Below are 53,743 nucleotides of genomic sequence, written 5' to 3' on the forward strand. Positions count from 1 at the left end.
CGTGGTGCTTACTGCTAACGGTTCTTGTGGCGTAAACTACACATAGTCAATCAGTCTGGGAAGTTTATGGTGGGCAAAGTGAATACACCGCAACCCTTGCAGGTGTTTAAATGTTTAAGCGATGAGACGCGTTTGATGCTGGTGCTGCTGGTGGCTCAAGAGCAGGAGCTTTGCGTGTGCGAAATGACTTATGCGCTGCAGGAGTCCCAGCCTAAAGTATCGCGTCATTTGGCTCAGCTGCGTCAGTGTGGGTTGCTGAGTGATCAGCGTGAGGGGCAGTGGGTCTATTACCGGCTTGCCCCCCAGTTGCCTGCCTGGGCTCATGAGGTGATTCGCGCGGGTGGCCAGGGCAGTGCCGCCCAGTTAGCTGCGCTGACTCGGCGCTTAACCAAAATGGGTGACCGGCCAGCCCGCCTGGCGGCGCTCTGTTGAAACCAGGGTTAAAGCCAAAACGTTAAAACCAAAACGCCGCCCCTTGCTAAGGGGCGGCGTTTGCTTCTTTAACTCGGCTTGCTTAGCGCTTAGCGGCTAGCCGCTGAGTGTCTTGCAGGCGGGCGTAGTCGAGCAGGATTTCAGCCGATTCGAGCACATAGGCGCGATCAACAGCCAGTGCGTCATCTTCGTCGCTTTCCCCTTCACTGTCTTGGGTTGCCTCTGCGTCCTCAATTCCTTCTGTGACGCTTTCGGTGGCATCCGTACGAGCATCCATCCACTCATCCAGCTCTTCCAGGCCCAGTGCACGACGGCGTTGGTTTTCCAGCGAAAGCTGTTCGGCTTCCTGGGCTTCCATTTCACGCTGACGCTGCTCACGATTTAAGCTCACGCTGGTGTGCTGCTCGCGTAACTGGCGGGCCAGCGTGGACTGGCGCTCTAAATAGCGGAAGTTGGCGTTGTCCTCAGCGCGTGCGTCGTGCTGGGCTATCAGCTTGTCTAGCATGGTTTCAGGTTCGCCATAGCGGCGATACTGGACATTCTGAACGGTGTCCCAGGCCAAGGCATTATCCAAACTGCTTTCACCAATACGCTCGGGATCAATCAAACTGGGGAAGTCGATATCCGGCTCAACGCCGCGATTCTGGGTGCTGTCGCCGGAAATGCGGTAGAACTTGGCGCGAGTCAGTTTGATCTGACCATGGCTCAGCTCGTTGAGCGTCTGCACGGTGCCTTTGCCAAACGTCGGCGTGCCCAGTACTAAGCCGCGACCATAATCCTGAATCGCACCGGCAAAGATTTCCGAGGCAGAGGCGGAGAGGCGATTCACCAGCACCCCTAGCGGGCCGTCATAAAGTGTCCCTGCTTCGCTGTCGCCATACAGTTGAATGCGCCCCTGGGCATCGCGCACTTGTACGGTGGGGCCGCGGTCGATAAACAGGCCAATAAGCGAGTTGGCTTCCTGGAGCGCACCGCCGCCGTTGTTGCGTAGGTCAAGCACGATACCTTCCACGCCCTCTTCTTTAAGGCGTTCGACTTCTTTGGCAACATCGCGAGTAGTGCTGCGATACTCCTCTTCACCCGCTTGCCAGGCGTCAAAATCGACGTAGAACGTCGGGATGTTAATCACCCCTAAGCGGTGAGGTTCTCCATCACGCTCGACTTCAATCACTTCGCCATGGGCGGCTTGGTCTTCAAGGCTAACGGTGTCACGGGTAATCTCAACGGTTTGCGAGCGGGTCATATCCACCGCTTGGGCAGGTACCACGTCCAAGCGAACAACGGAGCCTTTGGGGCCACGAATCAGATCCACCACGTTGTCCAGGCGCATGCCGACCACATTGACCATCTCACCCTCTTCCTGGCCTACGGCGATGATGCGATCCGCTGGCTCAAGTACGCCGGCGCGCTCCGCTGGGCCGCCGGGCACAAGGCTGGAAACTTTGACATATTCACCATCGGACTGAAGTAGGGCGCCAATGCCCTCAAGGGAGAGGCTCATCTGAATATCGAAGGATTCGCCCTGGCGAGGGGAGAGGTAGCCAGTATGTGGGTCGATACTGCTAGTAACGGCTGCCATCAGTACGCCAAATACATCTTCAGACTCGGTTTGCTCCAGCCGCGTTAGTTGGCCTTCATAGCGCTGGCGCAGGTTGTCTTCAATCTGTTCGCTATCCTGATCGGTCAGGGCGAGCGTTAAGGCGTCGTTTTTAAGCCGCTTGCGCCATAGCTCGTCAAGCTCGCTTTGCCGGGATGCCCAGGGCGCCTCTTCACGATCAATTTCTAAACGCTCGTTGCTTTCAAAATCGAAATCAAGGCCTTCGTCCAGCTTTGCCAACAAAGACTCAAGGCGCGACCGTTGCCGATCACTAAAGGTGTTATAGAGATCAAACGCATCATCCAACTCACCATTGAAAAGAGCGTCTGCCATGCCCGTCTCTAAGTGACGATAGGGCTCGATATCACTGCGCAGCAGGTAGGCGCGCTGGCCGTCCAGAATATCCAAATAGCGTTGGAAAGCATCCTGCGACCACGCTTCATCAAATGTAATATCAGCATAATGGCCGTAGCGGAGCGAGTCCGCAATTTCCACTGCCGCCTGGCGTTGTTCGTCGGTCGGCTCAAGTTGCGCCAAGGCGGCTGGGCTGGTAACAACCAGCATGACAGCCAGGGCGACCGAACGCGAAAGCGTTGCAAACAAGCTCATCAGTCAAGCTCTCCCGGATTTGTGTACACTCATTCTTCCCTAGACTCGCATATGACCCATGAGTTGCGTAGGTCGAAGGGGTATTGTAGCAGGTCGCCTGCGCGATGAGACTCAATCATTACTGTTATGAGGATTTCCATGTCCGAGACTTTCAACGCTGATCGTTTAACGCGGTTATGCGATTTTCTGCGCCAATCACCGACCCCGTGGCACGCTGCAGGCAATATGGCTGAGCGATTGGAGCAAGCTGGTTTTCAGCGGCTGGAAGAGAAGGCCAATTGGCAGCTAACCCCGGGCAAGCGCTACTATGTCACCCGTAATGATTCGGCGATTATTGCTTTTCAGTTGCCTGAGTCTGAAGTGACGGCGCTGCGTATGATCGGTGCCCACACCGATAGCCCAGGGCTGCATCTAAAGCCTAACGCCACGCAGTGCTCTGCAGGCTGGCTACAGTTGGGAGTGCAGGTGTATGGCGGTGTTTTGTTGGCGCCGTGGTTTGACCGTGACCTGGGGCTGGCAGGGCGTGTGCATGTGCGCCATGCCGATGGTCGCTTGGAAAGCGTATTGCTTAATGTCGATCAGGCAATTGCCATGGTGCCGAGCCTGGCGATTCACCTGGATCGTGATGTCAACGCAGGACGGCCGATTAACCCGCAGACGCAAATGGCGCCAGTATTGATGCAGAGCGATACGGCTACGCTAGGCGAGCTAGTGGCGCAGTGGTTAGAAGAGCAGCACGGCCTGCGTGCAGTGGAAGTAGTGGACTTTGAATTAGGCTTTTACGATGTTCAGCCACCGTCCCTGGTCGGTGTTAAGCAAGAACTGGTGGCCAGCGCCCGGTTGGATAACTTGCTCTCCTGCTTCATCGGTTTAGAGGCACTCTTGGCTTGCGATGGCAGTCAAGGCGCTTTGTTGGTGGCCAACGATCACGAGGAAGTCGGCAGTGCCAGTGCCTGTGGTGCCCAAGGCCCATTCTTGGCGGATGTGCTAAAGCGCATTAATGGCCAGGTGGGCAAGGGAGACGACGAGTCGCTGATTCAACTGATTCAGTCGTCGCTGATGATTTCTTGCGATAATGCCCACGCACTGCATCCTAACTTTCGCGACAAGCACGATGAGCGCCATGGTCCAGCGATTAATGGTGGCCCGGTCATCAAGGTGAACTCCAGCCAGCGTTACGCCACCAATAGTATTACCGGTGCGCTGTTTCGCGATGTCTGTCGTGAGGCTGACGTACCCGTGCAGTCGTTTGTTACCCGGGCGGATATGGGCTGTGGCAGTACGATTGGCCCGATTACCGCCACCGAGCTGGGTGTGCCCACTATTGATGTGGGGGTGCCTCAATGGGCGATGCATTCGATTCGGGAAACCGCGGGTACTAAAGATGTCGAGTATCTAACCCGCGCCCTAACGCTATTTCTAAACCGTCCTGCGTTAAGCTAGTCCAAGTAAATAGCTGAGTTTTACTTAGCAATAAAAGCTTGGCTACACAAATTGGCAACACAAAAAAGCCCGCTAAATAAAATTAGCGGGCTTTTAATATGCCTGGTGGCTACGCCCTGATTTGAACAGGGGACCCCATCATTATGAGTGATGTGCTCTAACCAGCTGAGCTACGTAGCCTTTCAACGGGGGCGAATGATACTGATAACCCCGCCTTCAGTCAATGTTTTATTGCTGGTCGTATGGGTGTTGCCGCTTACACATTAAAGCGGAAGTGCACCACATCGCCATCTTTGACAATGTACTCTTTGCCTTCCAGGCGCCATTTTCCGGCGTCTTTGGCTGCCTGCTCGCCGCCTAACGATACGAAGTCCTCATAGGCAACTACTTCGGCACGGATAAAGCCTTTCTGGAAGTCGGTGTGAATCACGCCAGCGGCTTCGGGGGCTGTTGCGCCTTCTTTCACTGTCCAGGCGCGCACTTCTTTAACACCGGCAGTGAAGTAGGTTTGCAGACCCAGCAGTGAGTAGCCCGCGCGAATGACACGATCAAGGCCTGGTTCATCCATGCCCATCTCACTTAAGAACATCGAGCGCTCTTCATCATCCAGCTCGGCAATTTCGGCTTCCAGCTGATTGCAAACAGGCACCACAAGCGCGCCTTCTTCAGCGGCGATTTCGTTAACAATATCCAGGTAAGGATTGTTCTCAAAACCATCTTCATTGACGTTAGCGATGTACATAGTTGGCTTCAGAGTCAAAAAGCCGAAGCTCTTCACCTGGCGCTGCTCTTCCTCGCTTAAGCCAAAGCTGCGTAGCGGTAAGCCTTCCGCAACGTGGGGCTGAATACGATCAAGAATCGCCTTAGTGGCAATGGCCTCTTTATCACCGCCTTTCACCGAACGAACCAGACGCTGGCTGGCTTTTTCGACAGTATCCAGGTCGGCCAGCGCCAGCTCTAAATTGATCGTTTCGATATCGGCGCGCGGGTCGACCTGGTTGGCTACGTGGATAACGTTGTCGTTGTCGAAGCAGCGCACCACATGGGCAATTGCCTGGGTTTCACGAATGTTAGCCAGAAACTTGTTGCCTAAGCCCTCACCTTTGGAGGCCCCGGCGACCAAGCCAGCAATGTCGACGAACTCCATGGTGGTCGGCAGTGTTTTTTGTGGCTTGACGATCTCGGCAAGCTTATCAAGGCGCGGATCCGGCATCGGCACGATACCCACGTTCGGCTCAATGGTACAGAAGGGGAAGTTTTCTGCATCGATGCCTGACTTGGTCAGTGCATTGAATAGTGTGGACTTGCCGACGTTAGGCAGGCCGACGATGCCGCAATTGAAACCCATAAAATGTTCCTGAGAATAAGGTGGTAGGGCGTAAAAGTAATCGCCATTCTACGAGATGCGCTAGCCGTCAGCTACCGGCGTAACTGAACAGCTTTTGGCGGCGTCTATGCTGGCTTGAGGCTGTGCAGCTGGTTCATGGCTTTGGCCCAGTCTCCCGCGAGCGCTAGCGGCAGGGTGGTGACACACTCGTCCATGGCGCGAACAATGGCCTCGTGTTCGGCCTTGCCGGGACGCCCCAGTACATAATTAGTGACTTGGCGTGCCTCGCCGGGGTGACCAATGCCAATTCGTACCCGGTGAAACTGCTTCTGGCCGCCTAGTGCGCTAATAATATCGCGCAGGCCATTGTGGCCTCCATGCCCGCCACCGGTTTTGTAGCGTGCTTGGCCGGGGGGGAGGTCGAGCTCGTCGTGGGCGACCAGTAGGTTTTCAGGGGCAAGTTTGAAAAACTGGCACAAGGCTGCCACCGCGGCGCCACTGCGATTCATAAAGGTGGCAGGGTTGAGCAGGTGCAGTTCATGGTCGCCTAGGCGTACCTTGGCGTAGTGGCCGAAAAATTTCTTTTCCGGTCGTAGCTCTGCATGGGCGCTCTGCGCAATAGCCTCTACCAGCCAGAAACCGGCGTTATGGCGCGTGGCTTCATATTCCGCTCCGGGGTTGCCTAATCCAATAATGGCTGTTACCTGGCTCATCTTCCCACCTCGCACAAAATATTCAGAAGACCAAAACTATCCAGAAGACTAAAACAATCCAGAAAACATGGTTGACGCCGCGCCAGCGACGGCCCTAAAAAAAATCAAGCGCCGAGGCGCTTGATTCTAACATCGTGTCAGCATCACAAGGGCCATGCAGGCATGGCCCCAATAAGATGCTTAACGGGATACTTACTCGGCGCTGCTGTCTTCTTCGCCTTCGCTTTCACCATCTTCATCTTCTGCATCAGCACGCACTTTTACTTTCGTGATGCTGAGTACTGCATTGTCGTGCTCTTCACCGTGGGACAGGTCAACTGAGGTGACGCCGGCCGGTAGGGTAAGGTCAGACAGGTGCAGTGTCGTGCCAAGCTCAACGGCAGCGATGTCGACTTCGATAAAGTCAGGCAGGTCTTTCGGCAAGCAGCTGATCGCCACTTCGTTGGCCAGTACGTGCAGTTCGCCGCCTTGGTCTTTGATACCGACACACTTCTCTTCGCCCGTCACGTGCAGTGGCACGTTGATGGTGATTTCGTGAGTCGCATCAACGCGCAGGAAGTCGGCGTGGGTCAGCAACGGCTTGAAAGGGTGACGCTGCAGGTCACGAACAACGACTTGCTCTTCTTTACCTTCGATCATCAGTTTGATGACGGAAGAGAAGAAAGACTCATCTTCAATCGCTTTGTAGAAAGCGGTTTTTTCAACAGCGATGGACTGCGCGCCTTTTTCGCCACCGTATACAACGGCCGGCACTTGCTGGTTCGCACGACGCAGGCGGCGGCTCGCACCTTTCCCCAGGTCGTTACGAACGCTGGCTTTCAGGATAAAATCAGACATGGAATTGCCTCTTAGTTTAAGTAAGGAAGACGCCGCCGACCGCGACCAGACGACGACGTTTCCGTGGCCCCAAAAGGGGGCTGTATCGTCAGCGGATTAGTGGAACATCGCGCTGACAGATTCTTCGTTGCTGACCCGGCGAATCGCTTCTGCGATCAGTCCAGCAACGCTCAACTGGCGAATTTTTCCGCTACGACGGGCAACGTCAGATAGCGGGATGGTGTCGGTCACCACCACTTCATCCAGTACGGAGTTGGTAATATTATCGACTGCAGGGCCGGACAGGATCGGGTGTGTCGCATAGGCCACCACGCGCTTGGCGCCGTGATCTTTTAACGCTTCACCGGCTTTACACAGCGTGCCTGCGGTGTCGATCATGTCGTCGACTACGACACAGGTGCGGCCCTCAATCTCGCCGATGATATGCATCACCTGGGCCTGGTTGGCCTGAGGGCGACGCTTATCGATAATGGCGAGATCGGCATTCAGCTGTTTGGCGATGGCACGGGCGCGAACAACGCCGCCCACGTCAGGGGAAACAACGACGAGGTCGCTGTAATTCTGACGCTCGATATCATCCAGCAGAATGGGAGAGCCGTAGACGTTGTCGACAGGAACATCAAAGAAGCCCTGGATCTGATCAGCATGTAGATCCATGGTCATCACGCGGTCAACGCCTGCTTTAACCATCATGTCCGCCACTACTTTGGCGGAAATCGGTACCCGTGCGGAGCGCACGCGGCGATCCTGGCGAGCATAACCAAAGTAGGGAAGTACTGCCGTGATGCGAGTTGCCGAGGCGCGACGCAGTGCGTCGACCATCAGGATCAACTCCATCAGATTGTCGTTTGTCGGTGCACAGGTGGATTGTAGAATGAAGACATCCTTACCGCGCACGTTCTCATTGATCTCGACTGCGATTTCGCCGTCGCTGAATTGACCCACCGTAGCGTTACCCATACGGCTGTCTAAGCTCTCGGCAATTTTTTGAGCGAGTGCGGGATTGGCGTTCCCGGCGAAAACCATCAATTTTGACACGCGCAGCCACCTTTGCAGTGTTGGGGATCAGGGGAAAAAACGCAGGTCATTGTTGGGTTGGCTGGGGTACCAGGATTCGAACCTGGGAATGCCGATACCAAAAACCGGTGCCTTACCACTTGGCGATACCCCAGCAATAACCTAACGCACTGACCGGGCGCTTTTAGCTGCCCAGAGCGGAACTATAAATAGCCCAGAGCATCATGTAGGGGAGAGGTGTTGAGTCCGCGTGCTACCCATGCCGGCCAATGTTGTCCCGCTAATTGCGCGATTGCTTGTGCCGATTGCTGTGTATCGAAAGCAGCAAATAGACAAGCCCCCGTGCCGGTCAACCGACTAGGTGCGTGCTGTGCAAGCCAGTTCAGGGCTTCCGCAATTGGCGGATAGCGTTCCTTTACCACGGCCTCACAGTCATTGCGCCACTCCGGCGCTCCCCCCTGCAGTGCGCGCGCCATAGTAATGGGGCGGCTGTCACGTGTCAATTGCGGGTCTTGGAAGACGCCTGACGTAGACACACTAATACCCGGGTGAATAATCACAAACCAAGGGGTATCAAGCGTCACCGGGGTAAGCCGTTCGCCAACGCCTTCGCCCCAGGCGCTATGGCCATGTACGAATACCGGCACATCGGCCCCCAGCTGAAGCCCCAGGCGAGCTAGTTCGACTAACGGTAGATTGAGCTGCCAGAGGTGGTTGAGCCCCACTAATGCGGTGGCTGCGTTGGAACTGCCACCCCCTAAACCGCCTCCCATCGGCAACTGCTTATCGATCGTAAGCGTAGCGCCTAGTGCAGTGCCGCTATGCTGTTGCAATAACCGTGCGGCGCGTACGATCAAATTGTCATCGTGGCTAACGCCGCTAACCTCACTGGTTAACTGAATTTCCCCGTCATCGCGGGGGGCCAACGTAAGGTGGTCGCACAGGTCGATAAACTGAAATAGTGTTTGCAGTGCGTGGTAGCCGTCTTCACGACGGCCCACTATATGCAGCATGCGGTTAAGCTTGGCCGGCGCGGGAAGCGTTAATGGCGCGTTCATTGAAACGGTTACCTTTACTCTTCGCTAGCTTGCCACTGGTTGACGACCAGCGTAATACGCACATCATCGTAGTGCATGACCATGCGCCGTGGCAGCCATAAATCGTCGACTTTCTCCCAGTCGCGGTAGTCGATTTCCCAGCCGTCTTGGGTAAGATGGCTAGGAAAGCCCAGTTCGTCGGTTTCTAGCTGATAACTGCCGGTATTGTCATTATCAGGATCACCGGGCAGGCCGCGCACCCAGTTGGGCATAGCGGTGACGGGGAGTGACCAGCCCAACTGCTCTTCCATAAGCGCTTCTGGGGTTTCTGCCTCAAAGCGGCCGTCGCTATTGGAGAGGGAGAAACGTCCCTCGCGCCCCTCAAGCACGTTGCGTCCGCCGCCAAAGGGCCCGCTGATCAGCATACGGAAATAGTAGGGGGTTTGATTCCAGTCCAGGTTGGCGCTGACGTTCTCTTCTGGGGTGCGCAATCCTGCCTTGCCGACCAGCGTCCAGGTATCGAATGCTTCTACATCGGCCTGCTGGCGTTCCCACTGACCTGCCTGGCGGCCACTTTCATCCATGGGAGCCTGGGAGGCACAGCCGGCGAGCAAGAGAAGCGCGAAGCCGGCAAGCCAGAGGCGCGAAGTGTGACGTGTCAATGGCCAGCGGGGCGAGGGGGACGTCAGTGTCAACATAAACAGGCTCCATGTCAGGTGGTTATAGCGCAAGGGTAACATGATGGGGGCGCTTAAAATGGGGTTCGCAGGGTTAGGGTGCCTCTGGCGGCGTTAGTTCAGGACTTATTTAAGGACTGAGCTCAGGGCTTAGCTCAGGATAACGCTCGAGTAGCCCGTCGATCAGTGGGTGTTGGTTCGTCCGCTGCATGATTTGCTGAATCAACTGGCGCGCTTCTTCATCACGCCCCAGTGCATTTAGCACTTCGGCCAGATGCGCAGCGACCTCCTGGTCAGGTAGCTGCATATAGGCGCTTTCAAGCCAGGGCAGCGCTTCTTCAGGTTCGCCAAGGCGGAAGTAGACCCAGCCCATGCTATCGAGCACGGCAGGGTTGTCCGGATCAGCCTCGTAGGCACGCTCAATCAGCTCAAACGCCTCTTGCAAGCGCCCTGGCAAGTTAAGGTCGGCCAGTGTGTAGCCCAGCGCATTGAGCGCTTCGGCATTGTCTGGGTCGGTGCGCAGTATCTGACGTAAATCCTGCTCCATACCCGCGATGTCACCTGCTTCCCAGCGCCGCATGGCACGCATATAAAGCAGCGATGCGTCATCAGGTGTACGGCTAATTTCGCGGTCTAATAGCGCATCAGCATCAGCAGGCTGATTTATTTCGTCCAGCAACTGCACTTCGAGCATCACCAATTCAGTAAAGTAATTATCAAAGCGCATCCGTTCAATGCGTAGGAAGGCGCGAGCATCCAGCAGGCGATCTTCCTCAATCAGCATTTGCGCGGCCGCCGCGCGAGCGGGCAAAAATTCACTGCCCTCGCTGACTTGGCGATAATAGAGCAGCGCATTATCGATATCGCCTTGCTCTTGGGTGATGGCGCCAAGTAGGTAATAGGCTAAATCTGGCACGTTAGGTTGGCCAATCAGCGGCTGCAGCAAGCGTTGCGCGGGTTCGGGGTGCCCCTCTTCCAGATAAAGCTGGGCTAGCGATAAGCGCAGATCTTCATTGCCTGCATGGCTCTCTAGCAGAGCGTTGGTTTGCACTTCAGCCGCGCTAATATTGTTAAGGCGGATTTCTGCTTGAGCCAGTAGCAGGATAAACCGCACATCGTCAGGGGCGAGTTCAAGGCCCTGTTGGGCAGCGCGTTGAGCGGCCGGGTAATCCTCAACCTCCAGTGCCAAGCGAGCTTTCACCAACCATAACGCAGCAGATTCGGGGTCGAGCAACTCGACTTGATCAAGCCGCCGCTGGGCAAGCGTTGTATCACCCAGGGCGGCCTCAATCAGTGCCGTGCCCAACAGTACATCGCTGTGATGGGGCAGTTGGTCAGCGTTTGGGCGGGCTAAATGCTCACGCAACTGCTGGGCGATTAACGTTAATGGTGCCTCTTCAGCCACCGCGATCTCTGCAAAGGCGGTGATATCGCCATGGCCGCCAGCTTCAACAATCGCAATGCGCTGCTCAAGGCTGTCGAGCCAATCACCACGCTGCAGTGAAAAGGCTGCCAGCAGACGATTGGGTGCTTCTGCCTGGGGGGCAAGCTCTCGCCAGCGAAGTGCCGAGGCTTCGACTAATGAAGCTTCATCGCCAAAGCGGGCCGCGAAGGTGGCGCGCTCAGCAAGCGCTGGCTCGTGATAGCGCTTAGCCGCTTCCAGGTAGCCCTGGCTCGCGTAGCGATAGTCGCCACGCTGGCCAGCAAGCTCAGCGCCCAGCAGCGTACTGAGCCCCGCGGCATCCAGCCCGCGGGTTATTGGCGGCGCATTGCGCATTGGGTCATCGGCCCAGGTGCCGAGGTGGCTATCCTGAGGGCTGGGCGTAGATTGGCAAGCGCTCAGCAGCAGAGCAGCAGAAGCGGCCAAAGGTAATCGCATCGAATGCCGGAACATAGCGCTCACTAGTGAGAAGCCCGAACAGGTAGAGCCCTTTAAACCAGGGCCCAATAAAGAAAAGCGAGGTCGCATGCGTCTCTCGATTAAGTGGCCAGATGCCCAGCATAGCGGCTTGCCTGCCTGCGGCAAAGTGGTGTGGGCCAGATGATAGCCTGCTGTGATAGAATGTTCCTCCTTGAAAAAGTGGTCAGCAAACTTTATGCCTACTTATTAAAGACTATTGTAGGCAGTTTACAGATATTTGTAGGCAGCGCCGAACCACGCTAAAGACTTGTTTTAGCAAGCCCTAATTGACGGTGCAGCCGCTTATCATCACGACGGCTGCCAAAAAGTCCGACACACTAGCGAAGACGCATAACGCATGACGCTTCTTGCCCTGGGAATAAATCATCGTACCGCCAGCGTGGCCGTGCGTGAGCAGGTGGCTTTTACGCCAACGCAGCTTGAAACCGCATTGGCTGAATTGCGTAACCTGCCACAAATCAGTGAAGCGGCGGTGCTCTCTACCTGCAACCGCACGGAGCTTTACTGTGTCACGGATGCGGCTGGCGAGCAGGCAGTACTCAATTGGCTCGGACGCTTTCATAACTTACGCGTCGATGAGCTGATGCGCTGTGCCTACCACTATCTAGACAACGATGCAGCGCGCCATTTAATGCGCGTAGCGGTTGGCCTGGATTCCATGGTGCTGGGCGAGCCGCAGATTCTGGGGCAGTTGAAGGATGCCTATCAGCAGGCGCGCCAATCCAAGGGCTTGGGTGGCGAGCTTGAACGCTTATTCCAGCACACCTTCGCGGTGGCCAAGCAGGTGCGCACCGAAACCGGCATCGGTAAAAACCCCGTTTCAGTGGCTTACGCTGCCGTCAGCATGGCCAGCCGCATTTTCGATGACTTTAGCCGTTCTCGGGCGCTGCTCATCGGCGCTGGTGAAACTATTGAATTAGTTGCGCGCCATCTAAATGAGGCGGGTGTTCGAGAGCTTACGGTTGCTAACCGCACCCGAGAACGCGCTGAGTTGGTCGCCGGCCCTCTGGGAGGAACGGCGATCACCCTGCAAGAGATTCCTGACGCTCTCGAGAACGCCGATATTGTGATCTCTTCCACCGCGTCCCCGCTGCCTATACTTGGTAAAGGCATGGTTGAGCGCGCGCTCAAAAAACGTCGCCATCGGCCGGTATTTATGGTCGATATCGCGGTGCCTCGGGATATTGAGCCTGAAGTGGGCGAATTAGCGGATGTGTTTCTTTACACCGTGGATGACTTGGAAGAGGTCATCCAGGAAAATCGCCGTCACCGCCAGGTTGCCGCTGACCAAGCCGAGTCGCTGATCGAACACGGGGTGGGTAGTTGGCAGCATGAGCGGCGTATTCGTAATGGTGGTGAACTGATCCGCGACTACCGCCAGCATGGTGAAGCGCTGCGCGATCTTTCCCGCGACCAAGCGTTGGAGCGGCTGGCACGAGGTGAAGATCCGGCTAAAGTCATTGAGCGCTTGGCGCATCAATTGACTAACCGTTTGCTCCACCAGCCCACCCAGGCCATACGCGATGCTGCGTCTGAAGAGCACCACGATTTGCTCAACGCCGCTCCGCGCCTGCTGTTGCCCACTAAGCCTGCTTTTGAGACTACACCAGCGCCCCCGGTTAACCGCCAGAAGGATGATACGCCCGCATGAAAGAGACTCTGCGCCAACGCTTAGACAGCTTTACCGAACGCTTTGAAGAGCTGGCGATGCTGCTGTCGGATCCCGACGTGATCAATAACCAGCAACGCTTTCGCGATTATTCGCGTGAGTATGCTGAGTTAGAGGAGCTGGTGGCGGCCTGGCAGCGCTATCGTGATATTGAAACCAATATGCACGAAGCCGAGCAGCTTAGCCGCGATAGCGACGCGGACATGCGCGAGTTGGCGGAGATGGAGCTAAGCGAAGGGCGGGAGCGGTTAGCCGAGCTGGATATCGAGCTGAAGCGCCTGCTGGTGCCTAAAGACCCTGATGATGGCCGTGGGGTGTTTCTGGAAGTGCGTGCTGGTACCGGCGGCGACGAAGCGGCAATTTTTGCCGGTGACCTGTTTCGCATGTACTCCCGCTACGCTGAAAAACGTGGTTGGCGGGTCGAGGTGGTGAGCGCCAGTCATGGCGAGCAGGGCGGCTACAAAGAGATCATTTCCCGCGTCAAAGGCGATGGTGTTTACGCCCAGCTGAAATTTGAATCCGGCGCCCACCGCGTACAGCGCGTCCCTGCGACCGAGTCCCAGGGCCGCATTCACACCTCTGCTTGCACCGTCGCAGTGATGCCTGAAGTCGATGACGTGGGCGATATCGATATCAATCCTTCGGATCTGCGCGTGGATACCTACCGCTCCAGCGGCGCCGGTGGTCAGCACGTTAACACCACGGACTCTGCGATCCGCATTACTCACCTGCCTACCGGCGTGGTGGTGGAGTGTCAGGAAGAGCGCAGTCAGCATAAAAACCGTGCCAAAGCGATGTCGCTGCTGGCCGCGAAGTTGAAGCGTAACGCCGTCGATAGCCAGCGTCAGACGCAAGCAGATGCACGCCGTTCGCTAGTGGGTTCGGGGGATCGCAGTGAGCGTATCCGCACCTATAATTTCCCCCAGGGGCGGATTACCGACCATCGCATTAATTTGACGCTTTATAAACTCAATGAAGTGGTCAGCGGCGAGCAGTTGGATGACGTGATTAGCCCGCTGATTCACGAGTATCAAGCGGAACAGCTCTCAGCCCTTCAGGATGTCTAATGACCCTTGATGCGCTGTTGAAACAGGCTGCCCAACGTTTGCAGGCGGCGGGTTCCAGCTCGCCGCGTATCGACGCTGAAGTGCTGTTATGCCACGTGCTCGGGCGTGATCGCACTTGGCTCTACACCTGGGGCGATAAAATATGCTCCTTATGGGAGCAGGCCCGTTTCGATGCGCTCATCGCTGCACGTTCCCAGGGCACTCCGGTTGCCTACCTTACCGGGGAACGCGAATTTTGGGGGCTGCGCTTAGCCACCTCACCTGATACGTTGATACCCAGGCCTGATACTGAAACCCTGGTTGAGCTTGCCCTAAAGCGGGCGACGCTCCCCTCAGGCCGGCTGCTCGATCTTGGCACGGGAACGGGTGCCATTGCCCTGGCATTTGCCAGCGAACAACCTCACTGGCAGGTAGTGGGGGTGGATCTGCGCTTTGAGGCGGTCGCGTTGGCAAGCCGTAACGCGCGCTCGTTAGGCATATCCAATGCTAGGTTTTTACAGAGTGATTGGTTTGCTGCTTTGGAAACGTGTGCGGATGCAGATAAGCAGTTCGATATTATCGTCAGTAATCCCCCGTATATTGCCGCCGATGATCCTCATCTAGCCGAAGGCGATGTGCGTTTTGAGCCACGCTCAGCGCTGGTTGCTAACGCCTGCGGCATGGCGGATTTGCTGCATTTGGTAAACTCCGCGCAGCGCTATCTAGCGGCTTCTGGTTGGTTGCTGCTAGAGCACGGCTATAAACAGGCCGAAATGGTGCGTGAGGCGCTTGAGCGCGCTGGCTATAAAAACGTTGAAAGTGCTCGTGACCTGGGGGGGCATGAACGGGTTACCCTGGGGCACCTTTAATAACTGCCTGATTCATCAGTATTGGATCCTGCCATGAAACCAAAAAATAGAACGCTGGACCGTATCGACCTTAAAATCCTGCGCTGCTTGCAGGAAAATGCGCGTATTTCTTACGTCGATTTAGCTTCGGAAGTGGGTTTATCCACAACCCCTTGCCTTGAACGCGTTAAGCGTTTGGAGAAAGCGGGTATTATTCGTGGTTACCAAGCCATTCTTGATCCGCGGGCTTTGAAGGCCAATTTATTAGTTTTTGTCGAGATCAGCTTAGAAACGCAGTCGCCAGCGGTCTTTGATGAGTTTCGCCGTGCTGTGGAGAAGTTACCGCAGATTCAGGAGTGCCACCTTGTCTCGGGGCAGTTCGACTACATCTTGAAGTGCCGCATTCCCGAAATGGCCGCTTACCGCCAGCTATTGGGCGATGTGGTGTTAACGCTACCGGGCGTGAAAGAGTCGAAAAGCTACGTGGTGATGGAAGAGGTCAAAGAGAGCTTCAATTTACACATTCCTGCCTTTGAGGAATTTGAGGATAAGTAAGCCGATGATGGATGACCAGGCGCTGCTGCGCTATAGCCGTCAGATCATGCTGCCCGAGGTGGATTTCGAGGGCCAAGAGCGCCTGCAATCTGCCCATGCAGTGATTATTGGGGCCGGCGGTTTGGGCTCTCCGGCAGCGCTCTATTTAGCTGCTGCTGGGGTCGGGCGCATCACCATTGCCGATGCCGATCATGTCGAGCTTTCCAATCTTCAACGGCAAATTGCCCATCAGCAGTCCAGTATTGGTTTAAATAAAGCGCACTCTGCCCAGGCCAGCATGTGCGCACTCAATCCCCACTGCCAAGTGGTTGCGTTAGACCAACATGTTGAAGGCGAATCGCTTGAGCGGTTAGTCGCTTCGGCGGATGTGGTGCTCGACTGTACCGACCGTTTCTCAAGCCGCTATGCGGTGAATGCGGCGTCCCAAAAAGCAGGTGTGCCGCTGGTATCGGGTGCGGCAATTCGCTTTTCAGGTCAGTTGGCAGTCTTTGACCCACGCAATGCCGAGTGTCCCTGCTACGCCTGCCTCTATCCGCCCGACGAAAGTGGCGATGAAGCGCTAAGCTGCTCAGAAAGTGGCGTCATGGCGCCACTGGTGGGCTTGATCGGCTGCTTTCAGGCGGTTGAAGCCTTTAAGCTGCTTAGTGGCGCAGGTTCTGCCCACCAAGGCCTCTCTACCTTTGATGGTTTAAGCGGCCAATGGCGGCACTTCCTAGTGCCTCGCGATCCCGCTTGCCCAGTGTGCGCTCAGCGCCTCTGATGTGCTGAAAGCGACTTAATCGTTAGCTTTTGCTTCTGTTGTGTCATGCTCTGCGGCGTTCGCACTCGTGGTTGAATGCTTTTCAACGGTTGCTTTTGGCGAGGTTTTAGTCATGCTGCCGATAGCGTCGCTAAAGGCACTTTTCAGCACATCGTTGTCGGGGTTCATATCGATACTGCCGTGGAAAACGCTGCCATCTTCAAGTACCAGGCAGGGGGCAACAATAGTGCCTGAAACCTGGGCTCCCTTATGAATGGTTGCGCGGTGGTGTGCCACCAGGTTTCCGGTTACCTCGCCTGATATATGCAGTGTGTGAGCAAATACATCGCCGTTGATATAGCCATTGGCACCTAGCGTCACGGTGTGTTGTTTACAGGTGATAATGCCGCTTACGCGTCCCTCTACCGTCAAATCCTCATCGCTATTAATGTCTCCCTCCACTTGCGTATGACCCCCAATAACGGAGAGGCTTGGTCGTGCACTGCTGGTTGGTGTGCCTGGCGTTGCTGATGAGCGTGTATCAGGTGGCGTTAGCGCCGCAGCCTTATTCTCAGGTGGGGCATTCTTGGCTTTGTTAAACATAGGGTGGCTCCTAGTGAATGACGCCAGAGCGCCTTTGGGGTGCGTGGTATTGAGCATTAAATACCTTAATCGGCTTGTTACTGTCTCAAAGCCTGGAGTTAAGCCAAGTGAGTGGGCTTATTCATGCCGCCGCAAACTAAAAGAGCGAGTATAACGTTAGCTGGGGCAACCACATCTAAAGCGGCAGGAAGCGGTATGGGCATTCAAGTATGGTTTATTGTGCTGGGCGTTGGCGTAATGACGCTGATCGTATGGGATGGCAAGCGCCGTAAGCTAAAACAGCGCGCTTTAAGCGCCGCAGGGAGACCACACAAAGCGCCTGCAGTGGATTCCGCTTCCATCTCAGAACACCCCTTTGAAGCAATGTCGCCACCTGAAGAAGCCTCCGCTGTGACGTCTCCCGCCATCCAGTGCATGCCAGGTGGCAGCCGAATTGGGTCAGCCACTCATATTTTAGGCAAAGTGATCGCCGATGAGCCTGTGCTCATTAAGGGCCGTTTGGAGGGGACTCTCATTGCGCCTAATCATCCTGTCTCTGTGACTGCCTCTGGCCACGTCGCATCGTATCTTGAAGGCAACAGTGTCGATATTGACGGAAAAATGGTCGGTACGCTTAAAGCCAACACTAAAGCCACACTGCTGTCTCGGGCGCGTATTCAGGGGATAGTCGAGGCGCCTAGCCTAGAGTGCATGGCGGGCGCTTGGCTCCAGGTGGATGTGGCTAAGAAGGTCAACCTACACAAAATTGCCATGGTGTCTTAACCGCTAGCTGCTACATCTGTCACGCTATTTATTATACCAACGTCTAGATTCGCTCTGCAGTGCTTCAGTTGGTTTTAACCTGGCCGATACCTAATTAAATGACTTATAAACGAAAAAGGGATCAACGGGATGAAGCACCTCTCTATTAAATGGAGCCTGACTGCTGCGTTAGCCTTGCTGGTGCTTATGATTGGGTTGATCAGTGGTCTTGGTTTTTTTGCTAATCACAATAGCTCTCAGGCGCTTGAAGAACTGACGGCTACCAACGTGCGGCTGACGAATTTAGCCAACCGCACGCAAGTCAATGCACTCAGAGCACAAACGTTTTTAGACCGCTCGGCAAGTTTTAGCACTCAGGGTAATCCAGAAAAGGGGCAGGAGAGCCTTGCCATGGCTGCAGAGGCGGTAGCTGAGGCAGAGGCACGTTTTAATGAGTTTCGTGCTGTGCCAATCAATCCTGAAGGCACACTTGCACCCCACCGTGATGCGATTATCAGCGCTTACAATGCCTTTGTGACAGAGGGCATTTCGCCACTGCTCGAGGCCGCCCCTTTCCAAATCCAGCGCAGGCAAGAGGAACTGGGAGTATTAAGCGCCGAGCTGGATCTGGCCATGAGCGGTTTTATTGCTTATACCGAAGAGCGTGGCGCTAGCGTTCTTCAGCAGGTCAATCGCTTGGCGACGACTATTGGCGTCATTGCGATTACCCTTTTAGTGATTTCACTGGTGGCCGTGGTGGTCATTCGGTGGGCAATGATGCGTAGCGTTGTAAGGCCCCTTCGGCGTGCCAGTGAGCATTTTGCACGGATTGCTGATGGCGATCTGACAGGTCAAATTGAAGATCGGGGCCGTAATGAAATTGGTCAGTTGTTCGGTGGCCTGGCGGCCATGCAGGAGAAGTTAAAACAGCTGGTGATAGCATTGAGAGGCAGTAGCGAACAGGTCTTCAGCGGGGCGGGTGATATCTCTGCGGGAAGCCAGGATCTCTCTTCACGAACCGAGCAGCAGGCCTCCGCGCTTCAGCAAACCGCTTCCAGCATGGAGGAGATGTCGACGACGGTAAGTAAAAATGCTGAAACGGCCGAAGAAGCGGATCAGCTCTCGGTGGCGGCGTCACAGTCGGCGGAGACAGGTGGTGAAGAGGTGGAGCGCACGGTGCAACTCATGCGTGAGATTGCAGCCAGTGCGAGCCAGGTAAACGATATTATCGGTGTGATTGACTCTATTGCCTTCCAAACCAATATTTTAGCGCTCAATGCATCGGTTGAAGCCGCACGTGCAGGCGAACAAGGTCGTGGCTTTGCCGTGGTGGCCAGTGAAGTTCGCTCACTAGCGACGCGAAGTGCTGACTCGGCCAAAGAGATTCGTAGCCTGATCGAGCAGACCACCACGAAGATTAACGGCGGCGCTGAACAAGCGGAGCGCAGTGGACAGACGATTTATCAAACAGTGGATGCGATTCGTCAAGTCACCACTCTGATGGGCGAAATTTCGACCGCGACGCGGGAGCAGAATAGTGGCATTGAGCAGATTAACGCTGCTCTTACTGAAATGGATTCGGTCACTCAGCAAAACGCAGCGCTGGTGCAACAAACCAGCTCGGCGGCTAGCGCTCTAGAGGGGCAGGCCCGCGAGCTGGCCGACTTGATGGCTACCTTCCGCATTGATGAGAGTGCTACCAGCGCTGTTGCGCTGACGCATAAGGACACTACTCAGCAGCAACAAGTTGACGGTCGTATTGAGCCAGCGCCACGCCAGCAGGCGACGCAAAGTAAAAAAGAGGCCGTCGATGAATGGGATGAGTTCTAGGTCTGAATTAACTACAAGCTGCCGGTGACAAGCGCACTTATCATCGGCAGCTTTTTTACATCTCAGCACACCTCAGAGGCAGCTATCGCTTACGCGCGGGCGGAAACGCGCAGACGCACATAATCTGCCGTCCAGTTTCCTTGCTCATCGCGTAGGCTGTGGCCCAGCAGCGTCAAGGTATTCTCAAGCACGGCATCGCGCACATCCTCGTCGAGCCCATGTAAGAACGGGCTAGCAAACGTCTCAAGCCATCCAATCATGCCGGTGGGCAGCGGAGTCGGGCGTGGAATCAGCTCAATGCTTTCTACTTTGAAACCGACGGTTTCCAGCAGATGGCCATATTCATGGGTGGTCGGGAAATACCACGGATGACGGCCGCGGGCGCTAATGCCCCGAAACTGGAGAGCGGCAATCAGCGCGGTGCAAATAGCGGCGACATTGCCATGACCACCGAACTCAGCCACAAACCGGCCTCCCGGCTTCAAGGCACGCTTAACGCCTGCGAGTACCGACTGAGGGTCAAGCATCCAGTGCAGCGCCGCATTGCTAAATACCGCATCAAACTCATGGTCGAAGGGCAATTGGTGGCCATCAACAACGCGAGCGGTAATGCCCCGTTGGCGGGCGGCATTTACCATCTCTTCTGAAGCGTCAACACCGAGAACGTCAGCGCCCAGTTGTACAAGGCGCTCTGTCAAAGAGCCGTCGCCGCAGCCAAGATCCAAAATACGTTCGCCGGGTTGAGGCGCTAACAGCTTGACCACTTCGCTGCCTAGCTTAGGTACAAAATTAGCATTCTGGGCGTAGTCGCTGGCATTCCACTCTTGCCCGGGTGCATTTTGAGGGGTATGGGTCATATCGGCTTCCTGGCGTCGTTATTATTCCGTCAAAATTCAGTTATCAACGTATAGCCATATCAGTATAGCTTGCTGGTGCCTAACTTATTAGATAGCCAATGAAAATCATAATAAATGACTCGCCAGCACTATCTATTTGATAACTTAGATATCGGCCTTGATAAGCAACTTTTAATAGTGGTCTAGTAAAAAAAGCTAGAATGACACCATTTAGCCGCTGGAAGAGGTTGTTAATGAGCCCATCTATGCCTTGCTATAGGGTTAATTCTCCCGTTGGAGTGATTGCCGATACCCACGGTTTGCTGCGTGATGAGGCACTTTGTCTGCTGCAGGGGTGCGAGCTCATTCTTCACTTGGGGGATGTAGGTAGCAAAGAGGCAGATAAAACGATTTTGCAGCGTTTGGAGACACTGGCGCCGGTGCATTGCGTTAAGGGCAATATCGATACGGCGGCGTGGGCGACGAGTTTACCGATACATCAGGACATCATTGTGAACGAGAAGCACCTGCACCTTGTGCACCGCTTAGAGGATTACGACCCGAGGTTGGCTTGCGATGCACTTCTGCATGGCCACTCCCATAAGCCCCGCAATGAATACCAGGATGGAATGCTGCTTTTCAACCCAGGTGCGGCGGGAAAGCGGCGATTCAAACTGCCGATTACCCTAGGCAAATTATGGATAGATCAATATGGCGTACGGGGCGCGATCATGCATTTGCTATAGCCATGTTTAACGCCATCCGCAATCCTGTCATGTTGTACAAATCTGTTACCCTGTTAGTTAGCTGTTTTAAATAAGCGTTATCAAGATAAGCGAGGTTCCATGAACGACGTTATTAAGCTGCTGAAATCCCACCGTTCGATCCGTAAATTTAGCGACCAGCCGATCCCGAAAGAATTGCTGCTGGAGCTTATCCAAGCCGGGCAGGGGGCAGCGACCTCCAGCCACGTTCAGGCGTATACGGTTATCCATGTAAAAGACCAGGCGAACCGTGAGCAGATAGCAGAACTGGCCGGTGGGCAAGGTTATATTGCCACCTGTGCAGACTTTCTAGTTTTCTGCGCCGATATGAAGCGTCCCACGGAGGCTTCAGAGCGCACCGGTGCAAACGTTGTGCGGGGCATGACCGAGCAACTGTTGGTAGCAACAGTGGATACGGCGTTGATGGCGCAAAATGTGGCAGTGGCGGCTGAGTCCGAAGGGTTGGGGATCTGTTATATTGGTGGTATCCGCAATAATCCCCAGGAGGTTAGCGACCTGCTACGCCTCCCCAAGCACGTGTACCCAGTGTTTGGTATGTGCCTCGGCTATCCGGATCAAGAGCCTGAAGTGAAGCCGCGCTTACCCGTGGAGGCGGTTCTGAAAGAAGACTACTACACTGAAGACGGTGAACAGGTAGAGGCCTTCGATACGGCTATGCAGGCATACTATCGGGCTCGCAGTAGCAGTAATAAAGACACCGACTGGTCCCGCAATCTCAAACCTTTGTTCGATAACAAGCTGCGCCCCCATATGCGCGATTTTTTAATCAAGCGCGGTTTTGAAATGAAATAAAGGGCACTGCACACTGTTTTTAATAGGATTTTTGGAAAAGAGAACGCTCAGTCGGTCGGTTGAGGTTCTCTTTTCCTCGCTTTCAGGAGCTTTACCGTATGCGCGTATTTTCAAATCCCGTCGGTTCCGGCTCTCTATGGTTCGATAATCTCGCAACCGCAGATGGTACCCCCGTTGCCTACGACCCTCAGGCCCGGGCCTTTGTGCCAATGCCGCCTTTTTGCATCAATCGTGACGTTATTGGCTGCAACTGGATTGCCCCTAAAGAGGGGGCTTTTTGCCGCGCTTGTGCGATGACAGCACTGGCGCCAGATCCTAGTCTTCCCAACGCTATTCCGAACTGGGCACAAACGGAAGCGGCTAAACGCTGGGTTTTGGATAACCTGGGTCGTTGGCACTGGTTTCGTCCGGAAGACCCAGGCGCTCCGCCGGTTTTCCATCTACTCGCCGAAGGCCCCACGCCTGTGCCGATGGGGCACATTGAAGGGGTGGTGACCATTAGTGTGGCCGAGGTAGACCCCGTGCTGGTTACGACGCGTAGGGAAGCGTTAGAAGAGCCATACCGAACGATGATTGGTCATATGCGCCACGAGATTTCGCACATGCTCTGGTGGCGGCTTAGCTTACGTGAGGATTTTCTGAGTGCCTTTCGCGAGATGTTTGGTGATGAGCGTCAGGATTATCAGGCCGCGCTTCAGCACCACTACCAAAATGGGCCGCCGCCTGATTGGAAAGAGCGCTATTTAACCACTTATGCCTCTGCGCACCCCCATGAAGATTGGGCCGAAACTGCCGCACATCTGCTGCATTTAACCGATATTGCCGATAGCTTTGCGGCATCAGATCTCACTTCGCCGGAGCTGCCTAGCCCGCAGTGGGATCCTTATGCAGAGCCAGATGCCGAGCGTTTAATATACGTGGCAGCTTCACTCACCGTGGGCGTTAATCATGTTAATCGCTCGATGGGCTTGCCGGATCTTTATCCCTTTGTCCTCTCAGAGACTGCCCGACATAAGCTCGCTTTCGTGCATGATTGGCTACGCCGAGGGGCGCAGGGGTTATGACCTGTATTGGCTACGTCGGCAATAGTGAAGAATTTTCGTCATAACCTATACTGCAGTTTAAGGATTTTTCCGTATACCAATAACAATAAAACCGATGGCGATTAGGTTATCGGCTAACCCGCATGGAGACTGCATATGACTCTTGATCGTGCTTACTACCTGTTAGCTGCTTTCTACAGTTTAATAGTGATTATTGGGGTAATTGCTATATTGGCTGGAGGAGGAACGCTGCTTGCCCCCATTCATTTGTTGTTGGGGGCATTGTCGGTGATTGGGCTGTGGGGGTATATCCTCAAGCGCGGGTTTATGAACCCGCGTATGTGGAGGCCTCTGGCCGGTGTGCTGGCGGTGGGTATCGTGATTCAAATGTTCATCATGCTGACAACGGCGCTTTCGAGCGTTTTATTAACCTGGATGCTGACCAGCAGTATTTTTTCGGTCATGCTGGTGATTATGCTCTACCGTTATGGTGACCGAGATCAACCTCTCTGGGCATCTGATGAAGAGCGCACTGCCGCTCGACAGCTAGACGTTTTATTAAGCGATAGCTCTCCATTAACGGCCATTAAGCGTGATGGAAGCCGCGAAAATAGCGTAAAAGTGACTAAATCTAATGGCGGCTATAGAGCAAGCGTGACACGGCGTTCGCAAGAGGGCCAAGAGCGCTTCGAGGAGCGTTTCCAATATCCTGAAACGCTCGTGTTTTTCTTAGAGAAATTCACCAGCGTAACGGTTGATGATTTTAGACGTTCTGCTTCGTTGGATGATCGAGAAAGCGCCGCGGCCACGGTATAGATAAAATATTCAAGTTATTAGTGAGGTACTAACATCTTGAGCTAGCATTTCTTCTAGCTGGAGGGCCAGCGTTTGCTGTATGTGCAAGTAGAGGGGGAGCAATGATTTCTTTAATCCACTCTCTGCTTGTTGCTTATTGATGTAGTAAGCACTTCTTCTTCCATGGAAGTTGATTGTTTCGCCGACTTTGGTGAAGTGAAAGCCTGTCAGAGCAAGAAGTCGGGGCAAGCTAGGTTCCATCATTGCAAAAACTTGAATTTTACCTAGCTGCCTCCCTAAAGCATAGCCGGTGACAAATAGGCCTGTGGCTAGTAGTGGGAAGAGCTGCCTCTCTTCAGTAGAAAAAAAAGTAACATTGTGATTGGTAGTCGAGCTTTCTAAAGAAGTAGAGCTATCTTTAAGTTTTATTCTGAAAAGGCGATTCACAGCCAGTCGTGAGATTTCATAGTAACTGCCTTGGGCAAGTTTGTCGGGATGCAGCTCTGCGTGTGTAAGGCTTTGGCTGCCATAAGATTGTAATGGAAGCTGGTTAAGTGGATGAGGTCTGGAAGCCTGAGGCATAACCACCCGCACGCAGCCTGCCACTAATCCTGTTCTGCGGTGTTCTATCAAACAATGAATAGAGTTTTGGTCATGGATATCAAATTCGAGTTTTTTTATGGGGTCGCTGGCTTCTTCGTACTCAAGTTCTTCGCAGTAAACATCATGTCTTAAACGATAAGCCAGTTGTTTCTCATGCTCAGTTATGCAGAGTTTGAATTTGAACTCTTGTATGAATCTTGTAATAAATACCGCTGACGCATCCTTGTTCTTCACTTGCAGTGGTAAAGAGCTCATGTACTATCCCTATTTAAATCCAGAGTTAAGTATAAACGGTATCCATTATTGAGCACTAATTCCACTAAATGCTTCGATGATTTTTATAGGCCTGCCTAAATGAAACCCCTGACCATAAGTTATCCCATAGGCCTTTAGTATTGGCAATAGCGCTTCTTGATCAACGAATTCAGCAATGGTTTGCTTGCCAAAACCTTTAGCGATGTCGGCAATAGCACGAACAATGACGCGGCTGTCAGGGCTAATCAGCAGGCTGCGAATAAAGGAACCATCTATTTTAATATAGTCGACGGGTAACTGCCCAAGGTAGTGAAAACTACTGAAGCCTACTCCAAAGTCGTCCAGTGCGGTACGGCAACCCAGGTCACGTACTGCTTGTAGTACGCCACGGGCGGTAGAAAAATCGGTTACCGCGGCAGTTTCCGTTACTTCCAATATAAGGTGGTGAGGATCAGCGCCGCTAGCCGTCAGCTCGTCTGCCAAGTATTGCTTCAACCCTCCGTCGTGAAGAGACTGACCCGAAAGGTTAACTGCCAGAGTGATACCTCGATCCTGCAATTGGCTAAGTGCTTTTAAACTGTGTCGCAATACCCAACGGTCGATTAAAATAATCTGCCCGCTTTGTTCGGCAATAGGAATAAAGTGCGCGGGAGAAATTAGGCTCCCGTCTGCGTCGCGCATTCTTAGCAACACCTCGTGGTGTTTTACGTCCTGATCTTCCAAACGCATGATGGGCTGCACCATCAACTCGAAGCTATCCTCCTCAAGCGCATTGTGTATGCGTTCAACCCAGTAGACTCGTGCTTGCAGTTCGTCTTTGGCATTCTCCGACTTGGAAAGTAAATGCCAGTGCTGAAGGCCACTCTCCTTCGCTTTGTACATTGCCACATCAGCGCTAGCCATTAGGTCAGCAGGCGTATTGCCATGGGTTGGAAACAGGGCAATACCAATACTGGCCGTTACTCGATGCCGCCGCTCACCCACAACGAAGCCGATACCGTCTAATAGTTGGACAATATATTGCGCGACACTGATGGCTTGATCGGCGTTGGTATCTTCTAATAGGAGAGAGAATTCGTCGCCACCTAGGCGTGCAATAACGCCGCGGGGGCCAAGGTTGCGGAAGAGGGTGTCAGCCACTTCACGAAGCAATTTATCGCCTACATGGTGGCCACTTAGCTCGTTAACCTCCTTGAACTGATTCAAATCCAGTAGCAATACTGCCCCTTTTGTCTTCGATGGGCGTTCAAGGGCGGTTTGCAGTGCATGTTGGAAGAAGCGCCGGTTGTAAAGTTCCGTTAGCGGGTCACGTTCGGCCAGCCACGTTAGCCGAGCTTCGGCAGCCTTACGTTCGGTAATATCCAGACCAACCGATATACGTGACACCTTGCCGTCATTACCCGTTTGTAACGGTGCATGGTACCAAGCGATAGTATGAGTCCTGTGATCGGGCGTACGGAGTGTTTTCTCCTCTTGCTGGGGATGGGAGAACGTATTCACCTTGGTAGAGGCACCTGCCTCGAATACATCAACAAAATGACGCCCGAGTAGCGAAGCTTCATTAAGTCCTAGCATCAACTGGGTATACTCATTGACCAAGCTAATTCGTCCAGTGTCATCCTGGGCAATGATAAATACCTGGGCCGTATCCAGCAGGCCATTAACGAAATCTCGCTCTTTGGCTAGCTCCCCAATGCGCACGGCTAGTTGGTCACCGCGCTCTTGTACTTCACTCTCTAACAATTCAAGTTGGCGTGAAAGTTCAAGGGTAATGCTCTCAAGTACATCGATCTCGTCGGGAATGCGGCGGCGGTGGTTGGGAATGGCGGCGTGTATATCGCTAAATTTTCCGTCAGCTAGGGCAGGAAGCAATCCAGCGACTCTACGCAGTCGAGCCATTGGGCCCAGCAGTATGACCAATAGCAGTAGTTCAGCGGCAATCCAGCCGAGTACGCCTACGAACAAGAGTGTGCGAGTATCCTGGTTAATTGCCTTAATTTGCTCGGTAATGTCTGATATCAGCAGCAAGTATCCGATATTGCTACGTTCATTATCCTCTTCCATGCGTACTGCGCTGAGTTCTAAATGTCTGCCATCATGTTCAAGATTTAATGGTGTTTCCATTAAACGGCGAACAGGAGCTGTATCTGACGCTCGCTGCAAAGGTGCTAGGGTTTGCTCTTCGCTTGTGAGGGCTAGCAGTTGACCATTCCATGATTTTAGCTCTCGAGTTGCCGTCATCCCGCTATCTTCAGTGGGCCCGGTGACAAGTAGTGCGACTTCACTGCCAGATACCTCCTTGGCCTGCCGAGTGACATCGGCTAGCGAGCGGGTCAGTACGACCATACCAACGCTTTCTCCCGCCACTAGCACCGGCACGGCAGCGAACTGTTGGCAGCTAGCTGAACAACGCAATGTAGTGAGTGGCTGCTCGGTGTGCATCACCCGCCTGATCCAACTCAGAATGGGAAGCTGCGTTTGTGTATTGCCGGTGCCCCAATTACCCAAGACTTGCCCCTGGGTATTAATAATTAATATTTCATCGATACCCGCCTCAAGCTGTAGAGCGGGCCACTGGGAGTCTAGTGCTTGCTCAACTGCGGCGGTATTACCTGCTTGCAAGGGCGAGCCTAAGCTTGCCGAGGCCGCGGTTAACCCTGCCAACTGACGTAAATTTTCCGATGAGCGAACTAGCGCTAAACGAATTTCTCGCTGTTGGCGTTCATAGTGCTGGCTTCGGCTTTCTTGAAACTGACGGGTAAGATTGTCGTGGCCTAGCCAGGTAAAGAGCGTTACCAGCGCCAGCAGCAGCAGGCTACTTAACGCGATGACCCGCCATGTCAGGCTAAGGCGTTGGGGCGTTCGGAAAAGGGTAAATGGTTTCATCGCGGTAGCGTCCTAGCCAGGATCGAGGTAAACGTCAGAAGCGCAGCGATAATTGAAACAACCACATGCTCCATCTTCTGCTGGTCGCTGATGAATCTGGATTATCCTGAATAGGCAGCCAACCCGTGCCATCGACATGGTGGTATTCACCTGCCAGCATGACTTGAGGGTGCGGCGTCCACTGCAGGCCAACGGTTAGGTCATCTGCGAATTGGGTATGGGCTGGAACGCTTCCCCCTGTACTCGCCTCGAAAGATTTACCGTTGCGGTCTGCGCGGTTGCTGGTAAGGCTGTCATAACGCATTAACCACTGCCAGTCATTTGCAAAACGCCGAGCGTATTGGATATACCAACTTTCCCCTGTCGTGTCGAAGTTTACAGAAGACTGGTTGAAGTTTTTTAACCCTGAACGGCGCAGGGCGTATTCAGTCGTTACACTCCAGAGTTCTTGATTGTATTGGAGTGAAAATACCCAGGGTGTAAAATAAAAATCTCCGTCGCTGACACCTGATTGATGTGACTCTATTTGGGATCTCACGTTGGCATTGCTAATCGCTGCAACGACACGACCTCCATCATGTTCATAACGAACTTGGGCAATCGTAGACTGCTGAGGATCGAAGGTGCCTGATATACGCTGAAGTTGAAGCGTATCGCTTAAATCGTCACCAGCCTGAGGCTTTCCTAAGCCAAACTGTCCTCGTAGTACTCCGTTGCTTAATCTCTGTTCCAAATAGAACGTTAGGCCGTCACCTGTGAGAGCCATTGAGCGTGTTCGGTCAAAATAGATAGACTGAGGCAGTAAGATGCTGGGACGGGTAAATGCCACATCGCGGGTTTGATTATAAAATCCAAAAGGGTTTTTAATCCGACCAAGCTGAACACCAAACGTACGCCCTTGGTCAGAAATCATTTGGTAATCAATGAGACCGTAATCCAGTTTAGGTTCTGCGTCGCTGCTATTGCCTCCAGCTCGACGACTTAGCACCTGAGCAGCAACGAGTACATCCTGATGGGGGCGTAAGGAGACGTTGAGGCCAATTTCGGTAAATTCTATGCTGCCTTCATCCTGGCTGCTCTGACCAAAAAAGTTGTTATTGTCAGTCACGACCAGCGCCTGACTAAGAAAGCCATGTACCTGTAAAGTATCCAGAGCGTGTTCGTCGCTTTGGGCGGGAGCAGATAAACCCATTACAACGGTGCCTAGCAAAGCGGCAAGGGCTCTGCATTCATTCCATCGAAATGACTTGGACTCTATCATCCAGATACTCCCTTTCAAGATACCCAATGGCACCCGGCGTTGAGGCGACGCGCTCGCGCATCTCTTCCTGGTCATTTACTCGGTCGGGGGCTTGACCGGTACCTGAAAAAACCATGCGATCCCAGGCTAATTGAAGTTGGTGCGGGTAAACCGCCAACTGCTCTTTGGTAAAGCGAGCATGTACTGGGTTGTTGTTACTTAAAACGAAAACCCTAACCGCTTGACCATCCGGCCAGGTGCGTTGGCGCATGGCGAAAATCGCGCGGGTAGTATCACGGTTCAGCCAGTGGGTAGTGACGTCTGGGTGAGCCACTAAAAAAAGCGGCGCTTCTCGAGCGATGGCATTCGTTGTTGCGAAAGCGAGCCCCACCAACACAATAAAAGTAGTCGCTGCCAGTAAGGCCAATCGCATTAGAGAGCCGCTTATAATGGGTAATGGCATTGGTAGTGGCTTACTGGTTGATTGATGAACGCCAGGTTCACCCGCGGTGCCGTTCTGCTCTGCGCTGAAAATGTGTATGTATTGATGACGTGTTCTCCCTCGCAGCACTAACGAGACTGTTTTTATATTCAGTCATGATGGTATGACTGAAAGATACACATCTAAAGCAACTGTGCCGTATCGATACGGCGTATACGCAAACACTACATCAATTCAAGAAAAATAACAGAAAGTTATGTCAACGAATAACGAGGATAAGCTGTGGCTATTCCATTACCGTATGCTTGTACATAATAGCTAATCGTCTGTGCGACACTGCGAATGCCATCCATCTTAAAAGGATCATCCACCATGTTCACCGGCCTAAGTGCATTCCCGCTAACCCCCATGAACGAGCAGGGCATTAATGAGTATGAGTTTGTCCGTTTAGTTGCTTATTTAGCTGAGGCAGCGGTGGATTCCATTGGCGTGCTGGGCTCGACCGGTAGCTACGCCTATTTAAACCGTGATGAGCGCGCCCGTGTTATTCAGCTTAGCGTTGAAAATGCAGTTGGCGCGCCTGTCATTGCAGGCATTGGGGCGCTACGTACTCGTGATGTGCTGGCTAATGCAGAACGCGCTCAGCAGGCAGGTGCCAGCGGCGTGCTGCTAGCGCCGGTCTCCTACCAAAAGCTCACCGACGACGAGGTCTTCGATCTATACGCCACGGTTTGCCAATCGCTGAGTGTGCCGCTCTGCGTGTACGATAACCCTGGCACAACCCATTTTGAATTTAGCGATGAGCTGCATGGGCGAATCGCCCAACTGCCCCAGGTTCGCTCTATCAAAATTCCGCCGGTGAACAATGATATTGACTCTGCAAAGGAGCGAGTGACTGGGTTGCGCAAGCTGATCCCCGCTGATGTCACTATCGGCATCAGCGGCGACGCGGCAGCAGCCACCGGTCTAAATGCAGGATGTGATGCCTGGTATTCCGTTATCGGCGGGTTATACCCTAGAGCAGCGCTGGCGATAACCCGAGCTGCTCAGGCGGGGGATGTTCAACAGGCCAAGGCGCTTTCAGACGGCCTTGAGCCGCTGTGGGCACTCTACCGTGAATACGGCGGTAGCCTGCGAGTGGCGGCTACCATTGCAGAAATCACCGGGAAGGTGAGTCAGCCCTGCTTGCCCCAGCCGCTTAAAACGCTGCAAGCGGGCGATCGTAAAAGAGTAGAGCAGGTACTGGGGCAGCTTGGGCTTGAGTAAAACCTTATTATAAAAACGCCCGGCCAAGGCCGGGCGTAATATGCCATTAAACGATGGTTACTCAACGAGCTTAAGCAAGCGATCTGGATAATTTGTGAACAGGCCGTTTGCGCCCATTTCCATCAAACGCTCCATCTCATCGGTTTCATTGACGGTGTAAACGTGCACCGGCAGGCCATTTTCATTTGCTTGACGAATAAAGTCGGCATCGATGACTTCTTGGCCTTCGTAGATATAGTTAGTTCCGATTCCTGACGCGTATTCCGCTACCGCCTGGAAGTCTTCATCATTAATCTCTGCTGGGCCCGGTGTCACACCAGTCCACTCCACTAAACGCGATTCGTCCTCTTCACTGGGGTAGTACCAAACGAGCTGGATTAGCGGAATGTCATCGTTTAGTTCCTGCACTTTTAACAGGCTCTCCTGCTCGAAAGACTGCACTAATACTCGGCCACTCTCGACCATGTCGTACTCTTCCAGCGTTTTTACCAGGGCTTCTTCCAAGCCTGGGTTTAGCTGCGGTGACTTGGTTTCAATGTAGTAGCGAGCATCGTGACCGAAACGCTCGAAAAGCTCATCCAGCGTGAGGATCTGTGCCCCTGCAAAGTCCGCGTCTGCTTTATCAGCATTGGCTTCATTGAACCAAGAGCCGGTATCCAGCGCTTTCAGCTCTTCCATGGTGTAGTCGTTAATCTTGCCTTCACCATCGCTGGTGCGGTCAATGGCGTCATCATGAAATACCACGACTTCACCATCGGCGGTGATTTGGGCGTCCAGCTCTAAGTAGTCGACATTCCACTCATGGGCCAATTCATAGGCCGCCATGGTGCTTTCCGGCGCGTGGCCGCTGGCCCCGCGGTGGGCGATCACTTGGAATGACTCAAGCTCTTTGAGCTGCTCCTCCAACGGTGTGGACTCCGCCAGCGCGGTGGTTGTGGCAGCACCAGCAAAAAGCCCCAGTGACATTGCGGCGAATAGCGAATGACGTTGCATTAAAGCACCTTAATTGAATGTTCGTTCAATAAGCGTACATGGCCTGGAGCGTTAAAGCCAAGTGACGAGAACTGTTCGGTGATTCATCGAGAGCCGAAGAGAGCAGCCATCAAGCGAATACGCAGTGGGGCTATATAGTCACCTAAGGGCTAGGTACCCACGTTGAGACTCTTCACCAACGCTTGCGCTTCTTTTATAGAGGTCAAACGTATAAATTGAATAGGCGCATAGCGTGGATTCACCATATCGGCAAAGTAGCGTTTACGGTTTTGCCGCCACGTTTTTAGTGACCATAGCAGAACCGAATCACGGCTTAGAAATGTTTTGCGGAAGCTTTCGTGATTACCTGTACCGGGCCAAAGCTCCTCTTGGCTGATGATGCGTTTAACAGCACGGGTGAGGGCTTGGCTAAATACTCGCCAAAAGGGGTAGTCGATCCACACCACCATATCCACTTCGCGCCACTTTATATGCCGAGTACGGTCAAAATTACCGTCCAGTATCCACTCTTGAGGTGAGGCTGCTAAAGCCTCTTCCAGCTCGGCGAAGAACTCATCGTCCGGTGCTCCTTGCCAGTTAGCGCGCCAGAATAATTGATCAAGCTGGACGCATGGGGCGTTCAAGGCATCTGCGAGCTGCTTTGCAAGGGTACTTTTGCCACTGCCACTCGTACCAACCACATTAATTTTCATGGGAGTTCTCTTTAGGTGGCGCGACATTTTAATAAGTGCTCAAAGAGGCAGCAAGCGCACCATACGGCGTCAATGAGTACCCTGGTACCGTACCACCACTTTTAGAATGGACGCCCTCTATTGCCCCTCGGGGATAGCGCTTTACAGCGGCGAGCTGTTCCCGCAGTGGCAGGGCGATATACTGATAGGAGCGCTGGTAAATAAGAGGTGCGCCGGGTACGTTTATCTAACAATGGCCGCGAAGCCAGCGATGTAGAAGGCCTGTTTGGTGAGCTAGACGAGCGTATAAGAGATGTGCGGGTAAGGCCCAGAAGGTGAAGTGTACCTACTTACCGACAGCTCCGAGGGCAGGCTACTTCGAGTAGTGCCAGCAAAATAGTTCATGACCGTAGATGCTATTGTTGGCTTGGATGCGCCTCACAGAAAGGAAAGCCCATGATCCATTCAGAGCACCATCGATCTCACCGTTCCGGCTGGCTGCGTGCCGCTGTGATGGGCGCCAACGATGGCATCGTTTCTACTAGCAGTTTAATACTGGGGGTAGCCGCAGCCAATACCACTCAAAGCGGTATTATGCTGGCGGGTATTGCGGGCCTGGTGGCTGGCGCAATGTCGATGGCAGCGGGGGAGTATGTTTCGGTAAGCTCTCAGTCGGACACTGAAAATGCTGATCTCGATATCGAACGCAAAGCATTGGCGGAGCACTATGAACTAGAGCAGGAAGAGCTTGCCGCTATCTATGAAACGCGCGGCTTGACGCCCGAGCTGGCGCGGCAAGTCGCCGAACAGCTGATGAGCAACGATGCCCTGGGTGCCCATGCACGGGATGAAATTGGCATCACTGATACTGGTCAAGCGCGCCCGCTTCAAGCAGCCCTCTCATCAGCAGCGACCTTTACCACGGGCGCGCTGTTGCCGCTGTTGGTCGCCTGGTGGGCACCATCATCATTATTGACTCCTCTGGTAGCGCTGTTTTCACTGCTCTTCCTGGCTTTGTTGGGTGCTCTTGCGGCTCGAGTGGGCGGTGCACCTATCTTGAAAGCTGCAGCAAGAGTGATGTTCTGGGGCGCGCTTGCAATGGCGTTAACTTCTGCCATAGGGCGTGTGTTTGGGGTTGTGGCTTGAGTGCGTGAGCGCTGAATGTAGTGTTCTTGTCGAAAAGCTGGATTTCAGCGAGAAGCTTTTAGATGCACCACCAACATCCAGCTCGCGTATCTCTGGCAATTATCGACGTTGAAGTTCTTAGGTCAGACTGCAGCATTGCTGCGGCCAGAAGCCTCAATAATCTCATGGTGTATGCGTTGCTGCTGCTCAACTGAGAGGTTTTCGTACGAACAACCAAATAGTTGCTGAGCGTATCGCTCGAAAAGAGCAGCAAGGCTAGGTGGTGTTTTTTTTATTTGCTCTGCTCTCGCCAGCCCCTGCACACTTGTCAGTTTCCTATACTCATCCATGACTTGGTTGCGCATCGCATGACAGTACTCTGCTGCCTCAAGATAACTGATTCTGCCTGCTGAGATGTCTGCTTTAGCCGTCGAAGAAATACGCTGAATTTGCGATATATAACGTGCTCGGGTATGAGCATCGTTATTCGCATCAACACCGACACTGCGTTCTGCCTCGGTCATAGAGCCCCTCCTGGTAACGACTAGGCGCAAAGCGCTCACTGATTCATTATAGCTTTACCATCTCAAGTTTTACGCTTAAGCCATTCTGCCAGCGGCTCGCTGCGGGGCCATCGGCTTGCTCCGCCGGTTCAATCACCGAGTCATATATTCGCGACAACCTAACCGACGGTGCGAAAGGCCAGGTTCACAACTCCCGCAAGTATGTCTATCGCTTTAAAAAACCGTTAGATAGACCACTCGTGCTTGATGACACCCTGATGATAATTCACCCCAGCGTAAAAGCCCGCTATGAGCGCGACGCTAACTACCGGCCTCTCTACTTAAAAGCGTTGGTGGAAGAGTTCGGGTGGCAGGGGCTCACTGTGGGTAAGTGATCAGTACGGGTTGAATTTCGCCTAAGTGCCTGCATTGATAGAAGGATAAGCAATTCACAAGGAGTCGTTATGACAACGTTAGTGATTGGCGCGAATGGACAGATTGGCAAGCAGTTTTGCGAACTGGCCCAAAAAGCGGGCACGCCCATCAAGGCGATGATTCGCAGTGAAGAGCAGGCAGCCTGGTTCAAAGAGCACGGTATCGATACAGTGATAGCCGATTTAGAAGGTGAGTTTGAGCACGCCTTTGACGGTTGTGACCAAGTGGTCTTCACTGCGGGGTCAGGGCCCCACACCGGGCCGGATAAAACCTTGATGATTGACCTTTTTGGTGCCATTCGTACCGCCGATATCGCCAAGCAAAAAGGTCTCTCCCGCTACATCATGATCAGCGCTATGCGGGCAGAAAACCCTATGGAAGCGCCCGAAAAGCTGCGCCCCTATATGGCTGCTAAATTTGCCGCCGATGCCCACCTTCGCAACAGCGGTATGCCCTACGTTATTCTCAAACCAGGGCGTTTGACCGACGAAACCGCCAGCCAGCAGTTTGCCAGTTCACTGGATGAAGCAGGCGACAACCAAATCTCACGAGCCAACGTGGCCCATGCGTTACTTCACGCTGTGCAAAAGCCCGATTTGGTCAATCAGGAGTATCTGCTGCTGGATGGCAAACGCTCGATTGGTGAGATTATTCAGTAGTAGCGTCTTGCACGGAAGTTATCTGGCGGCTTAATTCACCCACCCCAACAATCGCCACCAAAGGTAGTCTAATGGCATCAATAGAAAGATCGTTATCAGCGCTAACGGGATGATAATCTTCAATAATTGGCTAAGGGGCTCTTTAGATAGCTGCATTGCCATAATCAGCGGCGCCACCTGATAAGGAAAGATTACCGTAGAAAAGCCGACGACCTGAGTCATCAATACGGCGGGTAGAGAGAGCCCTGAGGCGCCAGCGAGTTCTGCTGCCATGGGGGAAAGTACGGTAGGAACACTGGGGGTGGTGGCCACTACTCCCGTCAGGGTGGCCATCAGTGACAGCGATATAAAGTCCCCAAAACTGCCGCCATTGTCGGTTTCCATCAGTTGGGTAAAGCCTTGGCCCACAGCACTGCCAATGCCTGAAACGTTGACGAGTGTACCCAATCCCAGTGCCGCGGCCACAAATATCACAGTGCCAAAATCTACCACTGTGTTGAATGACTTCGGGTCTACGGCACCAGCCTTTGGCATCATTAGCACTACCGCCGCTACGAGTCCCACCCACGCCGGGTTTGCGCCGTGTAGTGTATCTGTTACCCAGAGGAGCAGGGTAATGCCCATGACTACAGCTACCTTTTTTTGCTGTGTAGCAGCACTGGTTGTTTTGATCGTCTCGATGGGCAGTTGGCATTGTGGTGCGATGCGAGCGGGAAATACCACGAGTACCAGTACCACGATTAAGATCGATTTCAGCATTCCCAGAATGGGAAAATGCAGTAGTAGATACTCCGCATAGCCAATATGAATGCCATACAGACTTTCACTCGACCCTGCCAAAATCATATTAGGGAGGTTGGATGGAAGCACCGCAAAACTTGGCATGTTACAAGCGGCAGCAAGAGCGGTGGCTACGCCCAGGCGTCCAGCACTACCCGGCTCAAAGCCCACTCGTTCGGCTAGCGCTAAGCCGATAGGGATCAATACCACTGCTCGCCCCCCGGAAGAAGGCATCACAAACCCCAATGCCATAGCGGTAAACACTAACCCGCCAATCAACTTCGGGTAGCTTGCGGTGAGGAGCGGCGACAGCACTGCTGCTAGCCGATCGCCAAGCTTGCTAGATGTAATGGCTGAGCCAATGACAAATCCTGAGATAACCATCCACACGGCTGTCGAGCCAAACCCAGCGAATAGTTGCTCCGGCGGGAGCAAGCCGAATACGCTAACCAGCGCGAAAAATAGCAAACCGGTTAGGAAGGGAGGCAGCACGCCGGTACTCCATAGAACCAGCGTAATTACTACCACACTAGCGGCGTAAGAAAATGCTGTGGGATGGGGCGCTATGGGAAAAAGTGTCAGTAGCAAAGCGGCCAGCAAGGCCGTTGCCACCATGGCATGAGAGAAACTAAGCGAGCGAAGCATGGCGAGACCCTAGCTGTGGTGAGCCAATTGCGCGGTGCGCGCAGCTGGGCCTACAATAGTTTCTGTATGCTGACGTGTTAAGGGTAAGATGTGACAATAAATAGCGATAATGCGACAATGTCGCTGCCCAGTGATATAGCGTTCATCCTTGACCCTGCTCGTCCTGTATTGACCCATGCTCGCAGTATGCAGGCGGAAACCGGTGTCTTGCCTCACGCCCACCCACGCGGGCAATTGCTGTGGGCCAAGCAGGGTGTGCTGCGCGTTACTAGTGAACAGGCGGTGTGGGTTGTACCCTCTACCCACGGTGTATGGATACCCGGTAACTGCAACCACCAAGTGAGCTGCGAAACGCTGGTGGAAACCCGCAATCTCTACATTGACCCTACTTACCCGGTACGCGATCAGGACACCCAGGTGGTGATGGTGGCGATGACCGCGTTGATGCGCGAGATTGTGCTCAGGCTAAACGATTCTCCGAAGTGTAGCGGCGATGCCAGTACCGCTCGCCTAGGCTTAGTCGCTATTGATGAGCTCAATAGCCTATCCGCCGCGGACTTGTCGCTACCTGCTGGTACTGACCCGCGGTTGCGGCGCATTATTAGCCACATGGTTAGCCACCCAGACACCCGGCATATATTGGGCGAGCTGGCCAGCTTAGCTGGGGCTAGCGTGCGCACCTTGGAGCGGTTATTCAAGTCCGAAACCGGGTTGACCTTTCGTCAGTGGCGCACCCGTTTCAAGCTGATGAACGCGCTCGAAGCCTTGGATAGAGGCGAAAGTTCAACCGCTGTGGCCTATACGGTAGGTTATAAAAGCACCAGCAGTTTTGTGGCTGCCTTCAAAGCAGAGTTTGGCTATACACCCCAAGTCCACGCTCGCCGACTGTGACCTGACCCACGTCAAGACGTCAACAGACCCTAGCAACATATTGCTAGGGCATGGCGGACAACAGGCCCTTAACTCATGAATTCACCCCCTTCATGCCCTCCGGTGTATAGCGCTCGCCGATGACAGGAAGGCGAGCAGTGGCCGCCTCAAGTTGTTGCTGCTCATCAGTGGTCAGGGTGATGGACGCCGCTGCTGCATTCTCTTCAAGGTAGCGCAACCGTTTGGTGCCCGGAATCGGTACGATGTTGTCGCCTTTGGATAGCAGCCAGGCCAGCGAGAGCTGCGCAGGGGTGCAGCCTTTGAGTGCTGCCATGTCACCAATCACCTCCGCGATTCGGCGGTTAGAGTCCATGGCCTGTTCAGAGAAGCGCGGCAGGTTAGAACGAAAATCGTCTTCGCCGAAATCAGCGTTTTCTTGAAACCTTCCCGTTAAAAAACCTCGGCCGAGAGGAGAGTAGGGCACGAAGCCGATGCCGAGCTCCTTGCAGGTGGGCAGTACCGCTTGCTCCACGTCCCGTGTCCAGAGCGAGTATTCGGTTTGAACCGCCGTCACCGGGTGCACGGCGTGTGCGCGGCGCAGGGTCTCGTCGCTAACCTCGCAGAGGCCAATGTGGGCAATTTTTCCCTCTTTAACCAGTTGTGCCAAGCCCTCCATGGTCTCTTCGATAGGGGTTTCCGGGTTAACGCGGTGAACGTAGTAGAGATCGATCTGTTCGATGCCCAGCCGCTTTAGCGACGCCTCGCAAGCTTGGCGGGCATAATGGGCGCTGCTATCCAGGCTACGCTGATACTCACCAGGGTTGCGAACAATGCCGAATTTGGTGGCGATACGTACGTTTGGCTTATGGCTGGCAAGAAAACGGCCAATCAGCTCCTCGTTATGGTGTGGCCCGTACATATCCGCCGTGTCAAAAAAGTCGATTCCCAACTCCACCGCCCGAGCCAACACCCGAAGCGATTCGCTATCGTCTCGGGGGCCATAAAACTCGCTCATTCCCATGCAGCCTAAGCCAATGGCGGAAACGGTTAGGTCGGTTCCGAGAGTACGTTTTTGCATGCTATGTCTCCTGTCATTACTTACGAAACCATGGCTCATCAAGAGATCGTGAGCCGTTTTCGAGCGCTTGTTGAAACGCGCAATAACAGCGTGGCACTATCCAATAATGAAAAAAATTAACGATTTCGGTAAGCCGTTTTCCAGTTTTGAAAACCAGATGCCCCGTGGTTGGGTATGGGATGACACACGAGCCTTTCTGGCGGTGGCCCGCCACGGCACTTTGAGCGGTGCGGCAGCGGAACTCCATCTGGGGATCGCGACGCTCTCCCGGCGTATCGAGCGGCTGGAAAAAGCCTTAAAGCTGCCGCTGTTTGTTCGTCAGCAGTCGGGCTATCAGCTTACCGAGGAAGGGGCCGGGCTAATCGAAAAAGCCGAAGCGCTGGAAGCCGCCGCAGCGGCCTTCTCTAGCGGCGGCGCACTCGCTACGCAACTGAGCGGCAGGGTGCGTTTGGCCACGGCTGAAAATCTAGCCATGTCGTTGATTCTGCCTGCATTGCCACAATTTTATGCTCAGTACCCCGGCATCACACTTGAGCTGGTGACCGATATCACCACCGTTAATCTGCACCGCCGCGACGCCGATGTAGCACTTAGAATGGTCAAGCCCGAGCGGGGTAATGTCACCCTTCGTCGCCTTGGCACCCTGGGTTTCGGGCTATATGCCAGCCCCAATTATGTAGCGCAGCGTGAGGCTCACCACGATGCTGGCAATTACGACACCGACGCCTTTATCACCTGGGGCGAAACGCAGGCGCACCTGCCTGCCGCCCAATGGGTTGAGCGGGTTCTGCAAGGGCAGGAACCGGCGTTAACCACCACCTCGCTGGCGACCCAGCTAGCGGCGGCGAAAGCGGGGCTGGGGATAGCGGTGTTGCCGCATTTTCTGGCGTTGGAGGCTGAACTGGTCTGTGTTGCGGCAGAGATTGGCGTGGATCAGCCCATCTATCTCGTTATTCAGACGGATCTCACCCAATCAGGCCGTACCCGGGCCGTGGCGGACTTTCTGACTGAGCTGGTGGCCAGTAACCGCAAGCGCTTGAGTGGGTGATATAGTCACTAAGTCTTCACTTTTTATCCGACAGGCCATCCATGACACCCACTGATATTGGCAGCGCCTACGATCAGATCACCCACCTCTGGCAAAGCGACAAATTCAATCTCGCTAACGGGATAGAGGCGCACAAAAGGGCGCTTTCGTTTGTGAAGGGCCGAGGAAAGGCACTCGATATCGGTTGTGGGTGTACCGGCCGCTTTATCGACTTCTTGCAACAAGAAGGCTTTACGCCTGAAGGCGTGGATATTTCCGATGAAATGCTGCGCCTCGCTAAGCAGAAGCACCCTGACGTGACCTTTCACCACCAGGATATTTGCCAGTGGCAGCCGCTGGAAAAATACGACTTTATCACCGCCTGGGACAGCATTTGGCATATTCCGCTAGTGCAGCAGGAAAGTGTGATGACCAAACTTATCGGAAGCCTGAATAAGGGTGGGGTACTGATCTTCTCTTTCGGCGGTACCGACGAACCTGGTGAGCATACCGATAGTTTTATGGGGCCCGAGGTCTACTACTCTACGCTTGGCACAAACGGCTTCGTATCCTTATTGATGAAGTTAGGCGCGGTGTGCAGACATCTGGAGTACGATCAGCACCCGGAGTTGCATACTTATTTGATAGTGCAGAAAAGGTAGCGTCGTGCTTTTCATCAATTAACTATTATCAGGACTGATCGTAATGTCCGCCGATGGCAAAAATATAAATAGCTTTGTCATCGAACCGGTAGATCAGCCGATCTCTTTGTGAAATGCGCCTTGACCACAAGCCAGAAAGATTGTGTCTGAGTGGCTCGGGTTTTCCGATACCAGCCGTTGGATCGTCAGAGCGGAGCATTTCTTTTAAGAGTTTGCAGAGCGCTTTATGCAGCTTCTTATCTGTTTCACGCATTTTTTCATAGGCTTCCCACGTACGGCCCTCAAATACCAGTGATCTCATTCATCTGCTCATTATCAGGTTGGTATCCTTGACCACGACTATGGGTATCTAGAGAAGCCGCAATTTGTTGCATGAGGTCTCGGTTCTGAAGCACATGCAGTGTTTCTTGCTCTCTTTCCCAGTCCTCAGCGCTAATCACCACAAACGCCTCTCCGGCACGACGGGTTACCTTTAAGGGTTCGTGCTGGCTAATCACTTGTTCTACTACGCTTTTCAGGTTGTCTCTGAATTTGTTAACACTGATAATATCCATAACGTCACCATAATGTACGGAAATTCCGTACAACTATATCTCACTAGCTCCGACAAGGCCAAGCGCAGCGATAGCTTTATCGCTGCGCTTGGCCTAGATTTCCTGAATTCATAGTTGCACGTGCTGGTAATATTGTGCAGCTAATAATACTTTGTCTGCATGATGTTGCTGTCTAAAAATCTGCTAATGGTCGATGTGAATGGTCAGTCCCTCTTTCCCCATAGCAATATGGTCAGCGAGTATATTTTGCTGATACTCCCCACCATTTTGCCGCCGGAATGGAATAGAGGATTCATTAAAAAGATTTTCGAGGCGTAGACGCCAAGCGGCTAGCTCCTTCGCTACGCTGACTTTCGAAAGTTTGCCGGTGCCATACACGGCATGGGTTGGCAGTACATCCATACCTGGGAAAAACAGGGCGCCGTGGGTGATGGGGAATAGCAATTCCTCCAAGGGGCCATTAATACCTCGGGGTGAATAGTCCTCCGCTGGGCCACCCACCATTACCGACAGTAATGCCCGTTTGCCTTTGAGAATACCGTCTCCATAGCGATAACGATTGCCTTCATCTTTGTATCCGTAAGCAAATCCATAGGCGTACACCCGGTCTATCCAGCCTTTGAGAATGGCGGGCATACCAAACCACCACAAGGGAAAGTGGAATATGACGGCGTCGGCGGCAAGCAGCTTGTCCTGCTCTGCGGCGACATCCTGCGTCTGCTGGTGAGTGGCATAGGCGTGCTGCGACTCTTGAATAAAGCCTAGCCGGTCATTATTTATACGGTTGGGGAAATCGTGCTCATCAAACGTCGCTTTCCAACCCATGCCATATAGGTCTGACTGCAGCACGGTTTGGCCTTGTCGCTCCAGTATTTGTACCGTTTCAGTTACGAACCGGCGGGTCAATGATGTGGGTTCTGGGTGCGCATACACAATCAATATGGTCTTGGACACTCTAATGCTCCTACAGGCGAATTTACTTGGTGGATACGCTAGAGATTGTGGGCAAGAATAAGCTATCAATGAAATTAATAGTTTTATGATCTACTATATAAAATATGGATAATAAAAGGCTGGATCTTAATTTGTTGGCGACCTTAGAGGCTTTGCTTGAAGAGCAAAATGTCACGAGAGCCGCCGCACGCCTGCATCTTAGTCAGCCTGCCGTCAGCGCTCAGCTGAGCCGCCTTAGGGATATGTTCAACGACCCGCTGCTCATTCCGGCTCACCGCGGGATGATGCCTACCACCAAAGCGTTGGAGTTACTTACCCCACTACGTATTGCACTGGATCAGGTGCGAGAGACGCTGATAACGCACCAGCACTTTGAACCTGCCCAAGCGTCGCTGACCATTACGATTGCATGCACCGATTACCTTCAAGCGGTCATTGGTTTGGCGGTCATGAACGAATTAAGGCGTCAAGCACCTGGCATTAGAATCGCCATACGTAGTCTGGAGCCACCCAGGCTGGAAGCTCAAATGGCACGGGGTGAAGTGGATCTTGCACTCATGACACCCGAAGAGGCGCCCAAGGTTTTACGAATCAGGCCGCTGTATGATGAGAACTATGTGCTGGTTGGATGCTGGAATCACTCACAGCTAAGTGAGGAAATGACGATTGAAGAGTATGTCCAGCTCGAGCACGTAATCGTTTCGCTCAGCGGAGGCGATTTTTCCACTCAGGTGGATCAGGTCTTACAAACATTGGGCTATAGGCGCAATGTTGTTCTGTCTACATCTTCATTCCTGTTCGTCCCAGAGATTGTTGCGCACTCACGTTTTGTGGCACTGGTGCCACGGCGTTTAGTTGCCCAGCGTTCCGACCTTAAAATTGTTGAATCCCCCATTAAATCACTGGGATTCAAAGTCGGTATGGTGTGGCATGAGCGCAATCATGGTCATAGTGCGCATCGTTGGGTGCGTGAGCAAATAGCACACGTACTCTAATCTTAGCTTAAGTAGTCACAGGCAACGTCCGAAAACGACCTATCTGGTCGATCACCAATTCAACCACCGCCTTAAGATCCTTTTCGGTGGCGCCATCGCGTGCTTGCACGGACATCCCTTGGATGATTGCCCCGACAAAGCGGGCGAGTGCCGCAACATTCGTATCGACACTTAACTGTCCCTGCGAAATTCCTTGTTCAATCCTATCCCGCAAGGCATTCATCGTTGCTGCGCGCTCTTGCGCCACCATATCGGCAATAGCGTCATTGTCGCGGGCGCAGGTCAAAACAGCCGTCGAGATCATACAGCCACGGGGCCTATCCGGGCGGCAGAACTGCTTGGCTGCTTCCATCAACAGTTGCTCGAAGGCAGCCACCACATCTTCTTCTTGCAGGGCGGCAACCGCAAACGCACCAACCTCAGATTGATACCAGTCCAGTGCTTCTCGATAGAGGTCTGCCTTTGAAGTGAAAGCTGCATATAGACTCTGCGGTGTGATGCCCATAGCGGCTGTCAGCTCAGCGATTGAAGCACCTTCATAACCGAATTGCCAAAATGTCTTCCCCGCGATGGCTAAGGCCGCACTGCGGTCGAAAGCCCGTGGACGGCCACGCGAGCGTGGTGGATTACTAGTGGTGTTTTTCACAATGATCACTCTTGAAATAAATTGGGTTTACGTTAATTATGGAGTGGTCGCTCCTTATTATAGGTATTCCCATCATGAATAGGTATTTGATCGGTCTTGCAGGCATCATGCTGGCTACGTCGGCATCGGCCAGCGATGCCCTTACAGGGCAGTTGGATGCCGTCATCAATCGAGCTATTGCGGAAAATAGAATCGTTGGGACGGTCGTGTTAGTGGCTCAAAATGGCGAGATCGTCTATCGCCGCGCGGCGGGTCAGTCGGATCGTGAAGTGGGGGTTCCCATGCATGAAGACGCCGTGTTTCGATTAGCCTCTATCACTAAACCCATCGTATCAGCGACGCTAATGCGGCTCGTTGAAGAGGGCAAACTAACGCTAGATGACCCTGTGACAAGGTGGTTACCGACGTTTCGACCTCAACGTGAAGATGGCAGTGAGCCGGTTATTACGTTACGCCAGCTTTTGACGCATACATCGGGCCTAAGCTACCGCTTTATGGAACCGACAGGCAGTGAGTATGACCGTCTCAATATTTCGGATGGTCTTGATCAGCCAGGGCTTAGCCTCAATGAAAATCTGCGTAGGCTCGAACAGGCGCCTCTTGTCTTTCCTCCTGGCGAGGGATGGCGCTATTCGCTAGGGCTTGATGTGTTGGGCGCCGTTATTGCTGAGGCTTCGGGCAAGACGCTTCCTCAGGCGGTGCAGGAGGCCGTTGTTGGGCCCCTTCAATTGGCAGACACAGCCTTTGTGGCCTCCGATCCCTCTCGGTTGGTGACGCCCTATGCAGATGGAGATCCCGAGCCGGTTCGTATGACGGATGGCATGGCTGTGCCTATTTGGCAGAGCGCCGCACATTTTGCACCCAGTCGGGCAACGAATGCTGATTCTTACCCCTCAGGCGGGGCTGGCATGGTTGGAACTGCGGCTGATGTTTTACGTTTTCTAGAAGTTATTCGCAGTGGAGGAGAGCCAATCCTAGCGCCCGATACGGTATCAGCAATGATGCAGAATCAGGTCAGTGCTCAGGCGGAAACGCAAGGGCCTGGCTGGGGGGTCGGTTATGGCTGGGCGGTGCTGAATGATCCTGATGCGGCGGGTACACCGCAGTCAAAAGGCACTATTCAGTGGGGAGGCGCCTATGGCCATAGCTGGTTTGTTGACCCGGTGAAAAAGCTCACTGTTGTCGCGTTAACCAACACAGCATTCGAAGGGATGTCGGGAGCCTTTCCGACGGAAATACGAGATGCGGTCTATGAAGGGGCTGACTGGGCTTCTGAAACGGATGACACCGCACATTGATAGGCTTTAATGCGTTAAAGCTTTCACCTATTGCGCAAAAAAACGCTGATAGAGGAGCCATATTAGCAGCGGTCAGCCTCCAACTCCCGCTTAAGCCACTCCGCCAGCGGCTCGCTGCGGCGGCTATCGGCTTGGCTGGGCAACCACAGGCAAAGGCGCGCAGGGGTTTGGATACTTCCCCAAGGGGCCACCAGCCTGCCACTCCTCAGGTCGTCTTCCACCAATAGACTTGGCGCGATGGCGATACCCAGGCCTGCCACTGCCGCTTCCATCAAGTAGTAAAGGTGATCGAACCTCTGGCCTCTGCTGAGCGCCGCCTCAAGCTGTTCCAGCGCCAGCCCTTTGGCGGTGGCCCACTGCGGCCATGCCTGGGGGCGGGAAGATGTATATAAAAGCTTATTGGCAAGCAGCGATCCGGGCTTAGTTGGATCGCACTGGGCCGCCAACTGCGGGCTTGCCACCGCACATATCTGCTCTTCCATCAGCTCGAATACCTCAACACCTGTGGGCCAGGGCGGCGCGGCAAATGCTAGGGTGGCGCTGGCATCCGTTTGTGTGCCCGGCTGCTCTCTTTCACTCACCACCACCTGCAATTTCAGCTGGGGCAGCTCGCGGTGCAGACGATCCAGGCGGGGAATCAGCCAGCGGGCCAAAAGGCTGCCAGGACAAGCCAGGGTGAAAGGAGCCTCTTCAACATCACGCTTGAGCGCTGCGCAACTATCCTTCAAGCGTGAGAACGCTTCACCCACACCACTCTGCAGTCGCTCCCCGTGCGAGGTCAGTACAATACCTCGGCCCGCTTTGGCAAAAAGTGCTACTCCAAAATGGTCATCCAGGCTCTTTAGCTGGCGGCTGACAGCACCGTGAGTCACGCTTAGCTCATCGGCAGCGGCGGTCACGCTACCCAAACGGGCAGTGGCTTCAAAGGCGCGCAGAGCGCTAAGCGGCGGCATGCTGTGTTGCATGAGACATCCTGCTGATAGTTGACTTAAGATCACATGTTGCTGACATCTTATCGATTTTTATCTCCACCCGCTTGCGCTATTTTCACTGCATTGTTTTCACTGAACTGTTTTTACTGAACAGTTCGATAACGCATTCAGAGGTCGCGATGAATCAACCTGTAGACGTATCCAAGAGCCTGCCCGATGCCAACGGGCTATTTGGCAGCTTCGGTGGCCGCTTTGTCGCCGAAACGCTGATGCCACTGATTCTAGAGCTGCAAGACGAGTACACCATCGCTAAGAACGACCCCGAATTCCAGCGCCAGTTGGCTTATTTTCAGGGTGATTATGTGGGGCGGCCAAGCCCGCTCTACTTTGCCGAGCGGCTGACCGAGTACTTTGGCGGGGCGAGTATTTACTTGAAGCGCGAAGAGCTGAATCACACCGGCGCGCACAAGATCAACAACTGCATCGGTCAGGTATTGTTGGCCAAGCAGATGGGCAAAAAGCGCATCATCGCGGAAACCGGTGCAGGCATGCACGGCGTTGCCACCGCTACCGTTGCGGCGCGCTTTGGCTTGCCTTGTGTCATTTACATGGGCGCAACCGATATCGAACGTCAGCAGCCCAACGTATTCCGCATGAAGCTGCTGGGCGCGGAAGTCATCCCCGTTACCTCGGGCACAGGCACGCTAAAAGATGCCATGAACGAAGCGTTGCGCGACTGGGTAACGAATGTCGACGACACCTTCTACATCATTGGCACCGTAGCGGGGCCACACCCATACCCGGCCATGGTACGTGATTTTCAGGCCGTGATCGGTCATGAAACCCGTGCGCAAATGCTGGAAAAGAAAGGGCGCCTGCCGGATTCGCTAGTGGCCTGCATTGGCGGCGGTTCAAACGCCATGGGGATGTTTCACCCGTTCCTCGATGACCTTGATGTGAAGATGATTGGCGTAGAAGCGGGTGGCAAGGGCGTTAAAAGCGGCCTGCATGCAGCCAGCCTGAACGGCGGCACCCCCGGCGTGCTGCACGGCAACCGCACTTACTTGCTGCAAAACGAAGATGGCCAGATTATCGACGCTCACTCGATTTCCGCCGGGCTGGATTACCCCGGTATCGGGCCGGAGCACGCATGGTTGCACGAGCAGGGGCGGGTCGAGTACGTCTCTGCCACGGACGACGAAGCGTTGGAAGCCTTCCAGGTCTGCTGCCGCCAGGAGGGCATTATTCCAGCCCTGGAGACCGCCCATGCCCTGGCCGAAGTGGCCAAGCGCGCCCCCGGCCTGCCCCGCGAGCACTTAATGGTGGTCAACCTCAGCGGCCGTGGTGACAAGGACATGATGAGCGTGGCCCATCACCTTGGTGAAAAATTCGGGGTTAAACAGCTATGAGCGCAACACAGGAGAACGTCATGACCCATACCTCTCGTCTTGAACACTGCTTTGCCGCTCTCAAGCAGCAAAACCGCCCGGCGCTGGTCAGCTATCTCACCGCTGGCGATCCGGATGCCGAGACCTCCCGCCGCCTGTTGCACGGGTTGCCAAAAGCGGGGGTGGATATCATCGAACTCGGCATGCCGTTCAGTGACCCGATGGCCGATGGCCCCGCCATCCAGAAAGCCGCGCTGCGCGCCTTGAATAACGGCCAGACACAAGCCAAAACGCTGGAAATGGTGCGCCGCTTCCGTGAAGAAGACAGCACCACGCCCATTGTGCTGATGGGCTACTACAACCCCATTTACTGTTACGGCGTCGAGCGTTTCTTGACTGATGCCGCCAAGGCCGGGGTCGATGGCCTGATCGTGGTAGATCTGCCGCCCGAGCACGATGAGGAACTTTGCCAGCCAGCGGCGCAACACAACATCGATTTTATTCGCCTGGCCACGCCGACCACCGATGCCAAACGCCTGCCCAAGGTGCTGGCGAATGCCTCCGGGTTTATCTACTACGTTTCCGTTGCCGGTGTCACTGGTGGAAGTGCACCCACGCCAGAACGGTTGGAAGGCGCAGTAGCCGGGCTTCGTGAACATACGGAGCTGCCCATCGCCGTTGGTTTTGGCATCCGTACCGCCGAACAAGCCGCCACCATTGGCCGCTTCAGCGATGCAGTCGTCGTCGGCTCAGCACTGGTTGACTGTATCGAAAATGCCAACACGCCTGATGAAGCCGTTGAGCGTGTGCATGGTCTGGTAAGTGAACTGGCGGAAAGCGTCAGGGCGTGCAGAGAGGTGAATGAGCCGCAAGTTTGCTGATAAGGGCACAGACTTCGTCCCTTACCGATTAACGCTGTTGTTGGTAAATGTATCGCCTCTGTTGGGTATCAAAGATTGAGCCAATGCTTCGTGAGCAGCTAATCTAAGCACTTGGGCATATAGTCTAATGCTAATGAAGGGCTTTACTGCGAGCCTAGAGAGGCGATTTTCATGAACCTGACCACGCTGCTGCTGTTTATTCCGGCCTGCTTCGCCCTCAATATGGCGCCGGGGCCTAACAATCTGCTGTCACTGACCAATGCCAAGCGCTATGGCGTTCGAGCAGCTTGTCTCGCAGGTATTGGGCGGTTGGCAGCCTTTGTTGGCATGATTACGCTGGCTGCTACCGGTTTGGCGACGCTGCTTTACACCTCTGAAAAGATTTTCCTGTTCATCAAGGTAATTGGTGGCCTCTATCTGTTATGGCTGGCGTATCAATTATGGGGTGCCGACAGCGCTGAAAGCGATGACGGAGATACCCAGCCCAAGAGCCTGTTTGAGCTGGCGCGACAAGAGTTTCTGCTTGCCGCCGGCAACCCAAAAGCCATCCTGATTTTTACCGCATTCCTGCCGCAGTTTGTGGAGCCCAGCGGCAATGTAGGGCAGCAATTTATAGTACTAGGTGCACTGTTTTTGCTGCTGGAGTGGGTAGCGATTGCCGGTTACGCCTATGCAGGCAGCTTTTTAAGCCACTGGTTTTCACGCCCCGCCATGCGGCGTTTATTCAACCGCGGCTGCGCAGGCTTATTGGCCAGCGCAGGAGTAGGGCTGCTATTGGCTAAGAAAGAATGAGCAAGCTCTAACATGGGAGACACGCATTGAACCAAGCGCCAGTCGTTAACCATGGGCACTGGCTCAACGCAGATGATTATTTAATGCTAAGGGAAAGGAATGACTGCAAGGTTGATAATAAAGACGATGACGGCGTGTTTTGCCCTGATAGGGTTCATAAGCGTACTGCTCCTATTTATTGGCTTCATCATGGATTTTCGATCCTTCGATCAGACCCAGGGCGGTTACGAACCTCCATACACAGACTTCACCGGCCAGCCAATACGCTGGCAAGAACTCGATACCACGACAACGGGCATGGTTCACCGCGGTTATTTGGTAGACGTTCTGATCGACTGTCGCTCGGGTATGATGACGTTTGATGTGTTTGGCATGGAGTTCCCATGGCGTAGCTTTTCTGAACGTGCCTTAGTGGTGCATAAACCTCGGGATGCCTGCGAAGATCGGGGGTTCTCACCGAGGTTTTAAGAGAAAACTCTCAGGATGACGGAACTGATTAACTTGTAGTGAGGTAGAAACAAGTGGCCTTTTCTGATGCAGAAAGAGGCGCTCTGTTGAGCGTAAAGGGCGTTGGCCCTACCGTCATTAAGCGTTTTGAAGAGATCGGTATTGATTCATTTAGCGAACTTGCCACCCGCCAGGTCGATGAGATAGCCGATATGGTTGCATCCATGCTGCACACGACTTGCTGGAAAAATAGCCCGCAATCGAAGTCAGCGATTGCTGCCGCCATTGCGAGAGCCCAGCAAGGGCTATAAAAACAGCAACAGTGGGAGACGAGCTTTAGCTCGCGACCTTCCCAGGCTGTCTATAGACATTGGGATAGCGAAAAGATAATAGGTGATATACCTTCAACTTGATGCATTAATAAGGTAGCGCTATGAATATTCAAGAGCTTGTTAGTGAAGCTGAGTCATTGCCCGTTGAAGAGCGCGCAAGAGTAGTCGATGCGCTGCTGCGTAGCCTCAATTCTCCAGAATCAAGTATCGACAAGCAGTGGGTCGATGTTGCCCAAAGTCGTTTAGACGATATCCGGGCGGGTAGGGTGGTGACAGTTTCAAGTGAGCAAGTGTTCGCTAGTCTGCGCGCAAGGCTTGAAAGATAAATGTTCGCTTTCACCCAGATGCGAAAGCAGAGCTAGCTGAAAGCACTGAATACTATGAAGCCATTGAACCTGGCCTGGGATGGGACTTTGCACTAGAGGTGCACTCAGCCATCGCGCGTGCAAACAGTCACCCAGCAGCATGGACAGTGTTATAGGGAGATATACGTCGTTCGTTGGTACGCCGCTTTCCTTTCGGTGTTCTTTATGCTTTTGAGAATGAAGATATTTTTGTTCTCGCTGTCATGCATTTACATCGTGAGCCAAATTACTGGAAAAATCGACTATAAGCTAGGTTACTAATTTCTAAACTTTAGATTTAAAAAACACCTTTTGCCGCTAACTGAATATTTTGTGGCTGAAGTGAACAAAATATTTAAAGGCGAGGCGTGTTGAAATGAAACCCAGAGGCACAAGCAGCGTCACTATCGCACTCGCTCAGTTGCCCGTGATAAAAGGTGCAGTGGCCGAGAACCTTGAAATGCACCTTGCCTATATTCAGCACGCCGCCGAGCGAGGGGCTGATTTAGTGGTGTTCCCTGAGCTTTCGCTGACCGGCTATGAGCTTGAGCTACTAGAACAGCTAGCGTTGCCGAAAAATTCAGAGGTGTTCGGCACACTTTTCACAGCCGCCGTTGCCCATAATATCGTCGTGATAGCAGGCTGCCCGCTCGTTAGTGAAGGCAAAAAACCGCAGATAGGGGCGGTGATCTGCTTTCCCAACGGCGAGCGAGCATTCTATGCAAAGCAATACCTGCACGAAGGGGAAGCGGTTTACTGTTCGACTGGCAATGAAAGTTATCTATTTACGGTTAACGGTACTCGAATAGCCTTGGCCATTTGTGCAGACTTCGCCAATCCCTCCCATTCAGAAGCGGCTGCCGCCCAGCAAGCGGAGGTATATATCGCCAGCGCGCTGATATCTGAAGCAGGGTACGAGGTCGATGCGCAGCTACTTGCCTCTATGGCGAAACGACACCAGTTCCCGGTGCTACTTGCTAACCACATTTCCAACACAGGTGGTTGGCAAACCTGCGGTAAAAGCGGCGGCTGGAATGCGGATGGTGAACTCGCGATCACTGCAGGCGGCACTGAAGCCTGCATTGTGATTTGCGCTATCAACGGAGGCGCACTCGACGCCTCGCTAGTGACCAATGTTCCTATCTAAGGCAACTGCCCATTGGGCTAGCCCGCCCGCTTTATGATGGGTGCGCGTCAAGCGAATCCTTCGGTGCTCCGCGGCGGTCATTCATTCCGGAGTCCCGGATGACGGAAGCGACGCGGAGCCGGTAGTCGGCAAAGATCTCCTGCCGGCCTGCTTTCTGGACGGAACGGTGAGGTTCGAACGTGCGCCACTGCTTCACGGCTTCTTCGTCCCGCCAAAAGGAGAGCGACAGTATCTTTCCAGGATGCGTGAGGCTCTCGAAGCGCTCAATCGAGATAAAACCGTCGATGCCTTCCAAGTGTTGGCTCAGTCCGCTGGCAGCGTCCAGGTAGTCTTGCTTCCGGTTCGAATGCGGTAGTACTTCAAATATCACGGCGATCATAAAACACTCCACGGATAGACAGACTCAACGCCCAGTGTGCCGTCCACCACCTCAACGAAGCTGCGCTCCTCCTTGAGAATAAACTTCTTCTCTTGAGCCATGGTGAAGTTCGCGTGCCCGCCTTCGTCAGACTTCAGCCGGGCGCGGTAGGCCTCATAGGTAGCCAGGTTATCGAACGCGACTAGGCCCCAGGCAACATTGTTAGTGCCCTCGTAGGGAAGAAAATAACCGATAAGGTGGCCACCGCACCGGGGTATGATTTGCCCCCAGTTCTCGGCGTACGCCTTGAAGGCGTCGCGTTGGAAGGGATCAATCTCATAGCGGATAAAGCAGGTAATGCTCATGGGGGTATCTCCTTTGAACGGTAGCTAGGACGATACCGCGTTGTCGGCCCCAGGTGGTTCGACTAGAATCGAACCATGAGTGAAGGCCCTAACATTGTGCGCGTTGCAGCGCTTATCGGCGATAACGCTCGGGCGGAGGTTCTCTCCGCCCTGATGTCTGGTCGTGCGCTGACGGCGACCGAACTGGCGAATACGGCTGGTGTTACCAAGCAGACCATCAGTTTTCACCTTGGCAAGCTGCTAGACGCAGGGCTGATCATGGTGAAGCAGCAGGGCCGACACCGCTACTTCAGGCTTGCGGGGCCGGATATTGCTCACCTCCTGGAGTCGCTGATGGGCCTCGCTTGCCGCAGTGAGGTGAACCGCCTTGTTACCGGGCCACGGGATCCCGCCCTGCGCAAGGCCCGTATCTGTTACGACCACCTTGCCGGAGAGTTGGGTGTTTCAGTGTATGAGCGGATGCTGCGAACGAATATCCTGCATCAACACCCGGGAGGGCTACAGCTCACTGAGGAGGGTCGAGTGTGGTTTAATCAATTTGGCATCGATACAGACGCGCTTGCTGCTTCAAAACGCTCATTTTGTAGGGAGTGTCTCGATTGGAGCGAGCGTAGGCATCATCTAGCGGGCGCGCTTGGCAGTGCACTGCTTACCAGGATTCAGGCGCTTGGCTGGGCAAGGCGAGAAAAAAACTCTCGCGTTATCGTATTCAGCGCCCAAGGGGAGAAGTTGCTTTGGGCAATGCTCGCACCGCAGAGTGCGCCATCGGTTTCAGCCCGACAAGCCGCTGTCACCTTTTAAGATTCTATAAAACTGAGAGAAATAATGGGAAAGCTCTTTTCACTGGTTGTATTGGTAGCGCTTGGCTATGCCGGTATCTACTTCTATTACGGCGTTGTCGTTGAGCGGGAAGTTCAGCAGCAGTTGGATGACCGCGGTCTCTCCGCAGTTAGCGTGGATAACATTGAGTATGGTGTGCTGGCGCCCATTAACACGACTGCGAACATTGAAGTGAGCGTCACTTATCGCGGCTCTCAGGCGACGCTGGATTTGATAGTGCAGGGCCATCCCTTATTCTCAGACGAAGTAAGTGTCGAATTCGATGGCTTACAAGCCCTGCGTCTGGGGATCAATTTCGGGCAGTAAGCGGTGCCCACACATGTTCAACGCCAATCGAAAGCGCCACGGCCACCAGCAAAGCTGCCATCAGCCAATTAAAGCCCTTAACGACGCCGGGGTTTTTAATACGGCTACCCACCACGCTGCCAATCACGATATAGCTGCCGGGTGCGCCGGCGGCTAACATCGCCAGCCCGAATGCCCAAAACACTAAGCTAAGCCCATGAATGCCGGCGGCAGGAAACTGCAGTGTGGCAATGGGCAGGGTGGCCAAAATGGCTTTGGGATTAAGCAGCTGCATGACCAGCCCATCCCGATAACTGACTAGCCGTGGGGCGTTGTCTGGCTCGCCTATATCAACACTTGAACGGGCAATCTTGCTCGCTAGATAAACAATATAGCCACAGCCCAAAGCACTCACCACAATGAGTGCTTCATCATCGATCCAGGCAGCACCCACCCAGCCCAATACTAATAAGTAAACCAGCATGGCGGTGCCTACACCCAGGCAAAACCCTACCGACTTTTTGGCTTGGCCATTGATACCAATATTCAGGCCAAGCAGATTCACAGGCCCAGGCGAATACATAGCGCCTAGGGCATAGGCGACGATTGCTAACATGGTGAAACCTCTATGCGTGGCGGGACTAGCGGGCGATATCGCGCTGATATTGGTGGGGCGTCATGCCATAAATACGCTTGAAGCGGCGATTGAAATGACTCAGGTCGGCAAAGCCAAAGCGGAGTGCTACCTCGGTCAACGGGGCGCCCTGGTCGAGCGCGGCGCGGGCCGCATTGACTCGGCCATTCATCACGTATTGGTGCGGCGTCATGCCGAAATGCTGACGGAACAGACGCAAGAAATGGTACTTGGACAGGTGCGCGGCTTGGCTGATGTCGTCCAGCGACATATCCGCTTCCAGATGCGCGTGAATATACTCCCGCGCCAAGCCCAGCAGGGCATCCGGCCGGTGCGTAACCTGGCTGGGTTGAACATGGCCGCCCACCTGCGCCGTCCGCTCTACTACCCGATAAAGCGCGTTCTCCTGATCGATGCAGCTGCCGGCCTGGGAGGTCACCAAACGCGCCAGTTCAACAATGGCGATACGCAGCTGACCATCCTGAATCAATGTTTGATGGAAACGAAAGTCCGCGCCAC

Annotated in this window: 59 protein-coding genes and 2 tRNA genes (1 of these 61 cut by a window edge); 31 read left to right on the plus strand and 30 right to left on the minus strand. The window is 53.8% G+C overall.

The features are described from left to right. Positions 1-66: 66 nt before the first annotated feature. Positions 67-432, plus strand: coding sequence for a metalloregulator ArsR/SmtB family transcription factor (locus tag HALTITAN_RS14625; protein WP_039859606.1), 366 nt, complete (start codon positions 67-69; stop codon positions 430-432). A gap of 82 nt (positions 433-514) precedes the next feature. Here HALTITAN_RS14625 and HALTITAN_RS14630 read toward each other — a convergent pair whose 3' ends face one another. Further along, positions 515-2,638 (minus strand): carboxy terminal-processing peptidase, encoded by a 2,124-nt coding sequence (locus HALTITAN_RS14630; protein ID WP_009287564.1) that lies wholly within the window; start codon positions 2,636-2,638, stop codon positions 515-517. A 138-nt stretch (positions 2,639-2,776) separates the two neighbouring features. On the opposite strand from HALTITAN_RS14630, the gene HALTITAN_RS14635 reads away from it, so the two are divergent. Beyond that, a complete protein-coding gene (locus HALTITAN_RS14635) occupies positions 2,777-4,081 on the plus strand; it encodes a M18 family aminopeptidase (protein WP_039859608.1) in 1,305 nt (434 codons plus the stop codon). A 103-nt stretch (positions 4,082-4,184) separates the two neighbouring features. Here the strand turns inward: HALTITAN_RS14635 and HALTITAN_RS14640 are convergent. From HALTITAN_RS14640 to HALTITAN_RS14680, 9 genes are all read right to left on the minus strand, one after another. Continuing rightward, positions 4,185-4,261: transfer RNA gene (locus tag HALTITAN_RS14640), tRNA-Met, on the minus strand. Between the two features lie 76 nt (positions 4,262-4,337). After that, a complete protein-coding gene (gene ychF, locus HALTITAN_RS14645; RefSeq protein ID WP_009287566.1) occupies positions 4,338-5,429 on the minus strand; it encodes a redox-regulated ATPase YchF in 1,092 nt (363 codons plus the stop codon). A gap of 104 nt (positions 5,430-5,533) precedes the next feature. Continuing rightward, positions 5,534-6,121, minus strand: a complete 588-nt coding sequence (pth, locus tag HALTITAN_RS14650) for an aminoacyl-tRNA hydrolase (protein WP_022522562.1) — start codon at positions 6,119-6,121, stop codon at positions 5,534-5,536. Positions 6,122-6,313: 192 nt separating this feature from the next. After that, on the minus strand, positions 6,314-6,958 hold the full coding sequence (locus HALTITAN_RS14655; RefSeq protein WP_009287568.1) for a 50S ribosomal protein L25/general stress protein Ctc: 645 nt from the start codon (positions 6,956-6,958) through the stop codon (positions 6,314-6,316). 96 nt (positions 6,959-7,054) lie between these two features. After that, positions 7,055-7,996 (minus strand): ribose-phosphate pyrophosphokinase, encoded by a 942-nt coding sequence (locus HALTITAN_RS14660; protein WP_009287569.1) that lies wholly within the window; start codon positions 7,994-7,996, stop codon positions 7,055-7,057. Positions 7,997-8,054: 58 nt separating this feature from the next. After that, positions 8,055-8,129: transfer RNA gene (locus HALTITAN_RS14665), tRNA-Gln, on the minus strand. A gap of 49 nt (positions 8,130-8,178) precedes the next feature. After that, entirely contained in the window at positions 8,179-9,033 is an 855-nt protein-coding gene (gene ispE, locus HALTITAN_RS14670; protein ID WP_009287570.1) for a 4-(cytidine 5'-diphospho)-2-C-methyl-D-erythritol kinase, read from the minus strand. Positions 9,034-9,047: 14 nt separating this feature from the next. After that, entirely contained in the window at positions 9,048-9,710 is a 663-nt protein-coding gene (lolB, locus tag HALTITAN_RS14675; protein ID WP_022522563.1) for a lipoprotein insertase outer membrane protein LolB, read from the minus strand. Between the two features lie 109 nt (positions 9,711-9,819). Beyond that, on the minus strand, positions 9,820-11,583 hold the full coding sequence (locus tag HALTITAN_RS14680; RefSeq protein ID WP_169331558.1) for a tetratricopeptide repeat protein: 1,764 nt from the start codon (positions 11,581-11,583) through the stop codon (positions 9,820-9,822). Positions 11,584-11,947: 364 nt separating this feature from the next. Between HALTITAN_RS14680 and hemA the strand changes: the two genes are divergently transcribed. The 5 genes from hemA to HALTITAN_RS14705 are packed head-to-tail and all read left to right on the plus strand — an operon-like array spanning position 11,948 to position 16,488. Then, positions 11,948-13,261 carry a glutamyl-tRNA reductase gene (gene hemA / locus HALTITAN_RS14685; RefSeq protein ID WP_009287573.1) on the plus strand — a complete coding sequence of 438 codons (1,314 nt, stop codon included), beginning with the start codon at positions 11,948-11,950 and terminating at the stop codon, positions 13,259-13,261. Continuing rightward, a complete protein-coding gene (gene prfA / locus HALTITAN_RS14690) occupies positions 13,258-14,346 on the plus strand; it encodes a peptide chain release factor 1 (RefSeq protein ID WP_009287574.1) in 1,089 nt (362 codons plus the stop codon). The genes hemA and prfA overlap by 4 nt, the downstream gene beginning before the upstream one ends. Further along, positions 14,346-15,194: a peptide chain release factor N(5)-glutamine methyltransferase gene (gene prmC / locus HALTITAN_RS14695; RefSeq protein WP_009287575.1), complete on the plus strand. Its 849-nt coding sequence runs from the start codon at positions 14,346-14,348 to the stop codon at positions 15,192-15,194. Before prfA ends, prmC begins: the two co-directional genes overlap by 1 nt. Before the next feature lie 33 nt (positions 15,195-15,227). Further along, on the plus strand, positions 15,228-15,728 hold the full coding sequence (locus HALTITAN_RS14700; protein WP_007113443.1) for an Lrp/AsnC ligand binding domain-containing protein: 501 nt from the start codon (positions 15,228-15,230) through the stop codon (positions 15,726-15,728). Between the two features lie 4 nt (positions 15,729-15,732). Further along, complete coding sequence (locus HALTITAN_RS14705; protein WP_039859611.1) at positions 15,733-16,488, plus strand: HesA/MoeB/ThiF family protein; 756 nt, start codon at positions 15,733-15,735, stop codon at positions 16,486-16,488. 15 nt (positions 16,489-16,503) lie between these two features. On the opposite strand, the gene HALTITAN_RS14710 is transcribed toward HALTITAN_RS14705, so the two are convergent. Next, positions 16,504-17,070, minus strand: coding sequence for a bactofilin family protein (locus HALTITAN_RS14710; RefSeq protein WP_022522569.1), 567 nt, complete (start codon positions 17,068-17,070; stop codon positions 16,504-16,506). Between the two features lie 195 nt (positions 17,071-17,265). Between HALTITAN_RS14710 and HALTITAN_RS14715 the strand changes: the two genes are divergently transcribed. Together HALTITAN_RS14715 and HALTITAN_RS14720 are read left to right on the plus strand one after the other, a co-directional pair. Beyond that, the gene (locus tag HALTITAN_RS14715) at positions 17,266-17,832 is read left to right on the plus strand and encodes a bactofilin family protein (RefSeq protein ID WP_152419273.1); all 567 of its coding nucleotides are present in this window, start codon (positions 17,266-17,268) and stop codon (positions 17,830-17,832) included. 129 nt (positions 17,833-17,961) lie between these two features. Continuing rightward, entirely contained in the window at positions 17,962-19,641 is a 1,680-nt protein-coding gene (locus tag HALTITAN_RS14720) for a methyl-accepting chemotaxis protein (RefSeq protein WP_009287580.1), read from the plus strand. 89 nt (positions 19,642-19,730) lie between these two features. Here the strand turns inward: HALTITAN_RS14720 and HALTITAN_RS14725 are convergent, their stop codons facing one another. Further along, positions 19,731-20,498, minus strand: a complete 768-nt coding sequence (locus HALTITAN_RS14725; RefSeq protein WP_009287581.1) for a class I SAM-dependent methyltransferase — start codon at positions 20,496-20,498, stop codon at positions 19,731-19,733. A 233-nt stretch (positions 20,499-20,731) separates the two neighbouring features. Between HALTITAN_RS14725 and HALTITAN_RS14730 the strand changes: the two genes are divergently transcribed. From HALTITAN_RS14730 to HALTITAN_RS14745, 4 genes are all read left to right on the plus strand, one after another. Continuing rightward, positions 20,732-21,223 carry a metallophosphoesterase family protein gene (locus HALTITAN_RS14730; protein ID WP_233974227.1) on the plus strand — a complete coding sequence of 164 codons (492 nt, stop codon included), beginning with the start codon at positions 20,732-20,734 and terminating at the stop codon, positions 21,221-21,223. 99 nt (positions 21,224-21,322) lie between these two features. After that, positions 21,323-22,054: an oxygen-insensitive NADPH nitroreductase gene (gene nfsA / locus HALTITAN_RS14735; protein WP_009287583.1), complete on the plus strand. Its 732-nt coding sequence runs from the start codon at positions 21,323-21,325 to the stop codon at positions 22,052-22,054. Between the two features lie 98 nt (positions 22,055-22,152). Beyond that, positions 22,153-23,118 carry a zinc-binding metallopeptidase family protein gene (locus tag HALTITAN_RS14740; protein WP_039859614.1) on the plus strand — a complete coding sequence of 322 codons (966 nt, stop codon included), beginning with the start codon at positions 22,153-22,155 and terminating at the stop codon, positions 23,116-23,118. 135 nt (positions 23,119-23,253) lie between these two features. Further along, positions 23,254-23,913 (plus strand): hypothetical protein, encoded by a 660-nt coding sequence (locus tag HALTITAN_RS14745; RefSeq protein WP_009287585.1) that lies wholly within the window; start codon positions 23,254-23,256, stop codon positions 23,911-23,913. A 9-nt stretch (positions 23,914-23,922) separates the two neighbouring features. On the opposite strand, the gene HALTITAN_RS14750 is transcribed toward HALTITAN_RS14745, so the two are convergent. Genes HALTITAN_RS14750 through HALTITAN_RS14765 form a run of 4 tightly spaced genes read right to left on the minus strand, consistent with a single transcriptional unit; the run spans position 23,923 to position 29,309 of the window. Beyond that, entirely contained in the window at positions 23,923-24,750 is an 828-nt protein-coding gene (locus HALTITAN_RS14750) for a PEP-CTERM/exosortase system-associated acyltransferase (RefSeq protein WP_009287586.1), read from the minus strand. 45 nt (positions 24,751-24,795) lie between these two features. Beyond that, entirely contained in the window at positions 24,796-27,636 is a 2,841-nt protein-coding gene (locus tag HALTITAN_RS14755; protein WP_039859617.1) for a bifunctional diguanylate cyclase/phosphodiesterase, read from the minus strand. 34 nt (positions 27,637-27,670) lie between these two features. After that, positions 27,671-28,897 (minus strand): hypothetical protein, encoded by a 1,227-nt coding sequence (locus HALTITAN_RS14760; protein WP_022522579.1) that lies wholly within the window; start codon positions 28,895-28,897, stop codon positions 27,671-27,673. Next, complete coding sequence (locus tag HALTITAN_RS14765; RefSeq protein ID WP_022522580.1) at positions 28,866-29,309, minus strand: hypothetical protein; 444 nt, start codon at positions 29,307-29,309, stop codon at positions 28,866-28,868. The genes HALTITAN_RS14760 and HALTITAN_RS14765 overlap by 32 nt, the downstream gene beginning before the upstream one ends. A 381-nt stretch (positions 29,310-29,690) precedes the next feature. On the opposite strand from HALTITAN_RS14765, the gene HALTITAN_RS14770 reads away from it, so the two are divergent. Continuing rightward, positions 29,691-30,584 (plus strand): dihydrodipicolinate synthase family protein, encoded by an 894-nt coding sequence (locus HALTITAN_RS14770; RefSeq protein ID WP_022522582.1) that lies wholly within the window; start codon positions 29,691-29,693, stop codon positions 30,582-30,584. Positions 30,585-30,641: 57 nt separating this feature from the next. On the opposite strand, the gene HALTITAN_RS14775 is transcribed toward HALTITAN_RS14770, so the two are convergent. Continuing rightward, positions 30,642-31,577, minus strand: coding sequence for a glycerophosphodiester phosphodiesterase family protein (locus tag HALTITAN_RS14775; protein ID WP_009287588.1), 936 nt, complete (start codon positions 31,575-31,577; stop codon positions 30,642-30,644). Positions 31,578-31,726: 149 nt separating this feature from the next. Next, the gene (locus HALTITAN_RS14780) at positions 31,727-32,269 is read right to left on the minus strand and encodes a P-loop NTPase family protein (RefSeq protein ID WP_022522583.1); all 543 of its coding nucleotides are present in this window, start codon (positions 32,267-32,269) and stop codon (positions 31,727-31,729) included. A gap of 106 nt (positions 32,270-32,375) precedes the next feature. On the opposite strand from HALTITAN_RS14780, the gene HALTITAN_RS26060 reads away from it, so the two are divergent. Next, complete coding sequence (locus tag HALTITAN_RS26060) at positions 32,376-32,525, plus strand: PQQ-dependent sugar dehydrogenase (protein WP_233974233.1); 150 nt, start codon at positions 32,376-32,378, stop codon at positions 32,523-32,525. A gap of 179 nt (positions 32,526-32,704) precedes the next feature. Beyond that, positions 32,705-33,394: a VIT1/CCC1 transporter family protein gene (locus HALTITAN_RS14785; RefSeq protein WP_009287590.1), complete on the plus strand. Its 690-nt coding sequence runs from the start codon at positions 32,705-32,707 to the stop codon at positions 33,392-33,394. Positions 33,395-33,516: 122 nt separating this feature from the next. Here the strand turns inward: HALTITAN_RS14785 and HALTITAN_RS14790 are convergent, their stop codons facing one another. Further along, positions 33,517-33,897 carry a hypothetical protein gene (locus tag HALTITAN_RS14790; RefSeq protein ID WP_051052074.1) on the minus strand — a complete coding sequence of 127 codons (381 nt, stop codon included), beginning with the start codon at positions 33,895-33,897 and terminating at the stop codon, positions 33,517-33,519. A 443-nt stretch (positions 33,898-34,340) separates the two neighbouring features. Here HALTITAN_RS14790 and HALTITAN_RS14795 point away from each other — a divergent pair, with 443 nt between their 5' ends. After that, positions 34,341-34,970 (plus strand): SDR family oxidoreductase, encoded by a 630-nt coding sequence (locus HALTITAN_RS14795; RefSeq protein ID WP_039859619.1) that lies wholly within the window; start codon positions 34,341-34,343, stop codon positions 34,968-34,970. Positions 34,971-35,000: 30 nt separating this feature from the next. Here HALTITAN_RS14795 and HALTITAN_RS14800 read toward each other — a convergent pair whose 3' ends face one another. After that, entirely contained in the window at positions 35,001-36,395 is a 1,395-nt protein-coding gene (locus tag HALTITAN_RS14800) for an SLC13 family permease (protein WP_022522589.1), read from the minus strand. Positions 36,396-36,485: 90 nt separating this feature from the next. Between HALTITAN_RS14800 and HALTITAN_RS14805 the strand changes: the two genes are divergently transcribed. Then, entirely contained in the window at positions 36,486-37,286 is an 801-nt protein-coding gene (locus HALTITAN_RS14805; protein WP_009287591.1) for an AraC family transcriptional regulator, read from the plus strand. Positions 37,287-37,359: 73 nt separating this feature from the next. Here the strand turns inward: HALTITAN_RS14805 and HALTITAN_RS14810 are convergent, their stop codons facing one another. Beyond that, a complete protein-coding gene (locus tag HALTITAN_RS14810) occupies positions 37,360-38,343 on the minus strand; it encodes an aldo/keto reductase (protein ID WP_039859623.1) in 984 nt (327 codons plus the stop codon). A 106-nt stretch (positions 38,344-38,449) separates the two neighbouring features. Between HALTITAN_RS14810 and HALTITAN_RS14815 the strand changes: the two genes are divergently transcribed. Next, on the plus strand, positions 38,450-39,391 hold the full coding sequence (locus tag HALTITAN_RS14815) for a LysR family transcriptional regulator (RefSeq protein WP_039859625.1): 942 nt from the start codon (positions 38,450-38,452) through the stop codon (positions 39,389-39,391). Positions 39,392-39,432: 41 nt separating this feature from the next. Further along, positions 39,433-40,032: a class I SAM-dependent methyltransferase gene (locus tag HALTITAN_RS14820; RefSeq protein ID WP_009287594.1), complete on the plus strand. Its 600-nt coding sequence runs from the start codon at positions 39,433-39,435 to the stop codon at positions 40,030-40,032. 28 nt (positions 40,033-40,060) lie between these two features. Here the strand turns inward: HALTITAN_RS14820 and HALTITAN_RS14825 are convergent, their stop codons facing one another. The 3 genes from HALTITAN_RS14825 to HALTITAN_RS14835 form a co-directional block, all read right to left on the minus strand. Continuing rightward, entirely contained in the window at positions 40,061-40,333 is a 273-nt protein-coding gene (locus tag HALTITAN_RS14825) for a Txe/YoeB family addiction module toxin (protein WP_022522593.1), read from the minus strand. Then, positions 40,314-40,586: a type II toxin-antitoxin system Phd/YefM family antitoxin gene (locus tag HALTITAN_RS14830; RefSeq protein WP_035584465.1), complete on the minus strand. Its 273-nt coding sequence runs from the start codon at positions 40,584-40,586 to the stop codon at positions 40,314-40,316. The genes HALTITAN_RS14825 and HALTITAN_RS14830 overlap by 20 nt, the downstream gene beginning before the upstream one ends. 183 nt (positions 40,587-40,769) lie before the next feature. Continuing rightward, a complete protein-coding gene (locus HALTITAN_RS14835; protein ID WP_022522595.1) occupies positions 40,770-41,540 on the minus strand; it encodes an NAD(P)H-dependent oxidoreductase in 771 nt (256 codons plus the stop codon). Positions 41,541-41,671: 131 nt separating this feature from the next. On the opposite strand from HALTITAN_RS14835, the gene HALTITAN_RS14840 reads away from it, so the two are divergent. Beyond that, the gene (locus tag HALTITAN_RS14840; RefSeq protein ID WP_201764696.1) at positions 41,672-42,535 is read left to right on the plus strand and encodes a LysR family transcriptional regulator; all 864 of its coding nucleotides are present in this window, start codon (positions 41,672-41,674) and stop codon (positions 42,533-42,535) included. Positions 42,536-42,542: 7 nt separating this feature from the next. Here HALTITAN_RS14840 and HALTITAN_RS14845 read toward each other — a convergent pair whose 3' ends face one another. Then, the gene (locus HALTITAN_RS14845) at positions 42,543-43,181 is read right to left on the minus strand and encodes a TetR/AcrR family transcriptional regulator (RefSeq protein ID WP_022522597.1); all 639 of its coding nucleotides are present in this window, start codon (positions 43,179-43,181) and stop codon (positions 42,543-42,545) included. 74 nt (positions 43,182-43,255) lie between these two features. Here HALTITAN_RS14845 and HALTITAN_RS14850 point away from each other — a divergent pair, with 74 nt between their 5' ends. Further along, the gene (locus HALTITAN_RS14850; protein WP_083868810.1) at positions 43,256-44,479 is read left to right on the plus strand and encodes a serine hydrolase domain-containing protein; all 1,224 of its coding nucleotides are present in this window, start codon (positions 43,256-43,258) and stop codon (positions 44,477-44,479) included. 62 nt (positions 44,480-44,541) lie between these two features. On the opposite strand, the gene HALTITAN_RS14855 is transcribed toward HALTITAN_RS14850, so the two are convergent. Further along, a complete protein-coding gene (locus HALTITAN_RS14855) occupies positions 44,542-45,444 on the minus strand; it encodes a LysR family transcriptional regulator (RefSeq protein ID WP_022522601.1) in 903 nt (300 codons plus the stop codon). A gap of 146 nt (positions 45,445-45,590) precedes the next feature. Here HALTITAN_RS14855 and trpB point away from each other — a divergent pair, with 146 nt between their 5' ends. From trpB to HALTITAN_RS14890, 7 genes are all read left to right on the plus strand, one after another. Then, on the plus strand, positions 45,591-46,820 hold the full coding sequence (trpB, locus tag HALTITAN_RS14860) for a tryptophan synthase subunit beta (protein ID WP_022522602.1): 1,230 nt from the start codon (positions 45,591-45,593) through the stop codon (positions 46,818-46,820). Between the two features lie 20 nt (positions 46,821-46,840). After that, a complete protein-coding gene (gene trpA, locus HALTITAN_RS14865) occupies positions 46,841-47,680 on the plus strand; it encodes a tryptophan synthase subunit alpha (protein WP_039859627.1) in 840 nt (279 codons plus the stop codon). 171 nt (positions 47,681-47,851) lie between these two features. Beyond that, entirely contained in the window at positions 47,852-48,472 is a 621-nt protein-coding gene (locus tag HALTITAN_RS14870) for a LysE family translocator (protein WP_009287598.1), read from the plus strand. Between the two features lie 189 nt (positions 48,473-48,661). Next, positions 48,662-48,940: a hypothetical protein gene (locus HALTITAN_RS14875; protein WP_152419274.1), complete on the plus strand. Its 279-nt coding sequence runs from the start codon at positions 48,662-48,664 to the stop codon at positions 48,938-48,940. Positions 48,941-48,993: 53 nt separating this feature from the next. Next, positions 48,994-49,230, plus strand: a complete 237-nt coding sequence (locus tag HALTITAN_RS14880; RefSeq protein WP_039859629.1) for a helix-hairpin-helix domain-containing protein — start codon at positions 48,994-48,996, stop codon at positions 49,228-49,230. A 122-nt stretch (positions 49,231-49,352) separates the two neighbouring features. Beyond that, on the plus strand, positions 49,353-49,577 hold the full coding sequence (locus HALTITAN_RS14885; protein WP_039859631.1) for an addiction module protein: 225 nt from the start codon (positions 49,353-49,355) through the stop codon (positions 49,575-49,577). Positions 49,578-49,971: 394 nt separating this feature from the next. Next, positions 49,972-50,742, plus strand: coding sequence for a carbon-nitrogen hydrolase family protein (locus HALTITAN_RS14890; RefSeq protein ID WP_009287599.1), 771 nt, complete (start codon positions 49,972-49,974; stop codon positions 50,740-50,742). A gap of 31 nt (positions 50,743-50,773) precedes the next feature. On the opposite strand, the gene HALTITAN_RS14895 is transcribed toward HALTITAN_RS14890, so the two are convergent. Both HALTITAN_RS14895 and HALTITAN_RS14900 read right to left on the minus strand, forming a co-directional pair. Further along, positions 50,774-51,121, minus strand: a complete 348-nt coding sequence (locus HALTITAN_RS14895; protein WP_039859632.1) for an antibiotic biosynthesis monooxygenase family protein — start codon at positions 51,119-51,121, stop codon at positions 50,774-50,776. Further along, a complete protein-coding gene (locus HALTITAN_RS14900; protein ID WP_039859634.1) occupies positions 51,118-51,465 on the minus strand; it encodes an NIPSNAP family protein in 348 nt (115 codons plus the stop codon). Before HALTITAN_RS14900 ends, HALTITAN_RS14895 begins: the two co-directional genes overlap by 4 nt. Before the next feature lie 75 nt (positions 51,466-51,540). Here HALTITAN_RS14900 and HALTITAN_RS14905 point away from each other — a divergent pair, with 75 nt between their 5' ends. Both HALTITAN_RS14905 and HALTITAN_RS14910 read left to right on the plus strand, forming a co-directional pair. Further along, entirely contained in the window at positions 51,541-52,266 is a 726-nt protein-coding gene (locus tag HALTITAN_RS14905) for an ArsR/SmtB family transcription factor (RefSeq protein WP_009287600.1), read from the plus strand. Positions 52,267-52,290: 24 nt separating this feature from the next. Continuing rightward, positions 52,291-52,611, plus strand: a complete 321-nt coding sequence (locus HALTITAN_RS14910; protein ID WP_039859635.1) for a hypothetical protein — start codon at positions 52,291-52,293, stop codon at positions 52,609-52,611. On the opposite strand, the gene HALTITAN_RS14915 is transcribed toward HALTITAN_RS14910, so the two are convergent. Together HALTITAN_RS14915 and HALTITAN_RS14920 are read right to left on the minus strand one after the other, a co-directional pair. Further along, a complete protein-coding gene (locus HALTITAN_RS14915) occupies positions 52,595-53,206 on the minus strand; it encodes a LysE family translocator (protein ID WP_009287601.1) in 612 nt (203 codons plus the stop codon). The genes HALTITAN_RS14910 and HALTITAN_RS14915 overlap by 17 nt on opposite strands. A 25-nt stretch (positions 53,207-53,231) precedes the next feature. After that, positions 53,232-53,743, minus strand: the 3' portion of a protein-coding gene (locus HALTITAN_RS14920; RefSeq protein WP_039859636.1) for an AraC family transcriptional regulator. The gene runs 319 nt beyond the window's last position; the window shows 512 of its 831 coding nt (coding positions 320-831); the start codon falls outside the window, past its right edge; it ends in the stop codon at positions 53,232-53,234.

The sequence above is a fragment of the Vreelandella titanicae BH1 genome (genome assembly GCF_000336575.1).
Lineage (GTDB): Bacteria > Pseudomonadota > Gammaproteobacteria > Pseudomonadales > Halomonadaceae > Vreelandella > Vreelandella titanicae.

What these genes read in the sequence shown, in the direction of transcription:
- HALTITAN_RS14625 (WP_039859606.1), top strand. Translation starts at nt 67, where the DNA reads ATGGTGGGCAAAGTGAATACACCGCAACCCTTGCAGGTGTTTAAATGT.
- HALTITAN_RS14630 (WP_009287564.1), bottom strand. Translation starts at nt 2,638, where the DNA reads ATGAGCTTGTTTGCAACGCTTTCGCGTTCGGTCGCCCTGGCTGTCATG.
- HALTITAN_RS14635 (WP_039859608.1), top strand. Translation starts at nt 2,777, where the DNA reads ATGTCCGAGACTTTCAACGCTGATCGTTTAACGCGGTTATGCGATTTT.
- ychF (WP_009287566.1), bottom strand. Translation starts at nt 5,429, where the DNA reads ATGGGTTTCAATTGCGGCATCGTCGGCCTGCCTAACGTCGGCAAGTCC.
- pth (WP_022522562.1), bottom strand. Translation starts at nt 6,121, where the DNA reads ATGAGCCAGGTAACAGCCATTATTGGATTAGGCAACCCCGGAGCGGAA.
- HALTITAN_RS14655 (WP_009287568.1), bottom strand. Translation starts at nt 6,958, where the DNA reads ATGTCTGATTTTATCCTGAAAGCCAGCGTTCGTAACGACCTGGGGAAA.
- ispE (WP_009287570.1), bottom strand. Translation starts at nt 9,033, where the DNA reads ATGAACGCGCCATTAACGCTTCCCGCGCCGGCCAAGCTTAACCGCATG.
- lolB (WP_022522563.1), bottom strand. Translation starts at nt 9,710, where the DNA reads ATGTTGACACTGACGTCCCCCTCGCCCCGCTGGCCATTGACACGTCAC.
- HALTITAN_RS14680 (WP_169331558.1), bottom strand. Translation starts at nt 11,583, where the DNA reads ATGTTCCGGCATTCGATGCGATTACCTTTGGCCGCTTCTGCTGCTCTG.
- hemA (WP_009287573.1), top strand. Translation starts at nt 11,948, where the DNA reads ATGACGCTTCTTGCCCTGGGAATAAATCATCGTACCGCCAGCGTGGCC.
- prfA (WP_009287574.1), top strand. Translation starts at nt 13,258, where the DNA reads ATGAAAGAGACTCTGCGCCAACGCTTAGACAGCTTTACCGAACGCTTT.
- prmC (WP_009287575.1), top strand. Translation starts at nt 14,346, where the DNA reads ATGACCCTTGATGCGCTGTTGAAACAGGCTGCCCAACGTTTGCAGGCG.
- HALTITAN_RS14700 (WP_007113443.1), top strand. Translation starts at nt 15,228, where the DNA reads ATGAAACCAAAAAATAGAACGCTGGACCGTATCGACCTTAAAATCCTG.
- HALTITAN_RS14705 (WP_039859611.1), top strand. Translation starts at nt 15,733, where the DNA reads ATGATGGATGACCAGGCGCTGCTGCGCTATAGCCGTCAGATCATGCTG.
- HALTITAN_RS14710 (WP_022522569.1), bottom strand. Translation starts at nt 17,070, where the DNA reads ATGTTTAACAAAGCCAAGAATGCCCCACCTGAGAATAAGGCTGCGGCG.
- HALTITAN_RS14715 (WP_152419273.1), top strand. Translation starts at nt 17,266, where the DNA reads ATGGGCATTCAAGTATGGTTTATTGTGCTGGGCGTTGGCGTAATGACG.
- HALTITAN_RS14720 (WP_009287580.1), top strand. Translation starts at nt 17,962, where the DNA reads ATGAAGCACCTCTCTATTAAATGGAGCCTGACTGCTGCGTTAGCCTTG.
- HALTITAN_RS14725 (WP_009287581.1), bottom strand. Translation starts at nt 20,498, where the DNA reads ATGACCCATACCCCTCAAAATGCACCCGGGCAAGAGTGGAATGCCAGC.
- HALTITAN_RS14730 (WP_233974227.1), top strand. Translation starts at nt 20,732, where the DNA reads ATGAGCCCATCTATGCCTTGCTATAGGGTTAATTCTCCCGTTGGAGTG.
- nfsA (WP_009287583.1), top strand. Translation starts at nt 21,323, where the DNA reads ATGAACGACGTTATTAAGCTGCTGAAATCCCACCGTTCGATCCGTAAA.
- HALTITAN_RS14740 (WP_039859614.1), top strand. Translation starts at nt 22,153, where the DNA reads ATGCGCGTATTTTCAAATCCCGTCGGTTCCGGCTCTCTATGGTTCGAT.
- HALTITAN_RS14745 (WP_009287585.1), top strand. Translation starts at nt 23,254, where the DNA reads ATGACTCTTGATCGTGCTTACTACCTGTTAGCTGCTTTCTACAGTTTA.
- HALTITAN_RS14750 (WP_009287586.1), bottom strand. Translation starts at nt 24,750, where the DNA reads ATGAGCTCTTTACCACTGCAAGTGAAGAACAAGGATGCGTCAGCGGTA.
- HALTITAN_RS14755 (WP_039859617.1), bottom strand. Translation starts at nt 27,636, where the DNA reads ATGAAACCATTTACCCTTTTCCGAACGCCCCAACGCCTTAGCCTGACA.
- HALTITAN_RS14760 (WP_022522579.1), bottom strand. Translation starts at nt 28,897, where the DNA reads ATGATAGAGTCCAAGTCATTTCGATGGAATGAATGCAGAGCCCTTGCC.
- HALTITAN_RS14765 (WP_022522580.1), bottom strand. Translation starts at nt 29,309, where the DNA reads ATGCGATTGGCCTTACTGGCAGCGACTACTTTTATTGTGTTGGTGGGG.
- HALTITAN_RS14770 (WP_022522582.1), top strand. Translation starts at nt 29,691, where the DNA reads ATGTTCACCGGCCTAAGTGCATTCCCGCTAACCCCCATGAACGAGCAG.
- HALTITAN_RS14775 (WP_009287588.1), bottom strand. Translation starts at nt 31,577, where the DNA reads ATGCAACGTCATTCGCTATTCGCCGCAATGTCACTGGGGCTTTTTGCT.
- HALTITAN_RS14780 (WP_022522583.1), bottom strand. Translation starts at nt 32,269, where the DNA reads ATGAAAATTAATGTGGTTGGTACGAGTGGCAGTGGCAAAAGTACCCTT.
- HALTITAN_RS26060 (WP_233974233.1), top strand. Translation starts at nt 32,376, where the DNA reads ATGGACGCCCTCTATTGCCCCTCGGGGATAGCGCTTTACAGCGGCGAG.
- HALTITAN_RS14785 (WP_009287590.1), top strand. Translation starts at nt 32,705, where the DNA reads ATGATCCATTCAGAGCACCATCGATCTCACCGTTCCGGCTGGCTGCGT.
- HALTITAN_RS14790 (WP_051052074.1), bottom strand. Translation starts at nt 33,897, where the DNA reads ATGACCGAGGCAGAACGCAGTGTCGGTGTTGATGCGAATAACGATGCT.
- HALTITAN_RS14795 (WP_039859619.1), top strand. Translation starts at nt 34,341, where the DNA reads ATGACAACGTTAGTGATTGGCGCGAATGGACAGATTGGCAAGCAGTTT.
- HALTITAN_RS14800 (WP_022522589.1), bottom strand. Translation starts at nt 36,395, where the DNA reads ATGCTTCGCTCGCTTAGTTTCTCTCATGCCATGGTGGCAACGGCCTTG.
- HALTITAN_RS14810 (WP_039859623.1), bottom strand. Translation starts at nt 38,343, where the DNA reads ATGCAAAAACGTACTCTCGGAACCGACCTAACCGTTTCCGCCATTGGC.
- HALTITAN_RS14815 (WP_039859625.1), top strand. Translation starts at nt 38,450, where the DNA reads ATGAAAAAAATTAACGATTTCGGTAAGCCGTTTTCCAGTTTTGAAAAC.
- HALTITAN_RS14820 (WP_009287594.1), top strand. Translation starts at nt 39,433, where the DNA reads ATGACACCCACTGATATTGGCAGCGCCTACGATCAGATCACCCACCTC.
- HALTITAN_RS14825 (WP_022522593.1), bottom strand. Translation starts at nt 40,333, where the DNA reads ATGAGATCACTGGTATTTGAGGGCCGTACGTGGGAAGCCTATGAAAAA.
- HALTITAN_RS14830 (WP_035584465.1), bottom strand. Translation starts at nt 40,586, where the DNA reads ATGGATATTATCAGTGTTAACAAATTCAGAGACAACCTGAAAAGCGTA.
- HALTITAN_RS14850 (WP_083868810.1), top strand. Translation starts at nt 43,256, where the DNA reads ATGAATAGGTATTTGATCGGTCTTGCAGGCATCATGCTGGCTACGTCG.
- HALTITAN_RS14855 (WP_022522601.1), bottom strand. Translation starts at nt 45,444, where the DNA reads ATGCAACACAGCATGCCGCCGCTTAGCGCTCTGCGCGCCTTTGAAGCC.
- trpB (WP_022522602.1), top strand. Translation starts at nt 45,591, where the DNA reads ATGAATCAACCTGTAGACGTATCCAAGAGCCTGCCCGATGCCAACGGG.
- trpA (WP_039859627.1), top strand. Translation starts at nt 46,841, where the DNA reads ATGACCCATACCTCTCGTCTTGAACACTGCTTTGCCGCTCTCAAGCAG.
- HALTITAN_RS14870 (WP_009287598.1), top strand. Translation starts at nt 47,852, where the DNA reads ATGAACCTGACCACGCTGCTGCTGTTTATTCCGGCCTGCTTCGCCCTC.
- HALTITAN_RS14875 (WP_152419274.1), top strand. Translation starts at nt 48,662, where the DNA reads ATGGATTTTCGATCCTTCGATCAGACCCAGGGCGGTTACGAACCTCCA.
- HALTITAN_RS14885 (WP_039859631.1), top strand. Translation starts at nt 49,353, where the DNA reads ATGAATATTCAAGAGCTTGTTAGTGAAGCTGAGTCATTGCCCGTTGAA.
- HALTITAN_RS14890 (WP_009287599.1), top strand. Translation starts at nt 49,972, where the DNA reads ATGAAACCCAGAGGCACAAGCAGCGTCACTATCGCACTCGCTCAGTTG.
- HALTITAN_RS14895 (WP_039859632.1), bottom strand. Translation starts at nt 51,121, where the DNA reads ATGATCGCCGTGATATTTGAAGTACTACCGCATTCGAACCGGAAGCAA.
- HALTITAN_RS14900 (WP_039859634.1), bottom strand. Translation starts at nt 51,465, where the DNA reads ATGAGCATTACCTGCTTTATCCGCTATGAGATTGATCCCTTCCAACGC.
- HALTITAN_RS14905 (WP_009287600.1), top strand. Translation starts at nt 51,541, where the DNA reads ATGAGTGAAGGCCCTAACATTGTGCGCGTTGCAGCGCTTATCGGCGAT.
- HALTITAN_RS14910 (WP_039859635.1), top strand. Translation starts at nt 52,291, where the DNA reads ATGGGAAAGCTCTTTTCACTGGTTGTATTGGTAGCGCTTGGCTATGCC.
- HALTITAN_RS14915 (WP_009287601.1), bottom strand. Translation starts at nt 53,206, where the DNA reads ATGTTAGCAATCGTCGCCTATGCCCTAGGCGCTATGTATTCGCCTGGG.